The 57671-nt window shown below is 63.7% G+C and carries 52 protein-coding genes and 2 pseudogenes (2 of these 54 cut by a window edge); 22 read left to right on the forward strand and 32 right to left on the reverse strand.

Annotated elements, in window-relative coordinates; translation table 11 throughout:
* Both IVB47_RS07890 and IVB47_RS07895 read right to left on the reverse strand, forming a co-directional pair.
* Window positions 1-612: the 5' portion of an enoyl-CoA hydratase/isomerase family protein gene (locus tag IVB47_RS07890; protein WP_247460882.1), read on the reverse strand. It extends 171 nt beyond the left edge of the window; the window shows 612 of its 783 coding nt (coding positions 1-612); its start codon is at window positions 610-612; its stop codon lies beyond the left edge, outside the window.
* A 139-nt stretch (window positions 613-751) separates the two neighbouring features.
* The gene (locus tag IVB47_RS07895) at window positions 752-2842 is read right to left on the reverse strand and encodes a molybdopterin-dependent oxidoreductase (protein WP_247460884.1); all 2091 of its coding nucleotides are present in this window, start codon (window positions 2840-2842) and stop codon (window positions 752-754) included.
* A gap of 252 nt (window positions 2843-3094) precedes the next feature.
* On the opposite strand from IVB47_RS07895, the gene IVB47_RS07900 reads away from it, so the two are divergent.
* Genes IVB47_RS07900 through IVB47_RS07915 form a run of 4 tightly spaced genes read left to right on the forward strand, consistent with a single transcriptional unit; the run spans window position 3095 to window position 7364 of the window.
* Complete coding sequence (locus IVB47_RS07900; protein ID WP_247460991.1) at window positions 3095-4051, forward strand: tripartite tricarboxylate transporter substrate binding protein; 957 nt, start codon at window positions 3095-3097, stop codon at window positions 4049-4051.
* Window positions 4052-4066: 15 nt separating this feature from the next.
* Entirely contained in the window at window positions 4067-4537 is a 471-nt protein-coding gene (locus IVB47_RS07905) for a (2Fe-2S)-binding protein (protein ID WP_247460886.1), read from the forward strand.
* Window positions 4534-6669: a molybdopterin cofactor-binding domain-containing protein gene (locus IVB47_RS07910; protein WP_247460888.1), complete on the forward strand. Its 2136-nt coding sequence runs from the start codon at window positions 4534-4536 to the stop codon at window positions 6667-6669. Before IVB47_RS07905 ends, IVB47_RS07910 begins: the two co-directional genes overlap by 4 nt.
* A complete protein-coding gene (locus tag IVB47_RS07915) occupies window positions 6666-7364 on the forward strand; it encodes a substrate-binding domain-containing protein (protein ID WP_247460889.1) in 699 nt (232 codons plus the stop codon). The genes IVB47_RS07910 and IVB47_RS07915 overlap by 4 nt, the downstream gene beginning before the upstream one ends.
* A 9-nt stretch (window positions 7365-7373) precedes the next feature.
* On the opposite strand, the gene IVB47_RS07920 is transcribed toward IVB47_RS07915, so the two are convergent.
* The 4 genes from IVB47_RS07920 to IVB47_RS07935 form a co-directional block, all read right to left on the reverse strand.
* Complete coding sequence (locus tag IVB47_RS07920) at window positions 7374-8180, reverse strand: SDR family oxidoreductase (protein WP_247460892.1); 807 nt, start codon at window positions 8178-8180, stop codon at window positions 7374-7376.
* A 24-nt stretch (window positions 8181-8204) separates the two neighbouring features.
* Window positions 8205-9497, reverse strand: coding sequence for a TRAP transporter large permease (locus IVB47_RS07925; protein WP_247460894.1), 1293 nt, complete (start codon window positions 9495-9497; stop codon window positions 8205-8207).
* The gene (locus IVB47_RS07930) at window positions 9488-10036 is read right to left on the reverse strand and encodes a TRAP transporter small permease (protein WP_007612645.1); all 549 of its coding nucleotides are present in this window, start codon (window positions 10034-10036) and stop codon (window positions 9488-9490) included. The genes IVB47_RS07925 and IVB47_RS07930 overlap by 10 nt, the downstream gene beginning before the upstream one ends.
* An 85-nt stretch (window positions 10037-10121) precedes the next feature.
* Entirely contained in the window at window positions 10122-11093 is a 972-nt protein-coding gene (locus IVB47_RS07935) for a TRAP transporter substrate-binding protein (protein WP_027566713.1), read from the reverse strand.
* A 323-nt stretch (window positions 11094-11416) separates the two neighbouring features.
* On the opposite strand from IVB47_RS07935, the pseudogene IVB47_RS07940 reads away from it, so the two are divergent.
* Window positions 11417-12188 (forward strand): annotated as a pseudogene (locus IVB47_RS07940) (cyclase family protein).
* On the opposite strand, the gene IVB47_RS07945 reads toward IVB47_RS07940, so the two are convergent.
* Window positions 12185-12913, reverse strand: a complete 729-nt coding sequence (locus IVB47_RS07945) for a Crp/Fnr family transcriptional regulator (protein WP_027566711.1) — start codon at window positions 12911-12913, stop codon at window positions 12185-12187. The pseudogene IVB47_RS07940 and the gene IVB47_RS07945 overlap by 4 nt on opposite strands.
* Window positions 12914-13406: 493 nt before the next feature.
* Window positions 13407-14117, reverse strand: coding sequence for a helix-turn-helix domain-containing protein (locus IVB47_RS07950; protein ID WP_247460896.1), 711 nt, complete (start codon window positions 14115-14117; stop codon window positions 13407-13409).
* A 148-nt stretch (window positions 14118-14265) separates the two neighbouring features.
* Here IVB47_RS07950 and IVB47_RS07955 point away from each other — a divergent pair, with 148 nt between their 5' ends.
* Window positions 14266-14583, forward strand: coding sequence for a cytochrome c (locus IVB47_RS07955; protein WP_247290376.1), 318 nt, complete (start codon window positions 14266-14268; stop codon window positions 14581-14583).
* A 6-nt stretch (window positions 14584-14589) separates the two neighbouring features.
* Here the strand turns inward: IVB47_RS07955 and IVB47_RS07960 are convergent, their stop codons facing one another.
* From IVB47_RS07960 to IVB47_RS07970, 3 genes are read right to left on the reverse strand one after another with little or no spacing between them, the layout of a single operon-like run.
* Window positions 14590-15693, reverse strand: coding sequence for an ABC-type transport auxiliary lipoprotein family protein (locus tag IVB47_RS07960; protein ID WP_247290378.1), 1104 nt, complete (start codon window positions 15691-15693; stop codon window positions 14590-14592).
* Between the two features lie 3 nt (window positions 15694-15696).
* Window positions 15697-16464 (reverse strand): ATP-binding cassette domain-containing protein, encoded by a 768-nt coding sequence (locus IVB47_RS07965; protein WP_247460899.1) that lies wholly within the window; start codon window positions 16462-16464, stop codon window positions 15697-15699.
* Between the two features lie 2 nt (window positions 16465-16466).
* A complete protein-coding gene (locus IVB47_RS07970; protein WP_247460901.1) occupies window positions 16467-17603 on the reverse strand; it encodes an ABC transporter permease in 1137 nt (378 codons plus the stop codon).
* Window positions 17604-17778: 175 nt separating this feature from the next.
* On the opposite strand from IVB47_RS07970, the gene IVB47_RS07975 reads away from it, so the two are divergent.
* On the forward strand, window positions 17779-18054 hold the full coding sequence (locus IVB47_RS07975) for a hypothetical protein (RefSeq protein ID WP_027566706.1): 276 nt from the start codon (window positions 17779-17781) through the stop codon (window positions 18052-18054).
* Entirely contained in the window at window positions 18055-18543 is a 489-nt protein-coding gene (locus IVB47_RS07980; protein WP_247460903.1) for a phage holin family protein, read from the forward strand.
* Between the two features lie 7 nt (window positions 18544-18550).
* On the opposite strand, the gene IVB47_RS07985 is transcribed toward IVB47_RS07980, so the two are convergent.
* Both IVB47_RS07985 and IVB47_RS07990 read right to left on the reverse strand, forming a co-directional pair.
* Entirely contained in the window at window positions 18551-21244 is a 2694-nt protein-coding gene (locus IVB47_RS07985; protein ID WP_247460904.1) for a bifunctional acetate--CoA ligase family protein/GNAT family N-acetyltransferase, read from the reverse strand.
* Window positions 21245-21314: 70 nt separating this feature from the next.
* Complete coding sequence (locus tag IVB47_RS07990) at window positions 21315-22154, reverse strand: universal stress protein (protein WP_247460906.1); 840 nt, start codon at window positions 22152-22154, stop codon at window positions 21315-21317.
* Between the two features lie 193 nt (window positions 22155-22347).
* On the opposite strand from IVB47_RS07990, the gene IVB47_RS07995 reads away from it, so the two are divergent.
* A complete protein-coding gene (locus IVB47_RS07995) occupies window positions 22348-23880 on the forward strand; it encodes a bifunctional aminoglycoside phosphotransferase/ATP-binding protein (protein ID WP_247460907.1) in 1533 nt (510 codons plus the stop codon).
* A 12-nt stretch (window positions 23881-23892) separates the two neighbouring features.
* Window positions 23893-24864 (forward strand): CHAD domain-containing protein, encoded by a 972-nt coding sequence (locus tag IVB47_RS08000; protein ID WP_247290402.1) that lies wholly within the window; start codon window positions 23893-23895, stop codon window positions 24862-24864.
* Here IVB47_RS08000 and IVB47_RS08005 read toward each other — a convergent pair.
* Window positions 24861-26708 (reverse strand): alpha/beta fold hydrolase, encoded by a 1848-nt coding sequence (locus IVB47_RS08005; protein WP_247460910.1) that lies wholly within the window; start codon window positions 26706-26708, stop codon window positions 24861-24863. The genes IVB47_RS08000 and IVB47_RS08005 overlap by 4 nt on opposite strands.
* Window positions 26709-26898: 190 nt before the next feature.
* Between IVB47_RS08005 and IVB47_RS08010 the strand changes: the two genes are divergently transcribed.
* The gene (locus tag IVB47_RS08010) at window positions 26899-27627 is read left to right on the forward strand and encodes a CBS domain-containing protein (RefSeq protein WP_247290406.1); all 729 of its coding nucleotides are present in this window, start codon (window positions 26899-26901) and stop codon (window positions 27625-27627) included.
* Window positions 27628-27673: 46 nt separating this feature from the next.
* Here the strand turns inward: IVB47_RS08010 and IVB47_RS08015 are convergent, their stop codons facing one another.
* From IVB47_RS08015 to IVB47_RS08025, 3 genes are all read right to left on the reverse strand, one after another.
* Window positions 27674-28132 carry a RidA family protein gene (locus IVB47_RS08015; protein ID WP_027566698.1) on the reverse strand — a complete coding sequence of 153 codons (459 nt, stop codon included), beginning with the start codon at window positions 28130-28132 and terminating at the stop codon, window positions 27674-27676.
* 21 nt (window positions 28133-28153) lie between these two features.
* Window positions 28154-29845: a benzoate-CoA ligase family protein gene (locus IVB47_RS08020; protein ID WP_247460912.1), complete on the reverse strand. Its 1692-nt coding sequence runs from the start codon at window positions 29843-29845 to the stop codon at window positions 28154-28156.
* 146 nt (window positions 29846-29991) lie between these two features.
* Window positions 29992-30483: a MarR family transcriptional regulator gene (locus tag IVB47_RS08025; protein WP_027566696.1), complete on the reverse strand. Its 492-nt coding sequence runs from the start codon at window positions 30481-30483 to the stop codon at window positions 29992-29994.
* 277 nt (window positions 30484-30760) lie between these two features.
* Between IVB47_RS08025 and IVB47_RS08030 the strand changes: the two genes are divergently transcribed.
* Both IVB47_RS08030 and IVB47_RS08035 read left to right on the forward strand, forming a co-directional pair.
* Window positions 30761-31936, forward strand: a complete 1176-nt coding sequence (locus tag IVB47_RS08030; RefSeq protein ID WP_247460914.1) for an ABC transporter substrate-binding protein — start codon at window positions 30761-30763, stop codon at window positions 31934-31936.
* Window positions 31937-31965: 29 nt separating this feature from the next.
* Window positions 31966-32421: a cupin domain-containing protein gene (locus IVB47_RS08035; protein WP_027566694.1), complete on the forward strand. Its 456-nt coding sequence runs from the start codon at window positions 31966-31968 to the stop codon at window positions 32419-32421.
* 9 nt (window positions 32422-32430) lie between these two features.
* Here IVB47_RS08035 and IVB47_RS08040 read toward each other — a convergent pair whose 3' ends face one another.
* From IVB47_RS08040 to IVB47_RS08055, 4 genes are all read right to left on the reverse strand, one after another.
* Window positions 32431-33681 (reverse strand): flavin-dependent oxidoreductase, encoded by a 1251-nt coding sequence (locus IVB47_RS08040; RefSeq protein ID WP_247460916.1) that lies wholly within the window; start codon window positions 33679-33681, stop codon window positions 32431-32433.
* A 55-nt stretch (window positions 33682-33736) separates the two neighbouring features.
* The gene (locus IVB47_RS08045) at window positions 33737-36088 is read right to left on the reverse strand and encodes a bifunctional salicylyl-CoA 5-hydroxylase/oxidoreductase (protein ID WP_247460918.1); all 2352 of its coding nucleotides are present in this window, start codon (window positions 36086-36088) and stop codon (window positions 33737-33739) included.
* A gap of 96 nt (window positions 36089-36184) precedes the next feature.
* Entirely contained in the window at window positions 36185-37021 is an 837-nt protein-coding gene (locus IVB47_RS08050) for an enoyl-CoA hydratase family protein (protein WP_027566691.1), read from the reverse strand.
* A 43-nt stretch (window positions 37022-37064) separates the two neighbouring features.
* Window positions 37065-37826 (reverse strand): SDR family oxidoreductase, encoded by a 762-nt coding sequence (locus tag IVB47_RS08055; RefSeq protein WP_247290417.1) that lies wholly within the window; start codon window positions 37824-37826, stop codon window positions 37065-37067.
* 216 nt (window positions 37827-38042) lie between these two features.
* On the opposite strand from IVB47_RS08055, the gene IVB47_RS08060 reads away from it, so the two are divergent.
* The 5 genes from IVB47_RS08060 to IVB47_RS08080 are packed head-to-tail and all read left to right on the forward strand — an operon-like array spanning window position 38043 to window position 43749.
* Window positions 38043-38840 (forward strand): alpha/beta hydrolase, encoded by a 798-nt coding sequence (locus IVB47_RS08060; protein ID WP_247460921.1) that lies wholly within the window; start codon window positions 38043-38045, stop codon window positions 38838-38840.
* 12 nt (window positions 38841-38852) lie between these two features.
* The gene (locus IVB47_RS08065; protein WP_247460923.1) at window positions 38853-40142 is read left to right on the forward strand and encodes an acyl-CoA dehydrogenase family protein; all 1290 of its coding nucleotides are present in this window, start codon (window positions 38853-38855) and stop codon (window positions 40140-40142) included.
* A gap of 2 nt (window positions 40143-40144) precedes the next feature.
* Window positions 40145-41668, forward strand: a complete 1524-nt coding sequence (locus IVB47_RS08070) for a long-chain-fatty-acid--CoA ligase (RefSeq protein WP_247460924.1) — start codon at window positions 40145-40147, stop codon at window positions 41666-41668.
* Window positions 41665-42753, forward strand: a complete 1089-nt coding sequence (locus IVB47_RS08075; protein WP_247460926.1) for an NAD/NADP-dependent octopine/nopaline dehydrogenase family protein — start codon at window positions 41665-41667, stop codon at window positions 42751-42753. Before IVB47_RS08070 ends, IVB47_RS08075 begins: the two co-directional genes overlap by 4 nt.
* A gap of 3 nt (window positions 42754-42756) precedes the next feature.
* Window positions 42757-43749 carry a 3-hydroxybutyryl-CoA dehydrogenase gene (locus IVB47_RS08080; protein ID WP_247460928.1) on the forward strand — a complete coding sequence of 331 codons (993 nt, stop codon included), beginning with the start codon at window positions 42757-42759 and terminating at the stop codon, window positions 43747-43749.
* On the opposite strand, the gene IVB47_RS08085 is transcribed toward IVB47_RS08080, so the two are convergent.
* The 6 genes from IVB47_RS08085 to IVB47_RS08110 all read right to left on the reverse strand — a co-directional run bounded on the left by IVB47_RS08085 (window position 43746) and on the right by IVB47_RS08110 (window position 50097).
* Window positions 43746-44792 carry a peptidase M29 gene (locus tag IVB47_RS08085; RefSeq protein ID WP_247460930.1) on the reverse strand — a complete coding sequence of 349 codons (1047 nt, stop codon included), beginning with the start codon at window positions 44790-44792 and terminating at the stop codon, window positions 43746-43748. The genes IVB47_RS08080 and IVB47_RS08085 overlap by 4 nt on opposite strands.
* A gap of 35 nt (window positions 44793-44827) precedes the next feature.
* On the reverse strand, window positions 44828-45595 hold the full coding sequence (locus IVB47_RS08090) for an ABC transporter permease subunit (RefSeq protein ID WP_027519277.1): 768 nt from the start codon (window positions 45593-45595) through the stop codon (window positions 44828-44830).
* The gene (locus IVB47_RS08095; RefSeq protein WP_247290429.1) at window positions 45592-46377 is read right to left on the reverse strand and encodes an ABC transporter permease; all 786 of its coding nucleotides are present in this window, start codon (window positions 46375-46377) and stop codon (window positions 45592-45594) included. The genes IVB47_RS08090 and IVB47_RS08095 overlap by 4 nt, the downstream gene beginning before the upstream one ends.
* Entirely contained in the window at window positions 46374-47219 is an 846-nt protein-coding gene (locus tag IVB47_RS08100) for an ABC transporter ATP-binding protein (RefSeq protein ID WP_247460932.1), read from the reverse strand. The genes IVB47_RS08095 and IVB47_RS08100 overlap by 4 nt, the downstream gene beginning before the upstream one ends.
* A 121-nt stretch (window positions 47220-47340) precedes the next feature.
* Window positions 47341-49035, reverse strand: coding sequence for a dihydroxy-acid dehydratase (gene ilvD / locus IVB47_RS08105; RefSeq protein ID WP_247460934.1), 1695 nt, complete (start codon window positions 49033-49035; stop codon window positions 47341-47343).
* A gap of 78 nt (window positions 49036-49113) precedes the next feature.
* Window positions 49114-50097, reverse strand: a complete 984-nt coding sequence (locus IVB47_RS08110; RefSeq protein ID WP_027566680.1) for an ABC transporter substrate-binding protein — start codon at window positions 50095-50097, stop codon at window positions 49114-49116.
* 109 nt (window positions 50098-50206) lie between these two features.
* Between IVB47_RS08110 and IVB47_RS08115 the strand changes: the two genes are divergently transcribed.
* Window positions 50207-51190 carry an NAD(P)-dependent oxidoreductase gene (locus tag IVB47_RS08115; RefSeq protein WP_346730787.1) on the forward strand — a complete coding sequence of 328 codons (984 nt, stop codon included), beginning with the start codon at window positions 50207-50209 and terminating at the stop codon, window positions 51188-51190.
* A gap of 25 nt (window positions 51191-51215) precedes the next feature.
* On the opposite strand, the gene IVB47_RS08120 is transcribed toward IVB47_RS08115, so the two are convergent.
* The 5 genes and pseudogenes from IVB47_RS08120 to IVB47_RS08140 form a co-directional block, all read right to left on the reverse strand.
* A complete protein-coding gene (locus IVB47_RS08120; protein WP_247356512.1) occupies window positions 51216-51761 on the reverse strand; it encodes a flavin reductase family protein in 546 nt (181 codons plus the stop codon).
* Between the two features lie 9 nt (window positions 51762-51770).
* Entirely contained in the window at window positions 51771-53000 is a 1230-nt protein-coding gene (locus IVB47_RS08125; protein ID WP_247460995.1) for an acyl-CoA dehydrogenase family protein, read from the reverse strand.
* A gap of 105 nt (window positions 53001-53105) precedes the next feature.
* Window positions 53106-54374, reverse strand: coding sequence for a CoA transferase (locus IVB47_RS08130; RefSeq protein ID WP_247460997.1), 1269 nt, complete (start codon window positions 54372-54374; stop codon window positions 53106-53108).
* 237 nt (window positions 54375-54611) lie between these two features.
* Window positions 54612-55018 (reverse strand): annotated as a pseudogene (locus tag IVB47_RS08135) (GNAT family N-acetyltransferase).
* Window positions 55019-55090: 72 nt separating this feature from the next.
* Entirely contained in the window at window positions 55091-55390 is a 300-nt protein-coding gene (locus IVB47_RS08140; protein ID WP_247290442.1) for a hypothetical protein, read from the reverse strand.
* Window positions 55391-55753: 363 nt separating this feature from the next.
* On the opposite strand from IVB47_RS08140, the gene IVB47_RS08145 reads away from it, so the two are divergent.
* The 3 genes from IVB47_RS08145 to IVB47_RS08155 form a co-directional block, all read left to right on the forward strand.
* Window positions 55754-55954, forward strand: coding sequence for a hypothetical protein (locus IVB47_RS08145; protein ID WP_247290444.1), 201 nt, complete (start codon window positions 55754-55756; stop codon window positions 55952-55954).
* A 24-nt stretch (window positions 55955-55978) separates the two neighbouring features.
* Window positions 55979-56410 (forward strand): response regulator, encoded by a 432-nt coding sequence (locus tag IVB47_RS08150; RefSeq protein WP_247290446.1) that lies wholly within the window; start codon window positions 55979-55981, stop codon window positions 56408-56410.
* Window positions 56411-56682: 272 nt separating this feature from the next.
* A protein-coding gene (locus IVB47_RS08155) for an FAD-dependent monooxygenase (RefSeq protein WP_247460936.1) crosses the window boundary here: on the forward strand, window positions 56683-57671 show its 5' portion. 562 nt of this gene lie beyond the right edge of the window; only the first 989 of its 1551 coding nucleotides appear in the window; the start codon lies at window positions 56683-56685; its stop codon lies beyond the right edge, outside the window.

Below are 57671 nucleotides of genomic sequence, written 5' to 3' on the forward strand. Positions count from 1 at the left end.
CGGGGATTTATCGACGATGCGGCCGATCAGCCAGTCGACCTTGGCGTCCAGCTCCGCCGCGGGCACGACGTAGTTCAGCAAGCCCGCTCCCTGCGCCGCTTTCGCGTCGAACGGCTCGCCGGTCAGCGCCCATTCGTTGACGAGGCGAGGTGGAGCAATGGACTGCAACAGGCTCAACACCTGCATCGGGAATACGCCGACCTTCACCTCCGGCAGACCGAAGATGACGTGATCGGCGGCGATGGCCATGTCGGTCATGCAGAGCAGGCCCATGCCGCCGGCCATGCAGACGCCGCTGAGGCGCGCAATCGCGGGCTTGGTCGCGTTCTGCGACAAGCGCAGCAGATCGGCATAGTCGACATTCGGCTTCGAATGATCCATCGCGAAGGCCGCGCCGGAGTTCTGCAGATCCGCGCCGGCGCAGAACGCCTTGTCGCCCGCGCCCGTCAGCACGATGATGCGGACATCCTTGTCGTCATGCGCGTCGCGATAGCCGCGCGTGATGCCGGCGATAACCTCGCCATTCAGCGCGTTGCGTTTCTCGGGCCGGTTGATGGTGATCCAGAGCGCCTGCCCGCGCTTCTCGGTGATCACGGCTGTGGTGTCGGTCATGGCGCGCTCGCTTCCTTGGGCTCTCCGTTTTGCAGCCATTTGCGGCAGCTCGGGCGGAAGGTGCAAGCGCAATCTGCGGCGCGGTGCCGCTTTAGCGCCTCGACACAAACTTGTAGCGCGATCGAGGCGCGTGTGCGGCTCAGGCCGCGACTGCTTTCCTGATCCAGACCTTGTTGTCGTGGAACGCGGCGCCCCCTATCGGCGCGATTGTGTCCGCGCCCGTCAGCATATTGATGCCGCGCTCACCGATATGGTTCTTGTTGGGATGAACGGACTCCGCGATCAGCACGCCGCGGCGCACGCCTTCGAACAGTGTGGCGATCAGCGTGGTCTCGCCGCGGGTGTTGCCGAGCGTCACGGCATCGCCATCCGCGATGTCGAGCGCGGCCGCATCCAGGGGATGGATCATCACGCTCGCCTTGCCCTCACGCGCCTGGGAGGACGGCGTCTCGTTGAAGGTGGTGTTGAGGAAGCTGCGCGACGGGCTCGTGGCAAGCCGGAACGGATGGGCCTGGTCGGTATGCTCGATCACCGCCCAATGGTCCGGCAGCGACGGCATCTTGTCGAAGTCGCCCATCTTCTGGCCGAACGGCGGATGCGCCCAATCGGCCTTGAAATGGAATTTCTTGTCCGCATGGGCGAAGCCGTCGAGATAATGCGACGTGCGGAAGTCCGGCTGCAGGTCGCGCCAGAGATCGGCTTCGAGGCCGGCAATGTCGCCGTGATCGCTCAGCTTCAGCGTCGCGTCGATCAATTCACGCGGCGTCAGCTCGAATCCCGGATGCCTGGCGCCAAGCCGCGGCGCCAGCGCCTGCAGCACCTCGTGGTTGGAGCGGCATTCGCCGGGCGGATCGATCAGCTTCGGTCCGACCGAGATGTGCTGGTGGCCGCCGCCGTAATAGAGATCGTCATGCTCCATGAACATCGTCGCCGGCAGCACGATGTCGGCCATCTCGGCCGTCTCGGTCATGAACTGCTCGTGCACGGCGACGAACAAATCCTCGCGCGCAAAACCCTGCCGCACCAGTGCCTGCTCCGGCGCCACCGTCATCGGGTTGGTGTTCTGGATCAGCATCGCCTTGACCGGACCCTTGCCGTGCAGGGCCTTGGAATCGCCGGTGAGGATGCGGCCGATCTGCGACTGGTCAAGCGCGCGGATAGTTGGGTCGATGGCGTCGTGACCTTCGATGATGGATTCGTTGAAGTGCCACAGCGCGTAATTGTTGAAGAAGGCGCCGCCGCCTTCATATTGCCAGGCGCCGGTCACCGCGGGAATGCAGTTCGCGGCATGCATCTGCGCCGCGCCGTTGCGCGAGCGGGTGAAGCCATAGCCGAGCCGGAAGAAGGCCCGCTTGGTCTCGCCGACCAGTTTGGCAAAAGCCTCGATCTCCGCTACCGGCACGCCGGAAATCGCGGAGGCCCATTCGGGCGTGCGCGTCTTCAGATGCGCCTCGAGCTCGCCAGGGCAATCGGTGTACTTGTCCATATAGGCGCGATCGGCATAGCCGTCGCGGAACAGGACATGCATCACGCCGCAAGCGAACGCGCCGTCGGTGCCGGGCCGCAGGATGATCTTGATATCCGCCTGCTTCATGGTCTCGTTGTCGTAGATGTCGACGGCCGCGATCTTGGCGCCGCGCTCCTTCCGGGCACGGGCGGCGTGCGTCATCACGTTGACCTGCGTGTTGACGGGGTTGGTGCCCCAGATCACCACCAAATCGGACAGCGCCATCTCGCGCGGATCGACGCCGGCGATCTTGCCGGTGCCGATCGCGAACCCGATGCGGCCAACGTTGGCGCAGATGGTCTGATAGAACCGCGAATATTTCTTCACATGCGTGAGCCGGTTGAGGCCGTCGCGCATCACCAGCCCCATCGTGCCGGCGTAATAATAGGGCCAGACCGATTCCGCACCGAACTCGCGCTCGGCCTGGTTGAAGCGATCCGCGATCTCGTCCAGCGCCTCGTCCCAGCTGATCCGGGCGAATTGGCCGGAGCCCTTCGCACCCGTGCGGCGCAGCGGATACATCAGCCGTTCAGGATGATGGATGCGCTCGGCATAACGGGCGACCTTGGCGCAGACCACGCCGGCCGTATAGGTCTGCTTTTTCGAACCGCGGACGCGACCGATGCTGCGTCCCTCGACCACCTCGATATCGAGCGCACAGGCCGACGGGCAATCATGCGGACAGGTCGAATGGCGGATTTCGATCTTGGCGTGCTGGTTCATGTCCAATTTGGTAACACCAAAATACCCCTCAGCCGAGGGTATTTATCCGGCAACGCCCATGCGATTTGCTCAGACCGTGTGCGCCGCCGGTTCCTGCCGCGACCGCGAAGAGCGGCGCCGCCACACCGAAAACCGCCCAATATTCCAGGCACCATCGGTCTTGTGAGGCGTCGACAGTCCGCCTCCCCTGCCGCTACAGTGCCGGCCAACAAGAACGACATCAGGGAGGTGGGTGTGACGGCCCGACAATTCATGCTGGCGCTGGCCGCCGGCCTGCTCAGCGCGTCCTCCGCAGCCCCGTCCCTGGCGCAAGACTATCCCAACCATTCGGTCCGGATCGTCGTGCCCTTTGGCGCCGGCGGGCCGGCCGATGTCGCGGCCCGGCAGATCGGCAATGCGCTCCAGGAGAGTTTTGGCCAGCCCTTCGTGATCGAGAACCGCACCGGCGCGGGCGGCGTCATCGGCACGGTCGAAGCGGCGAAGTCGCCTGCCGACGGCTACACGCTCCTGATGATGTCCAACACCCAGACCGCGAACGAATCCCTGCTGACGCCGGATAAACGCAAATACGAGCTGATGCGCGACCTCGCGCCGATCGCACCGGTCAACTCTTCCGATCTCGTCATCGTGGTTAACCCGCAAGTCGCAGCGAAGACGCTGCAGGAGTTCGTCGCGCTCGCCAAGTCGCAGCCGGGCAAATTGAACTACGCCTCCTCCGGCCAGGGCACGCCCTATCACATGGCCGGCGAGCTGTTCAAAGCCATGGCCGGCATCGACCTCGTCCACGTGCCCTATCGCAACAGTGGCGAGGCACGCAGCGGCGTGATCGGCGGGCAGGTGCAGATGATGATCGACGCCGTGCCGGCGATGGCGCCGAACATCGGCGAGAACCAGGTCCGCGCGCTCGCGACCACCGGCAAGCAACGCTCAGCGGTGCTGCCGAACGTGCCGACCGCGATCGAGGCGGGGGTCGCAGGCTACGAAGCCACGATCTGGCTCGGCCTGATGGCGCCGGCCGGCACGCCAAAACCTGTGATCGACAAGCTCAATGCCGCCGTGAACGCAATGGTGAAGCGGCCCGACATCGTCAAGCTCTGGACTGCGCAGGGCGCGGTGCCGATGTCAATGACGCCGGAGGAATTCGACAAATTCCTGCGCGGTGACATCGAAAAATGGGCCGACGTGGTCAAGAAGTTCGACAAGTCCTGAGGCTGTAGAGCGACAATGCCTACCATTCAATTCCAGCTCAACGGCACGGCCGCGGCCGTGGATGCCGATCCGGATCAGACGCTGCTCGACGTGCTGCGCAGCCGGCTCGGCGTTACAAGTCCGCATTTCGGCTGCGGGGCCGGCGAGTGCGGCGCCTGCCATGTCATGGTCGGCGACCGCGCGATGGCCTCGTGCGACCTGCCGATGTGGTCGGTCGCGGACAAGGACGTCGTCACGGTGGAAGGCCTCGGCACAGCGGAGGAGCCGCATCCGCTGCAACGCGCCTTTATCGCCGAGCAGGCGATGCAATGCGGCTATTGCGTCTCGGGGATCCTGATTAGCGCGGCGGCGCTGCTGAAGCGCAATCCGTCGCCGACGGAGGCTGAGGTGAGAACCGCGCTTGATCGCAATCTGTGCCGCTGCGGATCGCACAATCGCATGGTCCGCGCTGTGCTGCGGGCGGCCGCGGAGATGGCGACATCATGAGTGCGCCGTCCCCTACCCCGACACTGCCGGTCAGCCTTGCGGCCAATCCCAAGCTGTCAGCCTGGGTGAAGCTCATCGGCGAAGGCCGTGTGGCGATCTCGCCCGGCAAGGTCGAGATCGGCCAGGGCATCGTCACGGCCCTGGCGCAGATCGCAGCGGACGAGCTCGACGTCGATATTGGCCGCATCGAGATGATCCGCGCCTCCACGGCGGCAAGTCCGAACGAGGGCGTCACCTCGGGCAGCCTTTCGGTCCAGCAGTCCGGCCGGGCGCTGCGCCACGCCTGTGCCGAAATCCGCCAGCGCTTCCTCCTCGCAGCATCGGAGCGTCTCGGTGTCGATGCGTCGCTGCTCGACATCCATGACGGCACGATCTCGGGCCCCGGCAATGTCAGGACGAGCTATTGGGAGTTGGCCGCTGACGTCTCGCTCGACCACGACGCCAAAGCCGGTGCGACAGCGAAGATCGTCGCCAAACGCACTGTGGCCGGACATTCGGTCCAGCGCGTCGACATTCCCGACAAGGTGTTCGCACGGCCGCGCTTTATCCATGACTGTCCGCTGCCGGACTTGCTGCACGGACGCGTGCTGCGGCCGGACATTTCCGGCGCCAGGCTGATCGCGCTCGACGAGACGGCGACGCGAGCCGTTCCCGGCCTCGTCGCGATCGTCCGCGACGGCGGCTTTGCCGGCGTGGTTGCCGACGGCGAGGCAGCGGCGGAAGCCGCGCTGAAAGCCTTGCGCAGGGGCGCGACATGGTCGGCTGGTGAGCCGCTGCCCGATGAAGATGATCTCGCCGGATTCCTGAAGAGCCAGCCGATCGAGACCACCGTGATCGACACCAGGACCACTGCGGCAACGACAAAGAACGCTGCTCGCACCCTCCGCCGGCAATACATCCGTCCCTACATCGCGCATGCCTCGATCGCCCCGTCCTGTGCGATGGCACAATGGAGTGGCGATCGTATCCATGTCTGGACCCACAGCCAGGGCGTCTACCTGCTGCGCGCCGACCTCGCTATCGTGCTCAAGCTGCCGATCGAGAGCATCGTCGTCGAGCACATGGAGGGCGCCGGCTGCTACGGACACAACGCGGCCGATGACGTCGCGCTCGATGCCGTGCTGCTGGCGAAAGCGGCCGGCGGCCGTCCCGTGCGGGTGCAGTGGTCGCGCCACGACGAGATGGCCCACGCGCCGTTCGGCGCGGCGATGGCGATCGAGATCGAAGCCGACCTCGATGGGGACAACGAGATCGTCGGTTGGCGCCATGCGATCTGGAGCAACGGCCACGCGGCGCGGCCCGGGCGCGCAGCACAGCCCGCGCTGCTTGCCGCAACCGAGATTGCGACCCCCTACCCGCGCATGATCTCGACCAATCCGCCCGCGGCCAATGGCGGCGGCGGCGACCGCAACTCCGTTCCGCTCTACGACCTCCCGGCCTGGACGGTCACGAGCCACCGGTTGCTGACCATGCCGGTGCGGACCTCGGCGCTGCGGACACTTGGCGGACAAGGCAATGTGTTCGCCATCGAGTCCCTGCTCGACGAGATCGCCGCCCTGCGCGGCGAAGACCCGATCGCGTTCCGCCTGCGTCATCTGCGCGACGAGCGCGCGAAGGACGTCATCCGGGCCGCGGCACGACGCGCGCAGTGGAAACCGCAGAAGCAGTCCGGCATCGGTCATGGCGTGGGCTTCGCCCGCTACAAGAACATGGGGGCCTATTGCGCCGCGATTGCGGAGATCGAGGGCACTGACAACATCCGCGTGAAGCGGCTGACGCTTGCGGTCGATGTCGGCGAGGCCATCAACCCGGACGGCGTCATCAACCAGATCGAGGGCGGCGCGATCCAGGCGACAAGCTGGGTTCTGAAGGAACGCGTCCGCTTCGACCGCACGCGCATCACATCGACGTCCTGGACCGACTATCCGATCCTCACCTTCAGCGAGGTGCCAATGGTGGATGTCGAGATCGTCCAGCGGCCGGAGATCGAGCCGGTCGGCGCCGGCGAGGCCGCCCACGGCCCGGTGACGGCGGCGATCGCGAATGCCGTTTACGATTGCCTCGGCGTGCGCGTGCGCGACCTGCCGATCACCCGCGACAAGATCATTGCAGCCATGGAGCAGGCGTCGTGACGACAGTGAGCATTTTGAGTGGAGGCGCGGCGCAAGGCCTGGTGCGCGGCCTCGGCGATCCCTTCAAGACGCAGACCGGCTTCGGCATCGACGGCGAGTTCGGCGCGGTCGGCATCATGGCGAACAAGCTGCGGGCGGGAACGGCGGCCGATCTCGTCATCCTGACGCAAGCGCTGCTTGCAAAGCTTGCCGAAGAGACGCTCGTCATCCCAGCCTCGATCTCGGATGTCGGGCGGGTCGATACCGCGCTGGCGGTCCGGAGCCGCGATCCCAAGGTGACCGTGAAGACCGAGGCCGATTTGCGCGAGGTACTGCGCAGCGCCGACGCGATCTACGTGCCTGATACGAAAGCCTCGACGGCGGGACAGCACGTCGCAAAGGTGCTGGATCAGCTCGGCATCGCCTACGAGGTCGCTTCGCGCCTCAAGATCTTCCCCAACGGCGCGACCGCGATGCGGGAGCTTGCGGCGTCCACCGCCGCGCATCCGATTGGCTGCACGCAAGCGACCGAGATCATTGCAACCGACGGCATCGCGCTGTCAGGAGCGCTGCCGCCGGGCTGCGAGCTCGTGACGATGTATACGGCCGGCGTGACCACGCGGGCCGTACATCCACAAGAGGCGGCCGCGCTGATCGCGTTGCTGACCAGCGCAGACCGCAGGGATCTGCGCCAGCGCGCCGGCTTTGCAGGCTAGATAATCGCCCTATGTGTGCAACTGGGTGAGACCGGTCGGCGGACCGTCGACAGCGGTCCAGCCACCATCGACAAACAATGTGCTGCCGCTGACATAGCTCGCGGCGTCCGAGGCGAGATAGGCGACGGCTGTCGCGACCTCGTCGGCGCTGCTCCAGCGGTTGAACACGGTATGGCCGGCGTAGAGATTGTAGATGTCCGGACGCTGCTTGAACGGGCCGGTCAGCGCGGTCTCGGCGATGCTCGGCGCGATCGCGTTGACGCGCACGCCGGAGCGTCCAACCTCCGAAGCAAAGCCCTTCACCAGCAGGCCGATGGCGGCCTTGGTCGAGCCGTAGACGCCAAGGCCCGGCTCGATCGTCACCGCCCGCACCGAGGAGCAGGCAATGATGCTGCCGCCCTTCTGCTCGACCATGATGCGGCCGAAGGCCTGGAAGAACCAGACCGTGCCCTTGATGTTGAGGTTGAGGACGCGGTCGAGATCCTCCTCGGTGTAGTCGAGGATGGTCTTGCGGATGTTGAGCCCGGGCGTCGTCACCGCGATGTCGAGCCGCGAAAATTTCTGCATCACGGTCTTGGCCAGTGCGTTGACGTCCGCAGCGCTCGCCGCGTCACACGCAGCCGCCTCCGCCCAGCCGCCGTTCTCACGAATGCCGGCGGCGGTTGCTTCAGCACCTTCAATCGCACGATCGGCGCAGACGACACGGGCGCCGAGCCCGGCCAGCGCCTCGGCCGACGACTTGCCGATTCCGGAGGCGGCGCCCAGCACCACGGCCGTCTTGCCGGTGAGATCGAAGAGCTTGCGATAGTCGGTCACGGATAGATTCTCCCTGCGTTGCTGCTAGCCCTTGTAGCCCATCAGCAGACGGGGCAGCCACAGCGAGAAGGCGGGGACGTAGGTCACGAACATCAGAGCTGCGATCAGGGCGGCGTAGAACGGCAGGATAGTGCGCATCACCGCGCCCACCGAGATGCCGCCGATGGCGCAGCCCACGAACTGCGTCGTCCCGACCGGCGGGGTGTTCAGCCCGAGCGCGCAGTTGATCAGCATCAGCATGCCGAACTGCACCGGATCCATGCCCGCCTTCATCGCGATCGGCAGGAAGATGGGCGTGCAGATCAGGATGGTCGCGGCCATGTCCATGAACGTGCCGAGCACGAACAGAATGACGTTGATGAGCAGGAAGATGACCCAGGGCTGGTTCGAGACCTTGCCCATCATCTCGCCGGCGAAGTCGGCCACCTCGTAAAGTCCCATCAGATACTGGAACATGGTAGAGACGCCGATCAGCAGCAGCACCACGCCCGTCGTCTTCACCGCCTTGGCCGCAGCGCGCAGGAAGTTCGGCAAGGTCATGGTGCGGTAGATGAAGAACGTCAGCAGGATCGTATAGGTGACCGCGACGGCCGCGGATTCGGTCGCCGTGAAGACGCCCGACAGGATGCCCGCCAGGATGATGCCGACGATCAGAAGGCCGGGCAGAGCGGCCGCGAACGAGCGAAAAACCGCGGGCCAGCCCGGGAACTTGCCGGCCGGATAGCCGCGCTTCACCGCGACCCCGTAAGCGGCGACCAGCATGCACACCATCAGCACCAGCGCCGGCAGGAGGCCGGCGGCGATCAGCGCTCCGATCGAGACCTTACCGCCGGCGGCGAGCGCATAGATGATCATGTTGTGACTGGTCGGCATCAGTGCTCCGACCAGCGAAGCATGGGTCGTGACGTTGACGGCATAGTCGGTGTCGAAACCTTCCTTCTTCATCATGGGGATCATCACGGCCCCCATCGCCGACACGTCGGCCACGGGCGAGCCGGACACGCCGCCGAACAGCGTGCAGGCGACCACGTTCGACATGCCGAGCCCGCCGCGGATGTGTCCGACGAGATTCTTAGCGAGTTGCACGATCTTGTCGGCGACGCCGCCATGCAGCATCAACTCACCGCTGAAGACGAAGAACGGGATGGCGAGGAAGGAGAAGATGTTCATCCCCGACATCATCTGCTGGAAGATGACCGCGACCGGGAGGCCTTCGTAGAGGATGGTGCAAATCGCCGAGAGGCCGATCGCGAAGGCGACGGGGACGCCGAGGACGAGGAAGCCGAAGAAACTGGCGCCGAGAATGATCAGTTCCATGAGGGGACGACCTCTTCGCCGCGCAGGAGAGCGATGATGTGCTCGATTGAAAAGGAGACGATCAGGACGCCGGAGGCGATCAGCGGCACGTAGCGGATGACCTCGGGCAGGCCGAGATTGGGGATCTTCACCGTTCCGACCGAGGCTCCGAGGATCCAGCCGTTATAAGCCATCGCGAGGCCGAACCCGGCCACCAGGACGTGGATCACAAGCTCGATCTTCTCCCGCGCATGATCCGGCAGCATCACCAGCAAACTATCCATGCCGATATGTCCGGCATCGCGCACGCCGACCGCGGCGCCGATCAACGTGACATACAGGATCAGAACCAACGCAAGGTTCTCCGTCCAGGTCGGGCTGGAATTGAGCACGTAGCGTCCGAACACCTGGTAGAAGACGATGGTGACGATGACGAGCAGTCCGGTCACCGACAGATACATCCCTAGCCGAGCGACAGGAGCATTGATCCGGGACAGCAAACCGGTGGACGGGCGTCCGGCTACGTCCAGTTCGTGGTCTGCGACGTGAGGGTCTGTCATCCAAGTCTCCTTGCAAGTCTCCTTGCGCGCCTCCAACGCGTCGGTCCGGCGTCGCCAGTCGGCGCGCCGGACCGACGCTATGGTCTTACTTCGTGTCCTGGATACGCTTGACGAGGCCCTTCAGCTTCTCGTCACCGGCGAACTTGTCGTACACCGGCTTCATCGCGTCGACGAATTCCGCCTTGTTGGCGATCGTCACGACCTGAACACCGGCCGCTTCGACGGTCTTGCGGGACGCCTGCTCACGCTCGTCCCAGAGCTTGCGCATGACGGGAACCGATTCCTTCGCCGCCTTGCGGACCATCGCCTGGTCCTCCTTGCTCAGCGTGTCCCAGACCGTCTTCGACATCACGAGAACTTCGGGCGCCAGGGAGTGCTCGGTGACGTTGTAGAACTTGGCGGCCTCGAAATGGCGCGAGGACTCGTAAGACGGCCAGTTGTTCTCGGCAGCGTCCACCAGACCGGTCTTGAGAGCGGTATAGACCTCGCCGTAGGGCATCGGCGTCGGATTGGCCCCGAGGCTCTGGATCATGCCGACCCACAGATCGGATTGCTGGACGCGAATTTTCAGACCCTTGACGTCCGCGAGCGACTTGATCGGTGCCTTGACGGTGTAGATGGATCGGGCGCCGCTGTCGTAATAGGCGAGGCCGATCAGGCCTGCGGGTGCCATGGCCGCCAGGATCTCGTCGCCGATCGGCCCGTCAAGAACGGTACGCATGTGCTGCGTGTCTCGGAAGATGAAGGGCAGGCACAACGCGATCGTTTCCGGCACGAAGTTGTTCAAGGGCGATGCGTTGATCCGCATCATGTCGAGTGCGCCGATCTTGAGCTGCTCGATGGTGTCCTTCTCGGAGCCCAGGGCACCGTTGGGGAACACCTTCACGCCAAGCTTGCCGCCGCTCGCCGCTGCGAGCTGCTTGCCCATGAACTTGACGGCCTCGACGGTCGGATAATCGGCGGGATGGATGTCGGCGGAACGGAAATCGCGTGCGGTCGCCAAGGGGGCTGAGACCGCCAGCAGAGCGGCTGCGATGACGCCGGTAAGTATCTTCATCTGAGCTTCCTCCTGAGTTGATTATGTCGTTGGGCAGATGCTGCGGGCCGCCTTGGGTCGCTCCACTTCCGGTGTGAAGTCAAGCGCCATTGTCGTCCCTAGGGCCCGCGGCATTCTCTGTCCAAGCTAAATCCGGCATCGATCAATGCTAGAGTTGCATCGATGGATCAAGCCGGCTTTGGGCAGACAACCGGCCCATCGTCCAGTTTTTCCGAAATCATCTGGTCGTCCGGCGCGGGAAGCGTTCATGGGCGTTGCTTGACGACGCCGGTGCGGCCCCCTCAAGATGCTGCGAAACAAAACGACCATCCCGAGGAATGCCCATGCCGCGGAAGCTGATCGACATCTCCGTGCCGCTCAGAAACGACGGCCGATCCGCCGGGCAATCACCCGGCAATCCAGTACATCGATCACCAGCAGGGCCTGCCGCGGATGCTGCAGTTCTTCGAGGGCCTCACGGCACAGGACCTGCCGGACGGCCAGGGCTGGGCCGTCGAGCAGGTCTCGCTGTCGACCCATAACGGCACGCATCTCGATGCGCCCTGGCACTTCCATCCAACCATGAATCGCGGCGAGCGGTCATGGACGATCGACGAGGTGCCGCTGGAGTGGTGCTTTCAGCCCGGCGTGAAGCTCGACTTCCGTCATCTCCCCGACGGCTACGTGGCGAGCGCCGACGACGTCGAGAAGGAGTTGAGGCGGATCGGGCATGCGCTGTCGCCGCTGGAGATCGTCGTCGTCAACACCGGCGCCGGCGCCAGGTTCGGCCAAGCCGATTATGTCAGCTCGGGCTGCGGCATGGGCTATGAGGCCACCATGTATTTGCTCGAACGCGGCGTGCGGCTGACCGGCACCGACGGCTGGAGCTGGGACGCGCCGTTCGTCCATACCGCGAAGAAATATGCCGAAACGAAAGACGCCGGCCTGATCTGGGAGGGCCACAAGGCGGGGCGGCACATCGGCTATTGCCATCTCGAGAAGCTGCACAATCTCGACCAGCTGCCTTCGACCGGGTTCACCGTCTCGTGCTTTCCGGTGAAGATCGAGCGGACCTCCGCAGGCTGGACCCGCGCCGTCGCGATCATCGACAGCTAGCTGTCGAGCCCGCTCTCGGCGAGTTCGCGCAAGGCATCCATATCGAGCACGACGATGGCGCCGTGCTCGAGGCGAACCCAGTTGCGGCCCGCCCAGGCGCGCAATTGCTTGTTGATGCTCTCGCGCGTCATCCCCACCATCTCGCTGATCTCCTGCTGCGTGATGACGAGCGTGCCGCTGCCGGAGTCGAACTTGCGCTCTTCGGTGAGCCCCAGCAGCGCGCTCGCAAGCCGGCCCGGCAGATTTTGCAGGATCACCTGCTCGACCTGCTGGCTGGTCCAGCGCAGGCGCGCGCAGAGCAGCTCGATGAATTTCATTGCGAGCGCCGGTTGGCTCTTCACGAACGGCAGGAAGTCCCGGCGATCGATGATGTAGAGCTCGCAATTGGTGTTGGCGGTCGCATCGGCCGACCTGGGGGCGCCGTCGAGCACCGCGATTTCGCCGAAGATCTCTCCGGGACCGATCAGATTGAGAATGGCGTTACGGCCATCGGGCGACGAAGAGGAGATCTTCACCGTCCCCGTGATCACCGCAAACAGGTTGTTGCCGGGATCGCCCTTGGCGGCGATCGTCGCGCCGCGCTTCACCGTGGTGTGCTTGGCGTAACGGCAGAGCTGATCCAGCGCCTCCGGCCCCAGATCCGCAAAGATCGGGTGCTTGCGCAGGACCGATAATTTATTTCCCGCCGCTTGTCGGGGGTCGTCGCCGGTCTTGTCCTGAGGCACGCCACTGGGCTCCTAAGACTGCGAGGCACTGGGGTCCCTGCGTAGTCAGTGTAGCCCAGTTTTTCAACCGGAAAGCATGCTCCCTATTTGAGGCAAACGCAGCGAAAATGCCGCGGTCAGGCGTGAAGCCGGCAGCCGAAGGATGAGCCAATGCGTCCTAGGCGATGCAGAGTTGCAGGCGCCGCACGCCGCCTTGCGTTGAGGCGCTGCCAACCCTCCCGCACTCGCACGGCATAGCCCGCGCCGCGGGCGCAAATGCGACCGTGATCTCAGGAGCTTCGACGCTTGACGTCCGACTTGAGCGGGCCTGCACTGGTTTGCCGGTCTGCCCAGGCCAGTGCCCCGGCGAATGTGACAAAGATTGCTACGACAATGATGCTCATAAGCAACGCGTCAGCCGGCATGATGCCCTCCCCTGTGGTTTCAGGCATTATTCGGGGCACGCGGCCGAATGCATTGATCCCGATCAAAATCGAGCCGCGCTGCGTCGGAATCAGGCTGCGGCCAAGGCCTCGACCTTCGCCGGATCGAGCAGGCTGATCCCGCCGTGAATGATCTCGATCACGCCGTGGCGCTCCAGCTTGGTGAACGTGCGGCTGACGGTCTCGATGGTCAGGCCGAGGTAGTCGGCGATGTCCTGGCGGCTCATCGGAAACGGAACCGTGTCCGACGCCGCCTTCAGCGAAACCAGCCGCTCGCGCCAGCCGAGCAGAAAGGCCGCAACCTTTTCGTCCGCCGAACGGCGGCCGAGCAGGACCATGTGGTCCCGGGCCTGGTTCAGCTCGCGAATTGCCAGCTCGTTGATCCGCCTGAGGAGGTGCAGCCGGTCCTCGATGAAACGGCCGAAGGGTGCCTTCGCGAACTGGCATACGGTGACCGCGCCGATCGCATCGGCCGAAAAATTGTGCCTGCCCGAAATATTCATCCCCAGGAAATCGCCGGGCAAGGCAAAGCCCACGATCTGCCGGCGGCCGTCGGGCAGCACCTTGTACAGCCGCATGACGCCCTCGAAGAGATTGTAGAACGAGGTCGTGATGTCCTCCTCGGAGAACACAGTCTCGCACGAGGAAAAATGGACGCGCCGGCCGAGATGCTCGAATTCCCGAAGCTCGACGGCGTCCAGCGACGAACAAACCGCTGATGAGCGGACGGCGCAATCGCTGCAGAGCTGCCAGTTCGGCTCAATCGTGACTACGGGCTTCATCGACCGCTCCAAGCGCCGGCTGCCCATCAGGCCCACCCCGTCGCGCGGATGCATTTTACTGCACTGCGCCAAAGCCGGTTGACCCAGATCAATTTTGGAGGGAATCCCCGCCCTATTCTTCTCCCGGACTTAAACGGGGTCACTTTACATGCTGCAAGGCACGCTGCGTCACGGGTTGGTCGGGTTGCTTCTGATGACGCGTGCCCTGGCGGCCCCGACCGCCGAACAACGCGGCAAGGCCTTTGCGCGCGCCAATTGCGCCCGTTGCCACGCGATCGACCGTGCGTCGAACAGTCCGCTCAAGATCGCGCCGCCGCTGCGAGCCCTGCACCAGCGCTATCCGATCGAGAGCCTTGGGGAGGCGCTGGCCGAGGGCATCAACACCGGCCACGCCGACATGCCGGCCTTCGAGCTCAGTCCGGACCAGATTCACGATCTCCTGTCCTACCTCAAGACCCTGGAATAGCCGCCCTCATACCGCTTGCACCGTCCAGCCGATCAGCTCCTTCGCGATGCGCGTGAAGGCCGTATCGAACGCTGCGACCGCCGCGGCCGGTTCAACCTTGTCGAGCTTTTCGCTGGTCTCGATGAGACGCGAGGCGACCACCTTGCCGTTCTTGTCGACGATCCGGGCCGACAGGACGATCTCGACCCGTGTCTCTCCCTCGGTGGCAATGCGGAAGCGCCTGATGTCGATCAGCAGCTGATAGTCCGCCTGCCCGAGATCGGCCGTGCGCAACGGCGCATGGGCGATGTCGTAGTTCTCAAAACTGTCGATCAGCCGCGCCTGCACCAGCTTCGGAATGCTGTCGGCCCAGAGGAAGTCCGCAAAGCCCGGATTATCCCCGCCGGGCGCGAACAGCATGCGCTGGGTCTGGAGCATGGCGACCGCCGTCGGCTCGGGAATGGCCAGTGACGCCGCGAGCGTCTTGGTCGCAGGACCGAGGTTCTGCGGCGTGCGCAGGTCATAGGTGACTTTCTGCGCTGGCGTTCCGCCGCCAGTCATTTTCTCCAGGCCCGCCAAAATGCCGTCAATCTTGCCGGTGTTGCGCGCAAGCCCGTCCGAGAAGGTCTTGAGATTGGCGATGGTGTCCTTCAGCGGGCCCGAATTGTCCTCCAGCACGGTATCGACCCGCCGCAGTGCATCCCGTGCGGCCTGCGTCATGCTCTGGCCCGCACCCGCCTCGGCAATCAGGGTCGGGGGCTCGCCGGATTTGGCGACGATGATGCCTCCCTCAAGCGTCACCACCGGCACGCCGGTCAGCCCTTGGAAATCGAGCCCGACCCTGCTGTCGGCGCGCACAGGCGTGGTTGAAGCAACCGATATCGTCGCATTGACGAAGCGTGGATTGTCCGGCGCAAGCCCGAGCTGGGTGACCTCGCCGACGCGGATGCCGTTGAACAGCACACCGGCGCCGACCAGAAGACCGGGCACCGGGCCCTGGAATTGCACGTGATAGCTGGTGCGCGGCCCGATGCCGCCGGTGTTGTTCAGCCAATAGACGAAGCCGAACACCGCGAGAATCGCCGCCAGGACGAAACTGCCGATCAGCACGTAGGGAGCGCGGGTTTCCATGTCTCATCTCATCTCGTGTTGCAGCATCTGCGAGCGTTTGCCGTGGAAATAGGCCCGCACCCAGGGATGCTCGGATTGCAGCAGTTCGCGCATCGGACCGATCGCCACGATCTTGCCGTCGGCGAGAGCGGCGACGCGATCACAGACCGTGGTGAGGCTCGCCAGATCATGGGTGACCATGAACACGGTGAGGCCGAGGGTCTTTTGCAGGGTCCCGATCAGCGCGTCGAAATCGCCCGCAGCGATCGGATCGAGACCTGATGTCGGCTCGTCCAGGAACAGGATCGGCGGATCGAGCGCGAGCGCGCGCGCCAGCGCGACGCGCTTGGTCATGCCACCGGACAGCTCCGCCGGATATTTATCGGCGTCCTGCGCCCGCAGCCCGACCATTTCGAGCTTGGCGATCGCGATCTCGTCCATCAGCTCCTGCGACAGGACGAGATTTTCACGGAGCGGAAACTGGATGTTCTGCCGGACCGTCAGCGAGGAGAACAGCGCGCCCTGCTGGAACAGGATGCCCCATGTCGTGGCGGCGCCTTCGGTACGGCCGCCGATCGGCCGTCCCGTAACCTCGATGGTCCCGCCTTGGCGCGGGATGAGGCCGATGATGGTTCGCATCAACACCGACTTGCCACCACCGGACGCCCCCACGAGCCCGAGGATCTCACCCCGGCGCACGTCGAGGGACAGATGATCGAGCACGGTCTGCCGGCCGAAGCCGACCACGAGGTCGCGGACGCGGATCGCGAACTGCTCTTGCGGCTCGCCCATGATCACATTCCGATCGAGGCGAAGAAGATCGCGAACAGGCCGTCGAGCACGATCACCAGGAAGATCGACTTGACCACCGACGTCGTGGTCTGTCGTCCCAGCGACTCGGCGCTGCCCTTCACGCGCAAGCCCTCGCTGCAGGCGACTACTCCGATCACCAGCGCCATGAACGGCGCCTTCAGGATGCCCACCTCGAAATGGGTGACCGAGATCGCCTCGTGCAGCCGCGCGATGTAGATCGCCGGCGCCATGCCGCCGTAGAACTGCGCGACCAAGCCGCCGCCATAGAGTGCGGCGATCGATCCGATGAAGGCAAGGATCGGCAGCGCAATCACCAGGGCCGCAACCCGCGGCAGGATCAGGACGTGGACGGGATCGAGGCCCATGGTCGAGAGCGCGTCGATCTCCTCGCGCATCTTCATCGAGCCGAGCTCGGCGGTGTAGGCGCTTCCCGAGCGGCCGGCGACCATGATGGCGACGATCAGCACGCCGAGCTCGCGCAGCACCAGGATGCCGACCATGTCGACGGTGTAGGACTCCGCGCCGAACCTGCGGAAATGGAAAAATCCCTGTTGGGCGATGATGGCGCCGATCAGGAAGGTGATCAGCACGACGATGGGAATGGCCTGCCAGCCGATGCGGTAGAGCTGGTAGATCAGCGATGTCAGTCGCAGCGAGCGCGGCCGGCGCAGCACGCCGATCAGGGCCATGAACAGCGCACCCAGCATTTGAAGAAAGATCGTGATGTCTTCGCGCGCGCCGACCGTGGACTTGCCAAGATCGTTCAGCCTGAGCAGAACAGGGTTGGGTGCAGGCGCCGGCGGCGGGGTGTGGCGGTTGACCTGGCGCACCTCGTCCATCAGGCCACTGAAATGGTCGGCGACACCGATAAACTCGGCCGACCTGCCGGATGATGAAGCCCTGCGCGACAGCTTTTCCAGGACCCAGGCGCCGAGCGTGTCGAGCGCGCTGACGCCCGACATGTCCAAGGTCACGGCTCTGGATTGATCGACGTCCGCCCCAACCGACCGGGACAATGTCTCCAGCATCGACACGTTCGCGGCAATCCACGGCCCTTCCGGGCACAATTTCAGCTCTTCGCCGGAGGGCGTTGCCAGCAACAGCGGTTCGGAGTTCACGCTTCCACCTCATCGGGACAACCGGGTCCCCATTCAGCCGGTCATTCTAGGCCAGCATGTGGCAGCCGGTTTGACCTGTCTCAAGACCACGACGCGTCTGCCTTCTTGACGCAAATCAAGCCCGGTCGGGCCGGTGAGTCCTAGGTTTGTTTCCATTAACGGGGAAATCAGATCCATGTTCGACAGCGACAGGATGAGCGAAGAACTGCGCACGCTGAAGCTTGACGTCACACGCTTGCTGAGCACGGCCGGCGAGGAGATGTTCGACAGTTCGAAAGACCGCGCGGAGGCGCTTGCCGATCAGATCAGGGCCGCGCTCGCCGAGCTCGGCGAGACCGTCGACGAGGAGCAGCAGCAGCTTCAGGGCCTCATTGCGGACCGCCCGATCACATCATTGGCCTCGGCCTTCGCGCTCGGCGTAGTCGTCGGCTTCATGCTGCGGAGGCACTAGGTGAACACGGAAAATGTCGTCAAACATCTGCGTGTGCTCTGGCGTACCGACAGGATCATCGCGGACATCAAACTGCGCCACCTGCTGATCGGCCTTGGCCTGCGCGCCTTTGCGGCGCTGATCGCCGCGTTCGGGCTCCTGATGCTGGAGCTGTCCGCCTATTTCGCACTGGTGCAGATCTGGAGTGCCATTGGCGCGGCGGCCATCCTCGGCGCCGTCAATTTTGCCATCGCCGCAATTCTCTTTGTGATTGCCGGCCGGCCTCCTGCAGGCCGCGACATCGAACTCGCCAACGAGATTCACGGCGCATCCATCGAAGCACTTCAGCTCGAGGCACGCACATTCCAGGCCCAGGTGTCGGGGGCCGTGCACCATCCGCTCGGCACGATCGTGCCCGTGCTGGTGCCGCTGATTGCGGTCCTGGTCAAGACTTTGCGGAGACCGGCCAAGGACTCCGCCGCGGCAAATCCGGCCGAAGCGCGCTCATAGCGGGCGCTCAAAGTTTCAGCCTGACGTCGCAAATATCCGGCTCGGTCGGATCCGGCTTCACCTCGAAGCCGAGCTGCCGGCACATTTCGAGCATCGTGGTGTTCTCCCTGAGAACATCACCGGAGATCGCTTTGAGTCCCTCCGATCTCGCGTAGTCGATGATCAGCTGCATCAGGGCCCATCCCAGCCCCTTGCCCTTGAGATCCGACCGCAGCAGGATCGCATATTCACCGCTCTCGTAGATCGAGTCCGAATGGAGTCGGACCACGCCGACCATCTCGCCGGTCGCCTCGTCGAACGCGATAAAGGCCATTGCGCGCGCGTAGTCGAGCTGGGTCAGGCGCGCGATGAACTCGTGGGTGAACTCCTTCATCGGCGCGAAGAAACGCAGGCGAAGGTCGTGCGCCGTGACATGACGCAGAAATGCGTGGATGGTCGGCTCGTCCTCCGGACGCAGCGGCCGCGCGAAGATCCGCCAGCCCTCTTTGAGCTTGAGGCGGCGCTCCCATTGCGACGGATAGGCCCGAACGGCGAAATTGGCGGCGCCGGAGCCCGCAAACTTCCGTTGCGGTGGCCCGACCGCGACGCGAGCGTCGACCGCGGTCACGCCGGTTTCGTCCGCCAGCAGCGGATTGATGTCGAATTCACGGATCCCGGGAAGGTCGGCGGCCATCTGCGCCAGCTTGACCAGGACCATGGCGACCGCGTCGGGCTTCACCGCCGGCACGTCCCGGTAAGCGCGAAGCAGCCGTGACACGCGCGTGCGGTCGATCAGGTCGCGGGCCAGTTGCAGATCGAGCGGCGGCAGCGCAAGCGCCTTGTCGTTGATGATCTCGACCGCGGTCCCGCCGCGGCCGAACACGACGACGGTGCCGAAGGTCGGATCGTCGGCGAGGCCCAAGATCAACTCGCGCGCCTTCGCCTTCACGACCATCGCCTGCACGATGACGCCCTCGATGCGAGCTTCGGGACGCAGCTTCCCCGCCCGGGCGAGAATGTCGGTGGCGGCGGCGCGGACCGCCTCGACCGTCGTCAGATTGAGCACGACGCCGCCGACATCGGATTTGTGGACGATGTCGCGCGACATGATCTTCAGCACGACCGTGGCGCCTTGCGCAAAGATGTCTTTCGCGTAGGCCACCGCCTGCTCGACATCGGCCGCGGCGTATGTGGGCACCATCGCGATATCGTAGGCTTCGAGCAGGTGCTTGATCTCGACGGGCTCGAGCCATTGGCGGCCGTCTGCGATGGCAGCAGCTATGATCTGTTTTGCAGCACGCGCGTCCGGCACGAAAGTCTCGGGCATCGCCGGTGGAACCTGGCTCAGCTCCTCCACGACTTCGCGGTGCCTCACGAGGTACATGAAGCCGCGCACGGCGTCATCCTCGGTCGGATAGTTCGGGATGCCCCCACCGGACAGTGTTTCGATGATGTTCTGGTCTGCTCCGATCCACGAGGCGAGCACGGGCTTGGCCCAACTGCGGTGCTTCTCGCGATATGCCTTGACCCGTTCGGTCACCATCGTTGCGATATCGGCAGCCGAGGCGATCGCGGTCTGCACGTTGAGAACGAGGACCGCATCGTTGTCGGGATCGGCGAGCAACACCTCGAGCGCCGCCGCATAGCGCGACGCATCGGCGTCGCCCACGATGTCGACGGGATTTGCGCCGGACCAGGTCGGCGGCAGCGCGTCATCGAGTTTCTTGCGGGCGTCGGCCGAGATGGCTGCCGGAATGCCGCCGAGCTCGACCAATCGGTCAATGGCGAGGACGCCGATGCCGCCGCCATTGGTCAGGATGGCGAGGCGCTTTCCCGCCGGCGATTCGACGCGGCCGAGCGTCTCGGCGCAATCGAACAGCTCACGCAGATCGGAGACCCGCAGGACGCCCGCGCGCCGGAACGCCGCGTCATAGACGGCGTCGGCGCCGGCGAGTGCACCGGTATGGGTGGCGGCCGCCTTCGCGCCCTGCGCCATTCGGCCGGACTTCACCACCACGACCGGCTTCACACGCGCCGCGGCTCGCGCGGCCGACATGAACTTGCGCGCGTCCTTGATGGCTTCGATGTAGAGCAGAATCGCGCGGGTCTTGTGATCCATCGCGAAATGGTCGAGCAGATCGGCAACATCGACGTCGATTTGATCGCCGATCGAGACGATGCCGGAGAAGCCGACGCCGCGCTGCGCGGCCCAATCGACCATGCCGGCCGCGATCGCGCCTGATTGCGAGATCAGCGCGAGATTCCCCGACCCCGGCATGTGCGCGGCAAAACTGGCATTGAGGCTCACGCCGGGCATCATGATGCCCAGGCAGTTCGGCCCGATCAGCCGCATGCCGTATTTGCGGGCCGCAGCGATGGCGGCTTCCTGCAGGGACCCCGGTCCGTGACCGAGCCCGGCCGAGACGATCAGGGCGCCCGCCGAGCCGCGTCGCCCGGCTTGATCGACGATGCCGGGAACCGCGCGCGCCGGCGCGGTGATGATCACGAGCTCGGGTACGAACGGCAATTTGTCGAGGCTGTCCACGGCCGCGACGCCGCCGATCTCGGCATGGCGCGGATTGACGAGGCCGAACTGTCCCGTGAATCCAGCCTTGCGGATGTTCTCCAGAACGGCGCGTCCAACGGACACCGGGCGGGCGCTCGCACCGACGAGCGCGACCGAACGCGGCGACAGCAGGTTCTTCAGACGATAGGTTGACATGAAAACAAATGCGCCCGGTCGGTGGCGGTTCCGATGGTTGACGATCAAGCCCGATAAACTGGCGACTCGCCTAGTACGAGAGCATAACCCAGCACGGTGGCTCGCCAATGACGGTCTTTGTCACACCGCCCCAAACGATCTCGTTCAGGCGCGAATGATGGTAAGCGCCCATCACGATTGCATCGATGGCATGGGAATTCGCCCAGCTTCCGAGCACCTTGCCAATCGAGCTGCCGCTGCCCGTCGTGGTTTCGAACGAGGCGTAGACCCCATGTTCCCTCAAATGATCGACCAGAGCCGTCCCGGATTGCACGATCGCGTCTGACTTGTCGTCCGCCACGGTCACGACGCGGACCAGGGCTGCTGCCTGAAGGATAGGCAGCGCGTCGCCGACCGCACGCGCCGCACGCGCGGAGTGATCCCAGGCGATCATGACGTTCTCGAATTCCGGTCGCAGTTCGTCCACATGCTGCTCCGGGCAAAGCAGCACTGGCCGCCCGGATTCGAACAGGAGCGTCTCGATGATGTGCTCGGTTCGGCTGTCGTGCTGCTTCACGGGGAGCAGCGTGAGATCGCTGAAGCGTCCGTGCTCGGCCAGCACTGAGGCGATCTGGTCTGCCGGCACCTTGGCCGACCGGCTTTGAGCGCGGATGCCGGTGCGGGAGGTTGCACGGGTGAACGCGCCCAGGAGATCCTGCGTGTCGCCCGCCCCAAGCGGCCCGTTTGCCTTGGCCGCATCGGAATCATCGGGGAGCATCACCTTCGGCCGCACGAAGACATCCTCCTCGAGGGCAAGCGCGGTGATCCTGGCGCCGAGGTCGGCGGCAACGGCCACGCATTTCTCGATCGCAGCAAGGGCCGGGCCGCGTGGCTGGCCTACGAGCGGCAGAAAGACGTCCTTGATCGGCATCGGGATTCTCCTCAGGCGCCAGAATAGGCTGGCTTTGGTCGGGACGCTTGATCCTCGTCAAGCCCGGGAACTTCGACCGGCCGGAAGGAGACAGGCGTTGACCGAAGTCAAGGACTGGCCGCGATCTGCTTCTATGGATTACCCTGATCGCGGGGCGAGCCGCCTTCCGACGCATCTGGACGTACCAGCTGGAATGACAGACGATTCTGCGACTCAGGACTGGATCTTTGCGGCGCTCACCAATTCCGCGGATCATCCAAACGTGAGGCGGATCGATACGCACGCCGCTTCAGTCTTCCTCGAAGGTAGACGCGCCCTGAAAATCAAGCGCGCCGTGAAATTTCCATTCCTCGATTATTCGACGCTCGAGAAGCGCAAGGCGGCGTGTGAGAAGGAGATCAGGATCAACCGGGCGCTGGCGCCGCAGATCTATCACCGCGTCGTGGCGATCACGGAACAGTCCAATGGATCGGTGAAGGTCGACGGAAGCGGCCGGCCGATCGAGTATGCGGTCGAGATGTTGCGCTTCGACGAAAGCCGCACGCTGGATCATCTGGCCAAGGCCGGAGCGCTGGATGACACTTTTGCTTCGGCTGTCGCCGACGCGATCGCCGCTTCGCATGCGCAGGCTGTTCGCGCCAACGGCAACGCATGGGTTTCCTCCATCCCCGGCCTGATCGATGGCAACAGCAATGGCCTGCGGACCGGCAATCATTTCGAAGGCGAAGAGATCGCAGAACTCGGCAGAGACTCGCACGCGATGTTGGTCCGGCTCCGGCCTTTGCTCGAAGAGCGCGGCCGTCAAGGCTTCGTCCGCCGCTGCCATGGCGACCTGCATCTTGCGAACATCGTGTCGATCGACGAGAAGCCGGTGCTGTTCGACGCCATCGAATTCGATGCGCAGATGGCAACCACCGACGTGCTCTACGATCTCGCATTCGGATTGATGGACCTGTTGCACCACGGTCAGGCACGCGCGGCCAACATCGTGCTGAACCGTTATCTCGCCGCGACTCCGGTCGAAAATCTCGACGCGCTCTCCGCACTGCCATTGTTCATGTCCATCCGGGCGGCGATCCGCGCCCAGGTCGCGCTGGCACGGCTGAAGCCGCCGCATTCCGATGATCCCAGCATTCTCGACGGGGCGCGGCGCTATTTTGGCCTAGCCCGCGCGCTGATCCAGCCGCCGGCTCCCCGGCTAATTGCAGTCGGCGGATTGTCAGGCACCGGAAAGACGATCTTGGCACGCACGCTCGCGCCGGAGGTCACGCCGCAGCCGGGCGCAGTCGTGCTGCGCAGCGACCTGGTCCGCAAGCAGATGTTCGGAGTCGAGGACACGGACCGGCTGCCGGCATCCGCATACACGCCGGAGGTTACCGCCCGCGTTTACGACATGTTGGCTGAGTACGCCGGGCGGGTGCTGGCGCAAGGCCATTCAGCGATGATCGACGGCGTGTTCGCCCGCGAGGACGAACGAGACGCGGTCGCCGCGCTGGCGCGCGAGCGCAACGTGCCGCTGAGCGGCCTGTTTCTGGTTGCCGACCTCGCGACCCGGCAGGCGCGGATCGGAGGCCGCCGGGGCGACGCATCCGACGCCACGCAAGAGGTTGCCGCGCTGCAAGAGCACTATAATATCGGCCATGTCGGTTGGGCGACCATCGACGCATCCGGGACGCAAGAGCAGACGCTCCAGAACTGCCGGGACGCGATCGCCGAGAGCAAGTAAGGCAATCTGCAAATGGCGCGACCCAGCACGAATTCGACGGCCGCGCGCGTCAAGCCTGCGGCGAGGCACGATGTCCTGCCCGGCCGCCTCAGCCCCGGCATGGTTTGCGACACCGCGTTCCGGATCATCGCCCGCCGTCACCTCGCCGCCGTTCTCGCCCAGCATGACGGCACCTGCCGCGGCGATCCCGAGGCACTGCACCAGATCCGGATTGCACTGACGCATCTGCGCACCGCCATCCGCTTCTTCTCGCCGATGGTCGATGATGCCCTTCGGCCAGAGGTCTGGATCGAACTGAAATGGTTGAACAGCCAACTCGGCATGGTCCGAGACCTCGACGTGGCAATCGAGCGGGTCATCGCCGAGAGTGGAGGCGAGTTGACCGTGATTGCCGAGCTCCAGCATTGGGACGAAAAGCGCGCCGAGAGCCACCGCCTGCTGGCGCGCGCGCTGCAATCCGCGCGGTATCTCCGTCTCGTCGAGCAGACGTCAGCCTGGATCGAGAGCGGCCCCTGGTCGACCCGGCGCAGCAAGGAAGCTATCAGGCTACGCCGCTGCACGCTCGCCGACCACGCAACAGCGAAACTCACGCAATGGGAAAAGACGCTGCTCAAGACAGCGCGCAAGCTCCGCAAGCTTGACGTCGAGAAACGGCACAAGCTGCGGCTTCTCAACAAGCGGCTGACCTATTCGATCGAGTCGCTCGAGGACCTGTTCGCCGACGAGTCGCTGACCAAGCAGAAGTCGATCCTCAAGCAATTGCGCAAGGCGCAAAAGTCCCTCGGACAACTGAACGACGATGCGCGAGGTCAGGCCCTGGCGGCGTCGTTGAACGAGGCCGTCCCCGAGGCGGGCATTCGCTTCCTCAATCGCAAGCGCGAAAAGAAACTGTTGCGGATCGCTTCGGACGCCTACCGGAAACTGGACAAGGCCAAGCCGTTCCGCTCCGCCGACCTTGCGCCGAATGCTGAGCCTGAGGACTAGGTGTGGACGTAGTCTCCCGGCGCGTCGGGCAGACCGTCAAGGTCTCCGCCTCCGATTTGCGGCGGATCGCAGGGCGCCCCGGAGTGTGCGGCCAGCCATTCGGCCCATTCCGGCCACCACGATCCCTCGACTTGCGGTGCCAGCTTCAGCCATTCGTCCGGGCCAACATAGCGCGCATCGGCGGCCTTGATCAGCACCTGATAGCTGTGGCCGGGCTCGTCCGGCGGCGCGACGACGCCGGCATTGTGGCCGCCGCTGGTCAACACAAAGGTCACGTCGGCATCGACCTGATAGTGGATCTTGTAGACCGATCGCCACGGCGCCACGTGATCGGCGAGCGTGCCGACCACGAACATCGGCGCACGGATGTCGGAAAGCGACACACTCTTGTCCTCGACACGATAGCGGCCCTCGGCGAGATCGTTGCCCAGGAATAGCTTTCGCAGATACTCCGAATGCATGCGATAAGGCAGCCGCGTGGCGTCGGCGTTCCAGGCCATCAGGTCGCTCGGTGGCGCGCCCTCGCCCATCAGATAGTCGTGCGACAGCCGCGACCAGATCAGTTCGTTGGAGCGCAACAACTGGAACGCGCCGGCCATCTGCGTCGTGTCCAGATAGCCCCGCTGCCACATCAGGTCCTCGAGAAAGGCGACCTGGCTCTCGTTGACGAAAAGCGTCAGCTCGCCGGCCTCGGTGAAATCCGTCTGTGCGGCAAGCAGGGTGGTCGTGCACAGTCGCTTGTCGCCATCGCGTGCCATCGCAGCCGCAGCCATCGACAGCAATGTGCCACCCAGGCAGTAGCCGAGCGCATGGGTCTTCCGGCCCGGCAGGATCCGGCCGATCATGTCCAACGCCGCCATGACACCCAGCTTGCGATAGTCGTCGAAGGCAACATCCCGGTCTTTGGCATCCGGATTTCGCCAGGAAATCGCGAATACGGTGAAGCCTTGGCCGGTCAGATACCTCACCAGAGAATTCTGCGGCGACAGATCGAGGATGTAGTACTTCATGATCCAGGCGGGCACGATCAGGATTGGCTCGGGTCGCACTTGAGCCGTCGTCGGATGGTACTGGATCAGCTCGATCAACGCAGTGCGATAAACGACCTTGCCCGGCGAAGCCGCGACCGTCTTGCCGACGATGAACTGTTCGTCGCCCGCTGGCCTTGCGGCGGAGAGCAGGCGCATCAGGTCGCTGCACCAGTTCTGCCAGCCGAATACGAAATTCTCCCCGCCGCTCCGGAACGCCTTCTCCAGCACTTGCGGATTGGTCGCCGCGAAATTCGACGGCGCCAGCATGTCGAGCATCTGACGCATCGAGAATTCGACGATGGCTTCATTTGCGTGCGACACGCCGCGTACGCCGGTCGTGGCATCGTGCCACCAGCGCTCTCTGAGCAGGAACGCCTGCGCAAGCAGATTGAACGGTGCGGCTTCCCACTGCGGCCCCCTGAAGCGACGATCCCGTCCCTGCGGTGCAATCACGGACCACGGCTTTTGCGACGTCGCATGCGCGGCGGCTTCCAGGAACTGGCCCATGTCGCGAAGGACATTGCGCGACATCTCCACCTGACGCTGCGGCGCGGCAGCCAGATGAGAGCTCCAATCGAGCCAGGCGAGCAACAAGGCCAGCGGCGAAATCCCGCCCGTCAACCGCGCCAGCATCGCATGAAACGCGCGATCGAGAGGGTATGGCTCCGATACAGGCAGGGGATCGGCGGCGACTGGCAATCCAGCCGGCGCTTCGGGGCCGGTCGTAGAGGCTTCTGGCTCAACGACAGGATTGACGGAGAGAGCCTGCGCGGCCGGCCCTTCGGACCTTGGAAATATCTGCACGACGCTCATGGCTGAATGTTCCTGCCGGCTTCTTGGCTGCGTGGCAGCAGGATATGGCGAGGCTTGGGATGCGCGTTGAGCTGCATCAAGTCCGGGCATCGGAAAGAGCCCCGCTTCACCCCTTGACCTGCGTCAAGCCGCAGCACGACGCGAGAGCTAGGTTTTGCGCATCGACATCGACAAGCCAGCGGAGTCTGCCATGCGCGCCCATCAGATCATGACCCGGTCGGTCATCTCGGTTACGCCCGACACCAGCATCGTCGAGGCGGCAAACATCATGCTGAAGCGGCATGTCAGCGGTCTCACGGTCGTGGACAATGCCGGCAAGCTGGTCGGCGTGGTCTCGGAAGGCGACTTCATCCGCCGCAGCGAAATCGGCACGGGACGCAAGCGCGGGCGCTGGCTGCGGTTCATTCTCGGATCCGGCAAATCGGCCAGCGACTTCGTCCACGAGCACGGCCGCAAGGTCTCGGTGGTGATGACCTCTTCACCGGTGACCATCACCGAGGATACGGCGCTTGCCGAGATCGTCGATCTCATGGAGCGGAACAACGTGAAGCGTCTCCCGGTAATCCGCGGCGACAAAATCGTCGGCATCGTGTCGCGCGCGAACCTGCTCCAGGCGGTGGCGGACCTCGCCCGAGACGTACCCGACCCGACCGCGGACGACGATCACATTCGCAGCCGCATCATCGATACCATGGAGAAGAACGACTGGTGCCCGTTCGGGCTGAACGTCATCGTCCGCGACGGCATCGTTCATCTCAGCGGCGTCATCACCGAGGAGCGCGTGCGACAGGCCGCGGTCGTCGCAGCGGAGAACGTCAACGGCGTGAAGAAGGTGCACGACCATCTCTGCTGGGTCGACACCATGTCAGGAATATACCTGAACTCGCCCGAAGACGATGACCTCGCCAAGGCAAGCTGACCAAGGCAAGCTGACCAAGGCAAGCTGACCGCGCACCGATCGCAGTTCAGCGCGGAATGACGGCGGTGGCTTCGATTTCGACGCGCGCCGTCTTCTCAACGAGGCGGACGACCTGAACCAGCGCCATCGCCGGGTAGTGCGCGCCGAAGATGGTGCGGTAGGCCTTGCCGAGCTCTTTCAGGTTCGTCAGGTACTCGTCCATGTCGACGACGTACCAGGTCAGGCGCACCAGATGCTCGGGCTGCGCGCCGGCCTCCGCGAGGATCGCGGCGATGTTGCCTAGGGTTTGGCGCACCTGCGCGACAAAACCCTCCGCGAGACGCTCCTCGGCATCCCAGCCGATGACACCGCCAGTGACGACGATGCGTCCCTCGGCGGCCATGCCGTTGGCATAGCCTTTCGGCACCGGCCAACCGGACGGTTGGAGCACCTGCGCCCTGGCGCGGGTTTCGTCCTCAGCTGCTGTCGGCAGCACCGCAAGCTGCGGGCTTTTCGGCGTCGTCACGGACAATTCTCTATCCTTCTCTCATTCCGCCGCGACGCCGGAGGACGTCACCGCGGTCTGCGCCAGTTGCCGCAGGGCAAAGCGCTTTAACTTGCCGGTCTCGGTCTTCGGTAGTTGCGTCACGAACTCGATCGCGCGCGGATATTTGTATGGCGCGATCTCGCGTTTGACATGCTCCTGCAACGCAGCCACGAGCTCGGCATCCGGCGTTACGCCCGGCGCGGCAACGACATACGCCTTCACGATCATGCCGCGCGCCTCGTCCGGCGCGCCGACGACCCCGCACTCGAGGACGGAGGGATGCGTAAGCAGCGCCGCCTCGACGTCCGTGCCTGCAATGTTGTAGCCGGCCGACACGATCATGTCGTCCGAGCGCGACTGGTACCAGAAATAGCCCTCGCTATCCATCAGATAGGTGTCGCCCGTGATGTTCCAGCCGTTCTGGACGTATTTGCGCTGCCGCTCGTCAGCGAGATAGCGGCAACCGGTCGGCCCGCGTACCGCGAGCCTTCCCATCGTGCCCGGCGGAACGTCATTGCCGGAATCATCGACGATCTTCGCTTCATACCCCGGCACCGGCTTGCCCGTCGCACCGGGGCGGATCTCGTCCTCGGTCGCGCTGATGAAGATGTGCAGCAGCTCGGTCGAGCCGATGCCGTCCATCAGCTTGATGCCGGTCGCCTTCAGCCAGGCATCGAATGTCGGCTTGGGCAGCGTCTCTCCGGCGGACACGCATTTGCAAAGCGAGGAAATATCGCGGCCCGGAAGCTTGCCGATCAACGCCCGGTACGCGGTCGGCGCGGTGAAACAGACCGTGGTCTTGTACTGCTCGATCGCATTCAGAATGTCGTCGGGCGCCGTCTTCTCCAGAACGACGAAGGAGGCGCCGATGTGCATTGGAAACAGCACGCCGCCGAAGCCGAACGTGAAGGCGAGCGGTGCCGAGCCGACGAAGCGATCCTTCTGCTCCGCGCGCAGGATGTTGCGTGCATAGCCATCGCAGACCGCCAGCATGTCACGGTGGAAATGCATGGTGCCCTTGGGATCGCCGGTCGTGCCCGACGTGAACGCGATCAGGCAGACGTCGTCGGAGGCGGTATCGACAGCCCTGAACTCCGGACTTGCATCCTCCATCAGCGCCTCGAGCGAGTCGCTGCCGCCGTTGCCCCAATAGACCACGCGCTTGAGGCCGGGGGCTGCGGCTTTCGCCTTCTCCATTTCGTCGGCGAGCTTGCCGTCGCAGAGTGCGAGTGTGATCTCGGCCTTCTGGATCGGATAGGACAGCTCCTTGGCACGCAACAGTGGCATCGTCGCGACGACGATGCCACCGGCCTTGATCACTGCCAGATAGGTCGCGACCATCATCGGATTGTTGGCCGAACGCAGCAGCACGCGTCCGCCGGTGACGAGACCAAGCTTGCCGACCAGCACATTGGCGATGCGGTTCACGACCGTTTGCAGCTCACGATAGGTGTAGCTGACGGCGGGGCTGATCACGCAAGGAGCGTCGCCATGTCCCTGCTCGACCCAGCGGTCGAGGAAATAGCTGACGCAGTTGAGGCGGGGCGGATACTGCAGTTCCGGTCGCGTGAAGATGAATTCCGGCCAGAGCTCGGCTGGCGGAAGATGCTGCCGCGCGAACGTATCGACATGGGCTGTCGCGGCGTTATCGTCACGCGAGCCCGAGACTTGAACCTTGGCGGCGTTGGCCATCGCACGCTCCTTTCAGCATGGAAAGCACCCGGCAGCACTCACTCGGAAACATTTTAGGCTTAAAGCAATTTCGTGCAATAGCGGATTTTGGGCATCCCGTGCTTTTTCCGGCGGCAAATGGGATTGGTGGGCGCGTCAGCCGCGCACTAGGCCCGGCGGCGACCGGCCGATTTCTGCGCCGATGCCTTGGTCTTGGCGAGCAGCCGCATCAATTCGCGCACATCCTTCGGCGTCAGGTCGGCGAAAAGATCGGCGATCCAGGTCTCGTGTTCCGCGGCCATTCTGCGAAATTCGGCGCGACCGAGTTTGGTCAGCCGGATCACCTGGACGCGGCGGTCGGTCTCCGACGTGCGGCGGTCGAGATGACCGGATTCCACGAGGCGCTCGACGAGACCGGTGACGTTGCCGTTCGACACCATCATGCGCTTGGAGACGTCGGACAGCGTCATGCCGTCGGGTGCCTTGTCGAGCTGCGCCATCAGGTCGAAACGGGGCAATGTGACGTCGAAGCGCTGCCGCAACCGGCCACGGACCTCGCCCTCGATCAGCGTCGTGCAGGTCAAGAGGCGCAGCCACAGCCGAAGCTCTTCGGCGTGATCCTCCGGAGTTTCGACGGCCTTGGTCTCGGAATCGAGCATGTTGATGCAGTCACTCACGGCCTAGCATTGGCGCCCGGCACGGATTCCCAACATTTTGAGCTTCAAATAAATCGAAGCCGGCTGCAAGCCTAAAGCCGCAACAATCGATCGCATCCCGATTTCTTTAGGCTTCAAATAATTGGCGCGCCGCTTGCATGCGCCGCTGTCCGCAGATGACGACGCTTTGAGCTCGCTTGCCGCGGCAGCAATCATCGGCATAAACTTGGATTGGAGTAGCGGCTTGCAGCGCAAGTCCTGTTGTCACGGGGGACAGATCATGAAGACGCAAATGACGTTGGCCGCAGCCGCCTTGCTGCTTGGCACCACGGTGAGTCCTTCCCTCGCCCAGGAGAAAATCAAGCTGGGTGTGATCGTGACCCTGTCGGGACCCGCCGCCGCGCTCGGCCAACAGGTTCGCGACGGCTTTGCGCTCGGAATGAAGGATCTCGGCGGCAAGATGGGCGGCCGCGATGTCGAGGTCGTCGTGGTCGACGACGAATTGAAGCCGGACGCAGCGGTCACCAAGGTCAAGGGCCTTCTGGAGCGCGACAAGGTCGACTTCGTGGTCGGCCCGATCTTCTCCAACATCCTCCAGGCGATTCACCGGCCGGTCACGGAATCGAAAACCTTTCTGATCAGCCCCAATGCCGGCCCGTCCACTTTTGCCGGCAAGGATTGCAACCCGTTCTTCTATGTGACCTCGTATCAGAACGATCAGGTGCACGAAATCCTCGGCAAGGTCGCGCAGGATCGCGGCTACAAGCGCATGTATCTGATGGTTCCGAATTATCAGGCCGGCAAGGACTCGGTCGCGGGCTTCAAGCTCGACTACAAGGGCGAGATCGTCGAAGAATCCTACATGCCGCTCAACACGCTGGACTTCCAGCCGGAGCTTTCCAAGATTTCATCGCAGAAGCCGGATGCGCTCTTCACGTTCATGCCCGGCGGCCTCGGGGTCAATCTCGTCAAGCAATACCGGCAGGCTGGCCTCGCCGACAGCATTCCGGTGCTCTCGGCTTTCACGGTGGATGAATCGACGTTGCCGGCGCAGCAGGACGCGGCGGTCGGCATGTTCGGCGGCGCGAACTGGGCGCCCAATCTCGACAATCCCCAGAACAAGAAGTTCGTCGCCGCCTACGAGGCCGCCTATAACGGCGTGCCCGGTACCTACGCCTTCCAGGCGTATGATGCCGCGATGCTGATCGACAGCGCCGTCAAGGCCGTGAAGGGCGACCTCTCCAACAAGGACGCGGTCGCGGCCGCTCTGAAAAAGGCCGACTTCACCTCGCTGCGCGGCGCCTTCAAGTTCAACACCAACGGTTATCCGATCCAGGATTTCTACCTGACCAAGGTCGCCAAGCGCGCGGACGGCAAATTCCAGACCGAGATCGTCCAGAAAGTCTTTGAGAATTACGGCGACCGCTACGCCAAGGACTGCAAGGCGGCGAACTAAGCCGCACGTCGCGTCGAGGGAGGATCACGATGAAAAGCGAAATCACCGGCATCACACGGGCCAATGAGGGGATCCAGGGCATCTCCTGGAACATCCTCGGCCAGACCTATGTGCCGAAGAGCAACACGGAGCACAGCTTCTCCTGGCATGCGACGCTGCCGCCGGGCACGTTCGTGCCGCCGCACATTCATCCGGACCAGGATGAATATCTCTACATGCTGGAGGGCAAGCTCGATTTCATGCTCGGCAATTCCGAGTCGCAGGCGACCGCGGGCGACCTGATCCGGCTCGGCATGGGCGTGCCGCATGGCATCTTCAACAAATCGGATCAGACCGCGAAGGTGTTGTTCTGGGTGTCACCGACCCGCAAGCTGTTCGACCTATTCTGGGGCCTTCACAACATGAAGGAACAGAAGCCCGAGGACGTGGTGGCGATGGCCGCCGAGTTCAACATCCACTTCCTGCCGCCGCCTCCCGGCGGCTAGCAGCGCATCTTAAGCCCGCACCGCCGCAAGTCCCGGCACTGCGGCGAAGCCGGCCTTGGTGGCATAGCCGCGCACGATCGCCTCGCGCTGGGAATAGCTCAGCACGTTGTCGACATTGTCGAAACCATCAGGCGCGAGCTGCTCGACGGCGTCGATGACGCCCTCGGGGCCGCCGCGCCGGTTGGAGCGGACGATATCCGCAGTCATGGGCAGGCGCTTCTTCTCGTATTCAAGCAACGCCTGGCGCGGATGCTCGGCGCGCACCAGCGCGTCGGCGAGGCAGCGCGCGTCGAGGATGGCCTGCGAAGCTCCGTTGGAGCCAACCGGATACATCGGATGCGCGGCATCGCCGAGCAGCGTCACTCTGCCGGACGACCAATAGGGCAACGGATCGCGGTCGCAGGTCGGATATTCGTAGAACTCGGGCGTGGCCGAGATCAGGCTCTTCACGTCGACGTAAGGCACCGAAAAGCGCGCCACATGCGGCATCAGCTCCTCGCGACGGCCCGGCCGCGACCAGTCTTCCTTCCGCGGCGGCGGGGCATTGCCCTCGCCCACCTTCACCAGGACCGCCCAGTTGGTGAGACGGCTCGCCGGGCTCGATCCCTCCGCGATGGGATAGATCACCACCTTGGCGTTGAGCCCGCCGGCGACGATCATCGACTTGCCGGTAAGGAATAGCGGCCAATCCCGCGCACCGCGCCACAGCATCAGGCCGTTCCAGCATGGCGGCCCCTCGCTCGGGAACAGCGTGTCACGGACCCGCGAATGGATGCCGTCGGCACCAATCAGGATGTCGCCGCGCGCGGTATGGATGTGCGCGCCTGAGCGGTCGAAGAAGTAAGCGGTCACGCCGCCCTCGTCCTGCGTGAAGGCGCCGAGGCGGCAGCCGGTGTGGATGGCCTCCGGCCCGAGCCGCTCCTCGACGGCCCGATGGATGACGCCTTGAAGGCGGCCGCGGTGGATCGAGAATTGCGGCACGTCGTGGCCGGCATCGATGCCGCGGGCCTCGCGCCAGACTTCCTGGCCGTGACGGTTGAGGTAATAGAGCTGGTCGGTGCGGATCGCGACATCGTCAAGCTGCTGGAGCAGACCGAGGCCCGCCAGCTCACGCATGGCATGGGGCAGCGTGTTGATGCCGACGCCAAGCTCGCGGATGGTGTCGGACTGCTCGAAGATCTCGCAAGCGAGGCCCCGCGAGCGCAGCATCAATGCGGTGGTGAGACCACCGATACCGCCACCGACGATAATCGCCTTCATCGCCCTCACTCCACTCGGTACACACCAGGCAATGCGGCCAAAGTCGCACGGGCGGTCACTCGGCCGCAAGCGGCTTTGTCGCCTCCGCCTTGAGCTCGGCCCGGGTCTTGGGCTTAGCCTTAATTCTCAGCTCCTCGAGATCCTGCCGGTCGCGCACGCTGTTGCGGAAAATCTGATCTTTTCCGGGAAGATATTGCGGCGGGCAGAACGCGTCGTCCGCCCCGTACCAGGCTGCCGCCCTCATGGTGAAGGAGGGATCGACCAGATGCGGCCGCCCGAGCGCGACGAGGTCAGCCCGGCCGGCAGCCAGGATGGTGTTGGCCTGGTCCGCCGTCGTGATGTTGCCGACGCACATCGTGGCCACGCGCGCCTCATTGCGGACCTGGTCGGAGAACGGGGTCTGGAACATGCGGCCATAGATCGGCTGCGCATCGCGCACGGTCTGCCCGGTCGAGACGTCGACGAGATCGACGCCCGCCTCGGCAAAAGCCCGCGCGATCGCCACTGCGTCGTCGCCGCCGATGCCACCCTCGGCCCAGTCGGTCGCAGAAATGCGCACAGACATCGGCTTGTGCGACGGCCATATGGCCCGCAGCGCCTCGAAGATTTCGAGCGGGAAGCGCAGGCGGTTTTCGAGCGAGCCGCCATACTCATCCGCGCGTCTATTCGTCAACGGCGAGATGAAGCTCGCAAGCAGATAGCCGTGGGCGCAGTGCAGTTCAAGCATGTCGAAGCCACAGCGTTCGCCGCGCTCGGCCGCCGCGACGAAAGCGTCCTTCACTGCATTCATGCCGGCGCGATCGAGCTCGCGCGGAACCTGGCTGTCGGGGAAATAGGGCAGCGGCGACGCCGAAAACACCTCCCAGCCGCCCTCCTCGAGCGGACGGTCCATGCCGTCCCACATCAGCTTGGTCGCGCCCTTGCGCCCGGCGTGGCCCAACTGCAGGCAGATTTTTGCGGCTGAATTGGCATGGACGAAATCAACGATGCGTTGCCAGGAGGCCTCCTGCTCGTCATTCCACAGACCGGCGCAACCGGGCGTGATGCGGGCGTCGCGGGCAACGCAGGTCATCTCCGTGAAGATCAGGCCGGCGCCGCCGATCGCGCGCGATCCGTAATGCACCAGATGGAAATCGGTCGGCACGCCCTCCTTCGCCGAATACATGCACATCGGCGACACCACGGCGCGATTGGCGATCTCCATCTCACGCAGCCGGAAGGGCTGGAACAGCGGCACCATCGGCTTCTCGGTGTCGACTTCGAAACCGCTGTCACGAACACGCTTGGCAAACGATCTTTCGACCTCCGCCACGAAGTCAGGAGCGCGAAGCTTCAGATTATCGTAGGTGATCGCCTTCGAGCGCGTCATCACGCCGAAGGCAAACTGCACGGGATCGAAATCCCAGAAGCGGTCGACATGCTCGAACCAAACCAGCGAGACATCCGCGGCGTGCTGCGTCTTCTCGACCTCCTCACGCCGCCCGTGCTCATAGAGATCGAGCGCCGCCTTGATGCTGGGCGCCTTCTCCATCGCCTCTGCCAGCGCAATCGCATCTTCCATTGCGAGCTTGGTGCCCGAGCCGATCGAGAAATGCGCGCTCGCCTTGGCGTCGCCGAGCAGAACCATGCTGTCCTTGACCCAGCGCTTGCTGCGGATCATCGGGAAGTTGCGCCACGTCGAACGATTGGTGAGCAGTTGATGCCCATCGAGGAACCAGCCGAAGATCTCGGCCATTCGCGCAGCCGACTGGGTCTCGTTCAGCCCCGTCAGCCCGGCGCGTTCGAACGTCTCCGGATCGGTCTCGAAAATCCAGGTCGAGTGCCCGGCTTCATATTGATAGGCATGGGCGATGAACGGTCCCCACTCCGTCTCCTGGAAGATGAAGGTGAAGGCATCCAGCGGCCTGGTCGAACCCATCCAGGCGAACTTGTTGGCACGCAGATCGACTTCCGGCGCGAAATGATCGACATATTTGTCGCGGAAGCGGCTGTTGATGCCGTCTGCGACCAGGATGAGATCGGCGTCAGCGAAGCGGGATTCGTCCTCGACATCCGCCTCGAAGTTCAGGATGACGCCCAGTTCTCGCGCGCGCGCCTGCAGGATCAGGAGCAGCTTCTGCCGCGAGCAGCCACAAAAGCCGTTGCCGCCGACCCGATGGACCGTTCCGCGGAAGTGCACCGCGATGTCGTCCCAGTAGGCGAATTCCTGGGTGATGCGGCGATAGCTCGGGAGGTCGTGCTTCTCGAAATTATCGAGCGTGGCGTCCGAGAACACCACGCCGAAGCCGAAGGTGTCGTCGGCGCGGTTGCGCTCGTACACCGCGATCTCGGCGCTCGGCCGCTGCTTCTTCAGCAGGATTGCAGCGTAGAGACCCGCAGGTCCGCCACCGATGATCGCGACTTTCATGGGAGCCTCGCCAATTCAACCTCCGGCGAAACTATTTTAAGCCTAAAATAATCTCGCGCAAGTCCCCATTGCGGCAGGCTGCCGGCAAAGGCCGGCCTAGTCGCCCCTGAAGACCGGCTTGACCTTGTTGGCAAAGGCCTCGAAGGCCCGTTCGAAATCGGCGGTTGTCATGCACAGCGCTTGAGCAACGGCCTCCGCCTCGATCGCCTCCTCCACCGACATCGCCCATTCCATGGCCAGCATCCGCTTGGTCATGGTGTTGGCGAAGGTCGGTCCCTCAGCAATCTGCTTGGCCAGTAGCTGTGCCTGGGGCAGCACCTGCTCCGACGTGACGATACGGCTGAAGAAGCCCCAGCGCTCGCCCTCCTCCGCGGTCATGAACCGGCCGGTGTAGAGCAACTCGGAAGCGCGGGACTGTCCGATGATCCGCGGCAGGATCGCGCAGGCGCCCATGTCACAACCGGCAAGGCCCACCTTGTTGAAGAGGAAGGCAACCTTGGCCCCGCTCGCAGCAAGCCGCATGTCCGACGCCATGGCGATGATCGCGCCCGCGCCGGCGCAAATGCCTTCAACCGCGGCAACGATCGGCTGCGGACAGGCCCGCATCGCCTTGACGAGGTCACCGGTCATCCGCGTAAACGCCGTCAGCCCCTTGGTGTCCATTTTCACGAGCGGCCCGATGATCTCGAACACGTCGCCGCCGGACGAAAAATTGGCACCAGCGCCGGTCACGACGATGGACTTGACCGCATCGTCGAAAGCGCAGGCGCGAAAGAAATCGGTGAGTTCGCGATAGCTCTCGAAGGTCAGCGGATTCTTCCGTTCCGGACGATTGAGCGTCACGGTTGCAACACCATCGACGACGGCCAGCAGGAAGTGCTGCGGCGAATAGTCCGCAAGCGGTAAGGTCACAGGATTGGCTGGTCTGCTCATATGATCTCCTTGGCTTTCTTGTTCCGTGCCGGTGCCATGCGCGCTAAATCTCACCACCGGCAACAGCGATCGCCTGCCCGGTGATTGCGCCGGCACCCTCGCCGCACAGCCAGAGCACGGTATCCGCGACCTGCTGAGGAGAGATCAATCGTCCCTGCGGATTATGCTTTGCGAGCTCGGCAATGGCCTGCTCGCGGCTACGCCTCGTCTTTTTCATGATGTTCTCGATGCTGCCGGCGACCAGATCGGTGTCGGTGAAACCGGGACACACCGCGTTGACGGTCACATTGCTGCCGGCCATTTCAATGGCGAGGGAACGCACGAGACCGACCACAGCGTGCTTGGCCGCGGTGTAGGCGCTGACATAGGCATATCCCTTGAGCCCCGCCGTCGACGCGATCGCGACGATACGGCCATAGGGACGATCCTTCATCCCGGGCAGCACAGCGCTGACAGCATGGACCACGCCCATGAAATTGACGTCCATCATGCGCGCGAACAGTGCGCTGTCGGATTTGGCGAACGGCGCGGACTCGGCGCTTCCCGCATTGGCGATCAGGATATCGATCGGCTGCCGCGCACTCGCTTGAGCGATGGCGACTTTCATTGAGGTTTCGTCCGAGACGTCGGCGACAGCCGCAAAATGCGCTGCCCCTGCGCTGACAGCATCTTCAAGCGTCGCAGCGTTCCGCCCAAGGACGGTCACGGTGGCACCGCCCCCGACGAGCGCTGCTGCGATGGCGCGACCGATACCGCGACCGCCACCGGTCACCAGCGCGTGCGGCGAATGCGGTAATCCGGACATGCGCTGGCTTCCTTGCATTCTGCTGATCGCTCTTCTCGATATATTTTAACCTTCAAACTTTTGCAAACAAAGCTCGACTCCACCCCGTGAATGGTCGCAACGGAGAAGACGGCCTGAAAATTGCTTTAAGTATAAAATTATCTCTTCCCATCCCTCACAGGCCTGTTAGCATCGAAGGGCCAAGCAAAAGGATGTCGCGTGTCGCAGCCTGCGCCAATGATAACAAAGGACGGCCGCTTCGCCTATGAAGCAGCGGGCGATCCGGGCGGGACACCTCTGATTTTCCTGCATGGCATCGGCGGTGCGGCACGGGCCTGGCGGCAGCAGCTTGCGACATTCGGCGACCGCTTTCACGCGATTGCATGGGACATGCCGGGCTATGGCGGCTCGGCGCCGCTCGCCAGCGTCAGCATCGCTGCCCTGGCGGATGCGCTTCAGCGATTCATCGAGCAGCTTGGGGCGAGCAAGCCAATTCTGGTCGGACATTCCATCGGCGGCATGATCGTCCAGAAATGGCTGGTGCAATCCCCAAAACTGGCGCGCGCGGTCGTGCTGGCGCAGACCAGCCCGGCGTTCGGCAAGGCCGACGGCGATTGGCAGAAATCGTTTATCGCCGCCCGGCTCGGGCCGCTCGATCGCGGCGAAACGATGAAGTCGCTGGCGCCCTCTCTGGTGAAGGAGCTGGTGGGCGACGATCCTGATCCCAAGGGAATGGAGCTTGCACGCGAGTGCATGGCAAGTGTGCCCGAGGCGAGCTATCGCGCCATGATGCTGGCCTTGATCGGCTTCGACCAACGCAGCACCCTCAAGGATATTTCCATCCCGACGCTGCTGCTGTCCGGCTCCAAGGACAACAACGCGCCAGCCCCAATGATGGCGAAGACGGCGACCTACATTCCTTCCGCGGAATATGTCGAGCTCGACGCTGTCGGCCATCTCGCCAACCTCGAACGCCCCGATGCCTTTAACGACGCGCTCGGCCGATTCCTGAATTCCATCGCGACTAAAACGTAGGATGACTGCGCAATGACCATGCAAGTCAGCAAGACCATCGGCGCGAGTGACAAGGTCGCGCTGGATGCGCCGATCTTCGATCCCGTCGCATTCCGACTGAGCGACGAGCAGGCCGGCATCATCGCGCGGGCGCGCGAGATCGGCCAGAGCGTGTTCGCCGGCCGCGCCGCGACTTACGACCGCGAGGCGATCTTCCCGTCTGAGAATTATCGCGACCTGCATCGCGTCGGCCTGCTCCGTATTGCCGTACCCAAGAAGCATGGCGGGCTCGGCGCGAATTATCAAACCTACGCACTGGCAGCAGCCGAAATCGGCCGCTATTGCGGCGCGACTGCGCTCACCTGGAACATGCATGTCTGCTCGACGCTGTGGTCGGGTCCGCTCGCCGACGATCTCGACATGGATGCTGAAACCCGCGCCGAGCACGAGCAGCGGCGTGCAGTCCACTACAAGCGCATCGTCGAGCATGGCGCGATCTATTCGCAGCCTTTTTCGGAAGGCGGTGCAGCTGCGGCAGGCGGTGTTGCTTTCGGCACGGAAGCGCGGCCGGTCGAGGGCGGCTGGATCGTCAACGGCAAGAAGATCTTTGCATCACTCTCCGGCCATGCGGACTATTACGGCGTTCTCTGCACGGAGATCGAGGAAGGCGAGAAGGCTTCGCGCCGCAATACGCTTTACCTCGCCATCCCCTCAAAATCGGAAGGCGTCTCGGTCGTCGGCGACTGGGACCCGCTCGGCATGCGCGGAACAGTCTCGCGCACGCTGCTGTTCAAGGAGGTGTTCGTGCCGGCAGATTCGGCGCTGATGCCGCGCGGCGTCTATTTCCAGGCCGCGATGCGCTGGCCGCACATGTTCCTGACGCTGTCGCCAACCTATATGGGCCTTGCGCAAGCCGCCTATGACTTCACCGTGCGGTATCTGCGCGGCGAAGTACCGGGCATGCCGCCGGTCAAGCGCAGGATGTATCCGACCAAGCAAATTGCGGTCGCGCAGATGCAGATCAAGCTCGAGCAGATCAAGGCGATCTGGTTCCAGGCCGTCACCGAAGCGCGCGCCAATCCGAGCAAGGAGCAGGTGCTTCGCGCTTATGCCGCACAATATTCGGTGATGGAGGGTGCCAATGAGCTCGCCGCGCTCGCGATCCGCACCTGCGGCGGACAGGCCATGCTGCGCTCGCTGCCGCTGGAGCGCATCTATCGCGACAGCCGCTGCGGCTCGCTGATGTTGCCCTGGACAGCCGAGCTCTGCCTCGACCGGATCGGGCGCGAGGCGCTGTACGAGGCCGGCGAAACGGACGACTAACGGTGGATCTCTGCAGTCTGATCGATCGCAACGCGGCGTTCGCGCCAGACAAGACAGCCATCGCCTTCGAGGGCGAACGGTCGAGCTATGCGGCATTCGCTGCACGCATCGAGCGGACGGCGGCGACGTTGAAGCAGGAGCTCGGCGTAGGCCGGGGCGACCGCGTTGCGATCCTCAGCCTGAACCGGCCGGACTATCTGGTTCTGCTCTATGCCTGTGCGCGGCTCGGCGCGATGCTGGTGCCCCTGAACTGGCGGCTCGCTGTGGCCGAGCAGCTCTTCATCCTCAACGATGCCGGCGCCAAGGTCCTGGTGCTCGAGCAGGCATTTGAGGGGGTACTCGCCGAGCTTGAGGGGACCGCAATCGTCGGGCTCGATTTCGAGCCGGCCCGCAGCATGACGTTCGAAAACCTGTTGGCTCGAAGCCGCGGCACCGGCCGCAACCCGCACACTGATCTCTCCTGTCCGCTCCTCATTGTCTACACATCGGGAACGACCGGACGGCCCAAAGGCGCAGTGCTGCGCCAGGAGGCGTTGTTCTGGAACGGCGTCATGAGCCAGCACATGCACAACATGACGTCCGATGACCATGTGCTGACGCTGCTACCGTTCTTCCACGTCGGTGGCCTCAACATCCAGACCACGGCGGCGCTCCAGCTGGGCGCGACGGTCACGGTTCACGCACGCTTCACGCCGGACACCGCGCTTGCAGCCATCGAACGGGAACGGCCGACCTTGACCGTGATGGTGCCGGCGATCATCCAGGCGGTGAGCGAGCATCCCGCCTGGCCCACGACCGACCTTTCGTCACTCAAAGCCGTCGCGACCGGCTCGACCATCGTGCCGCCGCATCTGATCGACCGCTTCGTGGCGCGCGGCGTACCGGTGCTTCAGGTCTACGGCTCGACGGAAACTTGTCCCATCGCAGTCTACACCCGGCTTGGTGGCGATCTTTCGCGCGCGGGATCGACCGGACTTGCCGGCCTGTGCTGCGAAGCGAAAGTGATCGATCAGGCCGGCAACGAGGTGCCGACGGGAGCGCCGGGGGAGATCGCAGTGCGCGGCCCCAACGTGTTCTTCGAATATTGGGGCGATGCGGACGCAACGCGCGATGCGCTGCACGACGGCTGGTATCGTACCGGCGATATCGGCCTGTGCGACGCGGACAGCTATTTCTGGGTGCGAGACCGCAAGAAGAACATGGTCATTTCCGGCGGCGAGAACATCTATCCGGCGGAGGTCGAACGCGTCCTGCTGGAACATCCCGATGTCAGCGAATGCGCCGTGATCGGCCGGCCCGATCCACGCTGGGACGAGGTGCCCATCGCCTACGTGATCCCGCGATCCGGCTGTCGGCTCGAAGCAGACGCGTTGAAAGCGCATCTTCAAGCCCAACTCGCCCGCTACAAGGTTCCGCGCGACATCGTTTTCGTCACCGACCTGCCGCGCACAGCGCTGGGCAAGGTCCAGCATTTCCTGCTGAAGCAGCTTGATGCGCAATCGCGCGCGCAAGGAGAAGCATCTTGAAGATTGCGGTTCTGGGTGGGGGAAACGGCTCTTTCGCGGCCGCGGGCGATTTTGCGCTGTCGGGACATGAGGTCCGGCTCTGGCGCCGCGACGCGGATCAGGTCGCAGCCCATCGCGCCGCCGGCTCGCGCATCCTGGTGAAGGATCATGACGGCCGTCACGACGTCAAGCTCGCGCTGGTCACCGCTGCCATCGCCGAAGCCGTCAACGGCGCAGAGCTGATCCTGTGCCCCGCCCCCGGCTTCGCGCAGCCTGATATTGCGCGCCTGCTTGCTCCACATCTGCGGGATGGACAGGTCGTGTTTCTGCCGCCGGCCACGTTCGGCTCGATGATCTTCGCCCAGGCTGCGCGGGATGCCGGCAACCGCGCCAAGGCGTGCTTTGCCGAAACCGGGACCTTGCCCTGGCTGACCCGCAAGCACGGCCCGTTCGAGGTCGCGATCACCATCCGCGCCAAGCGACTGCCGGTCGGCGTTTTCCCGCTCGATCAGGCGCCGCGTGCGCTTGCGGTGATTGGACAGGCTTTCGCCGGCACAATCGAGCCGTGCGGCGATGCTCTCTCCGGTGCGCTGATGAATGCAGGCCCGATTATCCATCCGCCGCTGATCGTGATGAATGCAGGCCCGATCGAGCATTTCGAAAAGTGGGACATCCACAAGGAAGGAACGCAAGCCGCGATCCGCCGTGTCACCGACGCGCTCGATGCCGAACGGATTGCCGTGCGTGAGGCGCTCGGATATGGCGCACCGCATTTTCCGCTCGCCCATCACTATGCCAAGGAAGGCGAGATCTGGATGTATGGCCGCGGCTCGCACGACCGGCTGACCGATTCCGGCGACTGGCGCGAGCGGATCGTGCTGACCGATCACCGCTACATGAGAGAAGATTTGCGGCTTGGGCTATCGCTGCTGGTCTCTGTCGCCGGCCTGGCGCGCGTGGCTACGCCGCTGGCCAAAGGATTTCTGGCCATCGGTGGCGCAATCTGCGGTGAGGATTTTACGCAAGGCGGCCGAACCCTCGAGACGCTGGGCCTCGGCAATCTCGACAAGGCCGCTTTGCAGACGCTTCTTCGCAAGGGATTTTGACCGATGACCAGCCGAGCCACAATCGCCTGTCTCGGGGCCGGCCGGATGGGCCGCGGCATCGCCGTCGCGTTCGCCTACGCGGGGCATATGGTCACGATGATCGACATCAAGGCCCGTTCAGCCGAAGATTTCGCCAGGCTGGAGGCAGATGCGCTCGGCGAAGTCAGGAAGACCTTTGCCAGCCTGGCGAAGCTGGGGCTACTGACCGAGGCGGATGTCGATCCGCTGATCGCGCGGGTCTCGGTGGTGCCGGCCAGCCAGAGCGATGCGGCACTGTCCGATGCGGGAATAGTCTTCGAAGGAGTCCCAGAGATCGTCGAGCTCAAGCGGGATGTGCTGGGGGCGGCCTCAAAACAAGTCGGCCCCGATACGATCATCGCATCGACGACGTCGACCATCCTTGTCGACGATCTCTCTGGCGCGATCGTGAATCCTCGCCGCTTCCTCAATGTGCACTGGCTCAATCCGGCCTATCTGATCCCGCTGGTCGAGGTTTCGCCGGGCAAGGCCACCGATCCCGCCGTCATCGAGGCGGTCAAGGCGCTACTCGAAGGCATCGGCAAGGTCCCGGTGGTCTGCGCAGCGACACCTGGCTTCATCGTTCCGCGCATCCAGGCGCTGGCGATGAACGAGGCCGCGCGCATGGTCGAGGAAGGCGTCGCCAGCGCCGAGGAGATCGACAAGGCGATCCGCTACGGCTTCGGCTTCCGCTATGCCGTGCTCGGGCTGCTCGAATTCATCGACTGGGGCGGCGGCGACATCCTCTACTACGCCAGTCGTTATCTTGAAAGCGCACTCGGCAGCGACCGCTATCGTGCACCCGAGGTCATTTCGCGGAACATGCACGAGGGCCGGATCGGCCTGCGAACGGGCGCAGGCTTTCTCGATTATTCAGGTATGGACATCGACGCCTATCGGGCAAAACGGCTTCAGGCCATGGTCGACCTGCTCCGTCACTTTGACCTGGCTCGCCCGCCGGTGCTCGATCGGAACTAGCCGAACACGTCCTGCAGCACCCCTTCACTCACCACGGCGGCACCATCGAGCTCGATCGTCGTCCCCATCATCGGCAGATCGAAATGGCCCGCCGTGTAACGGCCGGCGAATTCGTTGGCACCGGTCGAGAACAGGAAGTTGCCGGAGACGGCACGAATTTCCGTGCCGTTGGTGTCGCGCTGGTCATACATCGACAGCGCCTCGTAGCGCGCGCCGGGATTCATGCCGAAGCCGACATGCGACACCGCATAGGCTTCTCGATCGCCCCAGGCGGCAAGATAGGCACGCATCATTGCGGCATCCGCGCCCTCGCCTTCCAGCTCGACGACATAATCGTCCTTCAGTGTCATCTTCACCGGCGACGTCAGGTACCGCTTGAAAGTCAGGTTGATGTCGCCTGGCGCCATCACCAGCGTGCCATTGATCATTCCGCTCTTGGGGAAGCTGACGACGATCCCGCCGGGCCAATGCGCCAGCGTACCGGGCTTGTCCGTCCACCCCCACACGCCGACCGTGGATGCGCCGACCATATCGACGTCGAGCGCCGTGCCGGCCTTCGACGTCACCCGCATCCGCTTGGTCCCGCGCAGCATCTTCGCCGCCGCGCGAACGCGCTTCTCGAGCGCGGAATCCGGCACCATCCGCTCCAGCGCTTCGGGATGCTCGTTGGAGATCACCAGGATGCGCGCGCCGGCTTTGAGGATCTCGGGTGTCTCCACCGCATGCATCAAGCCCTCTATGGTGCAATCCACCACAAAGCCGGCTTGTTGAAGCGCGGTAATGACCGGGCCGAGCCGCTGGATCGCCTCGCTCGCCCCTGTCGAGCGAACCGGAACGATATTCCGGTTACGCGGGGTCGGCATGACCACGTGAAACGGTCGGGCGCCCATCCGCAACAGCGCGAGCTCCGCCAAATGAACGTTCAACGCACGTGACTGGGTTTCCGAGAGGATCGCCGCGGTATCGCCGGCCTTGACGGCGCATCGCTCAAAAATCTCACAAAATGCGTCGATCCATTTTGCCTCAATGCGATCAGCCAGCATGTCTACTCCCGTCTTTCTGTTTCTTCTTCGTCAGTTCATGCTTCGGGGAAACCCCGCAGCAGATACGCGCGCACTGCCCCCAGCAGACCATTGAGGATCAGGCCCAGCAGCGAGATCGTGATCAGCGGCACGAACATGTCGACGGCCTGGAAGGTCCGGGCCGCCGTGACGAGCACATGTCCGAGCCCGTCGCTCGACGTGATCATCTCCGCCAGAAACACCACGATGCAGGAAATGACAAGGCCGATCCGGCAACCGGTCAGGATCGACGGCATCGCGGCCGGCAGCACCACCTTGAACAGGATCTCATAGCGCGGCGTTCCCGCCGCCATGGCCGACCAGATCAGCTTCTGCTCCACCGTCGACGCACCGTAATAGGTAGACAACAGAATGGGAAAGAGTGCATCCGCCGCCACCAGCGTAATCTTCGATCCGTGACCGAAGCCGAGCAGCAGCAGCAATGCTGGATAGAGCGCGACCTTTGGCAAGGGTGCAAGCACGCGAACGATCGGCCGAACCACGGCGTTGATAGCCGGATTGGCGGCAGCGGCGATGCCGATGCTGACACCGAGCACGACCGCAATCGCGAAGCCGGCAAACAGCCGGATCAGAGTCGCCGCGATCTCCTGCTGAAACGTCCAGGTCAGGAGTTGCTGAAGCAGCCTGCTGAAGACGTATCCCGGCGGCGGCAGCAAGACCGCAGGCGCAAAGCCAAACGATACAAGGCCTTGCCACAGCGCGATCACCAGCACGATCGGCGCGAGCCCGAGGATGATGCTGGTGGAGCGAAGCTGCGGCATCATGAGAAGCTCAGCGGCATGTCGAACTGCGGTTCGGACCAGCGCACCAGCCTTGCGCGGACCCGCTCGAAGATCGCATCGAGGCAGATTCCCATCGCGCCAACGATGATGATCATCGCAAAGACGGTGTCGTATTGGCCCATGTCGAGAGCGTTGAACAAGATGTTGCCGGCACCGGACTGACGGGCGATCATCTCGCTGGTGATCATCGTGATCAGCGCCAGCACGAGTCCGGTGCGGCAACCGGTCAGAATTTCCGGCAGCGCCGCCGGCAGTACGATCCGGACCAGCCGTTGCGCAGGCGAAAGCCCCATCGCGGCACCCGACCACAGCATCTTCTCTTCCACCGCCTTGGCGCCCTCGAAGCTGTGATAGATCACGGGCAAGCTGACGCCGAGGAAGATCACCAGCGTCTTCGTGATGTCGCCGACGCCGAGCCACAGCATGATGATCGGCATCAAGGCGGCCTTCGGCACCGGGTAGATTACCATCAGGAGCGGATTGAAGAAGGCCGCGACGGCCCGGCTGCGGCCCATCAACAGGCCGAGCGGAATCGAAACCGATACCGCTATGCCAAACCCGACCGCCATGCGGCGGAGCGAGGCCAGGATGTTGATCAGCGATTCCTTGTCCCCGAGAATGTCCGGGATTGCACGAATTGCTTCGATCGCCGTCGGAAAGCTGTCATTCTTCAACGCGAGGGACGCCGCCTGCCAGATCGCGAGCAATCCGATGCAGGCAAGCACCGGGGCAGCCCGTCTCGCCAAAGCAGCGAGCGATATCATGACGGAGACCCGACAGCGTCGGTCTCGTCGAACATCCGCTCGATATCGACAACGTATTTCTGGTAGCGTGGATCGAGCAGCAACTCGCTGCGTCGGCGCGGCCGCGGCAGATCGATGTCGATGACCTCGCGGATGCGGCCGGGAGACTTCGACATCATCACGACCTTGTCTGACAGGAACACCGCTTCGTCCACCGAATGGGTGACGAACAGCACCGTCTTGCGATCACGCTCCCAGATATTCAACAGATCGTTCTGCAGGCGAGTTCGCGTGTGAGCATCGAGCGCGCCGAACGGCTCGTCCATCAACAGAACCTCAGGATGGTAAGCCAGCGTTCGAGCCAGCGCTACGCGCTGCTTCATGCCGCCGGACAGCTCCTTGGGATAGAAGTTCTCATAGCCCTTGAGCCCGACCATTTCGATCAAGGCCCGGCTCTGTGCTTCCGCCTCGGCGGTGCGCACGCCCTGCTGGCGAGGGCCATACATCACATTGCCCAGCACGGTCTTCCACGGAAACAACGCGAATTCCTGAAACACGGGGCCGCGATCCGGCCCTGGACCCGTGATCGTCCGTCCCTTGATCTTCGCTGAACCGCTGGTCGGGCTGACGAAGCCGCCGACGACGTAAAGCAGTGTCGACTTGCCGCAGCCGGACGGACCAAGGATGGAGACGAAGGCTCCTTCGTCGATCGCCAGCGAGATGTCCGATAGCGCTACATGATCCTTGCGCGCCGAGGTCTGAAATACCTGCGAGACGCTCTCGATCTCGATGATTGCAGAAGCCGGTTTTTGCGGCGTCACCGGTCTCACCCATTCGCTCGATCTCGAAGGCACTACCTTCATCCCGTCTCACTTCGTTCGCGCGACCACTGCGCAACAGGCTTGCTGAACATCCTTCGTCAGCGACGCGAGCTTAGCAAGAAACTTGCCAGACGTTTGGCTGTTTTCGGGCAAGTGCGCCGCGTCATCCGAACCAGGGCCATTCCGCGGGCCCCTCATGCGTCACGGCCCCGCCCGGTGCCTGACCAACCAATCGGGCATATTTCGCCAGCGCGCCGGCACGGTGACGAGGCGGACGCGGCTTCCAATCGTGCCGGCGAGCAGCGAGTTCCTGCTCGTCGACCAGCATATCCATCCGCCGGTTCGCAGCATCGATCCGGATCCTGTCGCCATCGCGAACCAGCGCCAGCGGACCGCCGACGAAGGCCTCGGGAGACACATAGCCGATGCACATTCCGCGCGTGGCGCCAGAGAAGCGACCATCCGTGATCAGGGCCACCTTCTCGCCCATGCCCTGTCCATAGATCAGCGCCGTGACGCCGAGCATCTCGCGCATGCCGGGGCCGCCCACCGGCCCCTCGTTTCGGATCACGAGAACCTCGCCCGCCTGATAGGTGCGATCACGAACCGCAGCGACGCAGGCCTCCTCGTCTTCGAAAACGCGCGCCACGCCTTCAAAGAACTGACTCTTCAGGCCCGCCACCTTGATGACCGCGCCGTCGGGACAGAGGTTTCCCTTCAGCACAGCGACGCCGCCATCTGGCATGATCGGGGCGCGAGCCGCGTAAACGACCTCGCCGTCAGGTGCATTGGCGGCGCCGTATTCTTCGGCAAGTGTACGGCCCGTGACAGACAAGCAGCTGCCATCAATATGCCCGCTCTGGATCAGCTCCCGGATCACCACGGCGGCACCGCCGATATCGTAGACATCCTTCGCCGTATATTTGCCTCCAGGCCGCAGGTTTCCGATCAGCGGCGTCCTGGCAAAAACCTCGCCGACATCGTCGATCGTGAATGCGATCCCGGCCTCGTTTGCGATCGCCGGCAGATGTAGCGCAGCATTGGTCGAACCGCCCGTGGCGGCCACGATCGCCGCACCGTTTTCCAGGGATTTCCGCGTCACGACGTCGCGCGGCAACGGCCCGCCGCGCTCCAGCATCTCCATGACGAGGCGCCCGGCCCGCCTGGATATCTGCGCGCGTTCGGCATAGACACCCGGCACCATCGATACGTTGGGAATGGTGAGGCCCATCGCCTCCGACACCATCCCCATGGTGTTGGCAGTGAATTGGCCGGCGCACGCGCCGATGGTCGGGAGGCACGCCCGCTCAATCCGCTCGAGCGTGGCACTGTCGATCTCTCCGGTCATGAAGCTGCCAACAGCCTCATAGGAGTCGAGCACGGTGAGGGTCCGCCCGTCCATACGGCCCGGCAGCGCGCTGCCGCCATAGATGAAAATGGACGGGACGTTGCACCGGACCATGCCCATCATCACGCCGGGAAGCGTCTTGTCGCATCCGCCATATCCGATCAGCGCATCGTAGGCGAGACCATGGACGACGGCTTCAATCGAGTCGGCGATCAGCTCCCGCGAAAACAGCGAGAACTTCATCCCCTCGTGATTCATGCTGATACCGTCGGAAACCGATACGGTCGAAAACTCGCGCGGCGTGCCGCCGGCCTCCTCGATTCCCGTCTTGGCCGCAGCGACCTGAAAGTCGTGCGTCATGTTGCAGGGCGTCTGTTCGCCCTTCATGCTGACGACGCCGACCATCGGCTTGGCAATCGCAGCGTCGTCGAGCCCCATGGCGCGCATGAATGCGCGGTGCGGGGCCCGGTCGAGACCATCCGTCGTGATCCGAGATCGGAGCTTCTTCATACGTGCATCTTCTTCATGCAACGTCCCGCATCATCCTGGACGCCACGACCTTCTCGCTCGGTTCGTTCGCCCGATCGCCTATTGCAGTGGAGCGACAATCGTCGAATGCTTGAATTGCGCGACATCCAATTTCGGCAGCATCCCTGTCTCCGCGTAGATGTCCAGCATCTTCTGGATCGCGGGGAAATTCGGTGCCGCACCCGGATCGCGGCCAAAATCATTGTCCTTGAGCAGATAGGTCTCGAGAACCGGAATAGGTGCCTTCAGGACTTCGTTGACGACCTTCAACGTCTCTTCGCGGTTCGCCAGCGCTTTCTTCATGCCGGAGGTAATGTCACGCACGTAAGCCTTGACCAATTCCGGGTTCTTGTCGACGAAATCGGCACGGCAGGCTTCCAGGATGTGCACGATGTTCGGCATCGCCTGCGACAGCGAAAACAGTTTGCGCGTGCCGCCCTTTGCCTCCGCGCGCGCGGCAAACGGCTGGTTCATGTTGACCGCATCGACGCGGCCCTGCCGCAACGCATCTTCGGAGACGGCAAAGCCGACCTCGACCAGCTTGATGTCCTTGGCCGGATCGATGCCGTTCTGCTTCAGCAACAGATTGAACGGGCCTTGGGTGCCGCCGCCGATCACGGAGATTCCGACCGTCTTGCCTTTGAGATCGGCGATCGTCTTGATCGGAGAGTCGTCCATGACAGCCCAGTAAACCGAGAAACCACCGGCCTTCTCGAAGACGTGCTGCGCCACGATGTAGGCCTTGAGGTTGCCGCCAACCACGCCGTTGGCGAGCGACAGCGGCGCCTGCGTCGCGCAATCCAGCGCGCCGGCCGCCAAGGCCTGCGTCATCGGAGCGGTGCCCTGAAACTGGGTCCATTCGATGTTGTAGGCCTTGCCGATATTGGGAAACTCAGCCGGGCGGCGCATCATCCAGTACTTGGATTCTTCGGCCGGAATCGTCCAGCCGACGCGTATCGTCTGCTGCGCCCATGATGAGCCTGCGCTCGCGCTCACGGCCGCTGCCGCCCCCAAAGCCAGGATCCACTTCGAAACGGTTCGCATCGTGCCCACTCCGCTGCCCAGGCGCCGACCGGCGCCATCCAACCCGACCGCGGCAAATGTTTCATGGTTCAAACAATCAAGCAAGCCATGCAGGCCGGGCGGTTTCGTCGTGGGATACGCCCTATATGGTAGTGCAGCGTCGCACAGCAGCAGATGGAGGCAACCTATGGCTGAGGCAAGCAAGACAAACCCGCAAGGCGTCGAGCGGCTCGGCTATCTCGGCCTTGGACTGATGGGGACACCGATGAGCCGGCGCCTGCTCAACGCCGGCCATCAGGTCACTGTCTGGAACCGTTCGGAAGGGAAGATAGCCGCGCTCGTCGAAGCCGGTGCCAGGCGCGCAGCCAGCCCACGCGACTTGATGGAGAGCTCGGACATCGTCTTCATGTGCGTGACGGATGCGGCCGCCGTGGAAGAGGTGATCTTCGGGCCCACGAGCATCTCAACAGCGCCCGGCGCGGGTAAGCTCGTGGTCGACTTCTCGTCGATCCATCCTGATGCCGCACGGGACCTTGCAACACGATTGTTAGCTGCGAACGGCGCGGACTGGATCGATGCGCCGGTCTCCGGTGGCACCAAGGGCGCCGAGGAAGGCACGCTTGCCATCATGGCCGGCGGAAAAGCAGGCGATATCGAGCGGGTCCGCCCCTACGTACTGGCCATGGCACGAAGGTTCACCCACATGGGCCCGACCGGCACCGGCCAGACCACAAAGCTATGCAATCAGGTGATCGTCGGATGCGCGATGGCTGTTCTTGCGGAGGCAACACGCCTTACCGTGAACGCCGGAATCGATGCCAACCGGTTGCCCGAAGCACTCGCCGGCGGCTTCGCGGACTCCATTCCGTTACAGCTGTTCGTGCCGCGAATGGTCCAGGGCATTCACTCACCGCCGCTTGGTCAAATCGCTACAATGCTCAAGGACCTCGATACCGTCGCCGATGTCGCGCAGACGACGTCGACCCCGGTGCCCATGGCCTCGCTCGCCGGACAACTTTTCAGGCTCGCCAAGGCCGCGCGAGGCGCGGATGCGGATGCGCTCGAAATCTACAAGCTTTCGGCAGGGAGCGCTGAATCATCGAGCGCGAACTGAAGCACGCTTGCTGTGACTGCTTGCGCTAGCTGTCGGCGAGAAATCGGCCGAACGCGCCGCGCGCGAAGAGCAGCGGCTCCTTCGCATTGTAAGTATAGGCCTCGACCGCACCGAGAAAGATCACGTGGTCGCCGCCGTAATAGCGATTGACCGAGCGGCATTGAAAATTGGCGACGCTCTCGGCGAGCACCGGCGCGTTGCCGAGGCCCGGCGTCCAGTCGACACCGGTGAACTTGTCATCAGACGACTTGGCGAATTTGCTCGCAAGCGCCTGTTGCGAAACGCCAAGAACGTTGACCGTGAAATGACTGGCGTTCTGGAAGATGGTCAGACTAGAGGAATAGACGACGAGGCTCCAAAGAACCAGCGGCGGATTCAGCGAGACCGAGGCAAACGAATTGCACGTCAGGCCATAGGGCTTGCCGTCAGGCGCAGCGGCTGTGATGATCGTCACCCCCGTGGCGTAGGTGCCTAGCGCACTGCGGAAATCACGGGGATCGATCGGCGAGTTGTCGCTCGCGAGTTCGTTGGCCGGATCGGGAACGGCCGGCTGCTTCGGCAGATCATTCATCGGCCGGCCTCACAGCGTGAGATTCTCGGACGGCAGGCCCAACGCCACGCGTCCATAGTTGGTCCCGGCTGCATCGAAATTGAACGCGAGATGCGAATTGATCGCGTGCGCATCGCGGAATTGCCGCTGCAACGCGCCCGTCGTGAACAGGCCCCGTGCTCCGCTCGCGGCAAACAGCATCGACACCGCATCCGTGCAGAAGTTTACTGAAAAGGCGCCGTCGCGCCGATATCTGGTCTTGGTCGCCATATCGGGGATATGACCCCGCCGCGCATCCTCCATGGCATTCAGACAGGCCGATCGCATGATCAGGCGTGCAGCGTCGATTTTCGCCGAGGCCTCGGCGATCTTGATCTGGGTGCTTTGAAAGTCGCTCAGCCTGGCGTGGTTGTAGGTGGAAATCCGATGACGGACGACCTCCGCATAATCGTCGAGACACGCCTGCGCGTTCCCCAGCGCGACACCGGAGAGGACGTAGGGAAACAGCGAGAACACCGGGAGCTCATACAGCGGGCTAGGATTGAGCTTGCTTCCCGGCGTCGGACCACCGTCAAGATCGCCGACTGCAACCGTCATGTCCTCGGGCACGAAAGCGTCCCTGACCTCCACGTCGCAGGACCCTGTCCCACGCAGCCCCGCGACATTCCAGGTGTCGAGGACCTTGTAGTCGGCTTTCGGCAGCAGAAATATCCGATACTCGATGCCATCTGCCTCATCGTCGGAGTAGACCACGCTTGCAAGCATGTTCCATGCGCAGGAGGCAACGCCCGAGGAGAACGGCCAGCTGCCATGGAGACGGTATCCGCCCTCCACTCTCGTGGCACGTCCGGCAGGAAAAATGAACGAGGACGCGATCAGTGCGTCCGGATCAAGGCCCCAGACCAGATCCTGCGCCGCCGGCTCGAACATGCCGAGCATCCAGTGATGGCTCGCCAGATTGGCCAGATTCCACGCCACCGACGCGTCCGCCTGTCCGAGCAAATCCGCGCAGTCGATCAAGGCGACATAATCGAGTTCTGCGCCGCCAATGCGCTTGGGCTGAAGCATCCGGAACAGGCCCGCGTCGTGCAGATCCTTCTCCGTTTCGGGCGGCAAATGCCGCAACTCCTCCGTCCGCGCCGCCCGCTCTCGCAGCCGTGGGATGAGCGCGCGCGCCTTCGCGACCATTGCCGCATGGGCAGGTTCATCGAATTGCGCCCCTGCGGGCCGGCCCACGCTTGGCTCTTGACCAGGCGCCATTCGTATCCCTCGCTTTATGCATTTATGCGGCTGGAACATCGCCAAATCAAGCGGATGCAGCGCTAGGGCGCGATTTGCACGTCCCAAGGGAACGACCGCTTGGGTTCAGACCTGCTCCGATGGCTTGCCCGATCCAAAAGCCCCCTTTTGGTTGAACTCCGAGATCCGATGACTGTCGTATCCGAGCGTGTGACGCAGGACGTCGTTGGTATGCTCGCCCAACAAGGGGGCAGCCACGGGATCGATCGTTCCCGTCAAGCTCATACTGATCGGCGGCTCGATGTTCGGGACCCACTCTGCCGTACGATGCGGAATCCGGTTCAAGCGATGGCGCGCTCGCGCCTCCGGTGCATTGAACCCCTCCTCGACGGTCCGCAGATAGCCGACCGGGATATTGGCCAGCTTCATCTTGGTCATCCAGTTCTCGAGAGTATCGCTCGCGAAAACCTCCGCAATGGCTGCCCGCAGAAGCTCCTTGTTCTCGGAACGCGCCTTACGCGAGGCAAACTGCGGATCGGTGATCAGTTCCGGCCGGTTCAGCACCTCGACCACCAGCCGACGATAGAGCCGGTCGTTCGCGCAGGCCATGTAAAGCGGTCCGTCGGAGGCCTCGTACACGCCGACGGTAGGAGAGCCACTCGGCGAATTACCAAACCGGCCGGGATTTTCGCCGTTGATCAGATAGGCCATGCCATAGAAACCGGTCATGCCCATCGCGACGTCGAACAGGGCGACCTCGACATGCTGGCCGCGACCGAGCCGATCGCGCGCCAACAGCGCCATCAGGATGGCGTTGCAGGCAGACATCCCCGTCGCCATGTCCACGATGGGCGGGCCGGTGCGAACCGCCGGGCCATCAGCAAATCCGTTGAGCGACATGAAGCCGCTTTCCGCCTGCGTGATCGGATCAAAGCCGGGACGCGAGGCAAACGGTCCGGTGCGCCCGTAGGCGGAGATCGAGCAATAGACCAACCGCGGATTGAGCGGCGTAACCGTTTCATAGTCGAGGCCAAATTTCTTCATGACCCCGCTGGAGAAGTTCTCGACGACCACGTCGGCCTTGCGAATCAAATCCAGCGCGATCTCACGAGCCTCCGGCACGGTAAGGTCGAGCGTGATGCCACGCTTGTTGCGATTCAGGCTCAGATAGGCAGCGCTCTCTCCACCGATCTCGGCGTGTTCATACGCGCGCGTGTCATCGCCTCCGTCCGGATTCTCGATCTTGATGACGTGCGCGCCGAAATCAGCAAGCGTCTGCGTACAGGCCGGGCCGGCAACCACACGCGTGAAATCGACGACCAGCAGACCATCGAGCGCGGTAGGCGCCCCCGTCGCGCGCGACGAACGTTCCGGCAATTGAGGCTTGGTGGGCATCGACGGCGCTCCCCTACATCGGCTTATGGTTGCCGAATTTCCCGCAGGAGCAAACTTAAAGCCCGGCACCGCTGACTTCGCAAGTCCTTCGCCCGCATCGCTTCAATACGCAAAAAGGGCCCGGCAGCTGTCAAGCTGCCGGGCCCTTGGACGTTCCGTGTTGCGCTTCATCTCGCGCTGACCATTTTCCGTAGCGGGAATCGCGTTCCGCACCACGGGAAACCTGGCTCCACTCGCTTAGCGAAGCCGCGCTCGCCAGCAAAGCGTATGCGCCCAGGCCCAGGGCACATGGGGTTCGAAGAGCCGATAGCCCGCCCGGATGAAATTATTCGCAGACACCGGATTGTCCGTCGTATCCGAGACGATGCTCTTCCATCCAACATGCCGTGCCCTTGCCTCGATCACCCGCATCAGCCTGCACTGAAGGTCACGTCCCCGGTGCCGCTGCAACACACCGACCCTGGAGAGACAACCGCCGTTTCGAAGGTGCGTTGACGGCACGACACCGGCGAAGGCTACTGCCTCATCGCCGTGATAGGCAAGCCACCAGGCCCCTAACTCGAATTGTACAAGGGAGCCGCATCGAAGTACGTCAACCGATGAAGATCGGCGATGTCGTCATCGGATGCATCGACGATGCGAATTCTCTACATGAGACGGTCCGTTGGCGAAGGATGACGCGAGTGGAATGCAGCAAATGTCGTCGCGGCTGAGGCTCACTTCCCGAGCACGAACTTGACGCTTAGCCCAACCACGCCCATCAGGCCGGTCGCGATCACTGTAATCACGGCCTTGAGCGTGTAGCTCTGCGCCTGCTCCACGCTCCTTCGCCATCGGCGCAGGTGCTGAAAATCCGCCCTTAGCTCTTTTCGATCGTCATCGTCTATTCCGAAAGACGCCAGCACCGATGCCACTGCCCGCAATACGATGGCATCGATGTTCGGCTGCTGAAGCCTGTGTTGCTCAGCCAGCGTCTCGGCAACGACCGCCCTGATTTCGTCATCTGCCATCTTCACCGCTTGATGATCCTCTCAATGTTCGCGAAGCCGCGCTTGGCGAAGTAGGAGACAACCAGATTAGCTCCGGAGACAGCAGCAGCGCGAGCACCGGCCCAGCGCCGCGGGCCGGCACGTTCGCGCGTACGCGGCCAGCAATGGCACGGCCGGCGGCGCGCCGATCGGCGCTCCAGGTTTGACGAGTACGTGGCCGCAATGCGCCGCCGCCGTCCGATCTCGATCGAGACGAAAAAACCCGCGGCGGATGCGTTCCGCGCGGGTCAACCAAACTCGTCTCGATGATGGCATTATGCCGGTGATTTGCCCGACGTGTCAAACGAACGAATTTGCTCAAGCTGCGTTAGACGATCAGGAGGCCGGCAGATGACGCTCAAAACTCCATCACAAGACACATCGCGAAATCTTCCACGACGAAAGCCGCGCATCGACAAGGAGCGCGACACGCAAGAGACCCTCGTTGAAGACGCCGGCGACACCGAAGACAACAAGCGCGATCTCGTGCATGGCGAGGGCGGCACCATCGACCTCCCCACCAGCCCCGGCGATTTGTCGAAGGACGATTAGGCCGCTCCGCAGGCGGCGCGACGTGTGAAACATCGCTCGTTCGACCACGCCGTGCCGGAACTTACGCCAAGGCGGGCGCGTTTATTCCTTCATCAGGAGGAACATTGTGCAATGAGCCACACCGTACTGGTTGTTGACGACGATCCCGGCGTGCTCGACGTCATCGTCGACATGCTGGAAGATCTTGGTTGCGCGGTGATCAGCTCCCGCAGCGGCGCGGATGCGCTCGAGCGGCTCAAGCAGAACCAGGATATCTCCATCCTCATCACCGACATCAACATGCCCGGTATGGACGGTCACGAGCTCGCCGAGCTGGCCAGGCGAGACCGCCCGGAACTGAAGATCCTGCAATTGTCGGGGCGTGAACCCCGGCGCGACGGCCTTCCCATGATCAGAAAGCCGTTCTCGTTCGAGGAACTCGCCAGCACCATGCAGCGGACCACCGGCATCTGCTGAAGGTCGCAAGCCCAAGACGTCGCAACAAGACGTTGCAAACCCAAACCCCAAAACAAAACCCGCGTCGGATCGCGTCCGCGCGGGTTGAACCACACTCTTTTCGATGATGGCATTATGCCGGTGTTTTGCCCGACGTGTCAACGCGGCGAACGCGGACAAAGGATTTCCCTCTCCCCACTCAGATATGTGGTGTGCAACGGGCTTGCTTCAAGCCCCCGACCCTGCCGTAGAACCCTCGACCCGAACACCATCCAAACCCGAGGGGTCATCACATGCCTGTACTGCTTCCGACGTCCCGGACGCGCGACCACAGCAAAGGGCCCGGCGCCCGTCGCGCGCAAGATCACGTGCAAGACCGCGTGAAAGACCACGCGGTGGTGATCGCCGGCGCTGGCCCGACGGGCTTGATGCTGGCCGCGGAGCTCGCGCTCGCGAACGTCGACGTCGCCGTCGTCGAACGGCGCGCCGATCAGGAACTGGTCGGCACGCGCGCCGGCGGCTTGCACGCGCGCAGCATCGAGATCCTCGACCAGCGCGGCGTCGCGGATCGTTTCCTGCGCGAAGGACAAATCACCCAGCTCGCGGGCTTCGCCTGGACCAGGCTCGACATCAGCGATCTCCCCACCCGGCACGCTTACGGGCTCGTACTGCGGCAGAGCCACATCGAGCGCATCCTGGCCGACTGGGTCAGCGAGCTCGCGGTGCCGATCTATCGAAACCGCGAGATGACGGGTTTTGCGCAGGACGAAACCGGCATCGACGTGACGCTGTCCGGCGGCGAGACCTTGCGCGCAAATTATCTGGTCGGCTGTGATGGCGGCCGCAGCCTGGTGCGCAAGGCCGCCGGCATCGACTTCGCAGGCTCCGATCCGACGCTGAGCAACCTCATGGCCGAAGTCGAGATGCGGGAGGAGCCAGCATGGGGTCTGCGTCACGACGCGCTCGGCTTTCACGGCCTCAGCAAGACCGAGAGCGGACGCGTGCTGGTGGTCGTGACGGAAGCGACGCTCGATCGCACGGGCGCGCCCGGTTTGCGCGATCTCAGCGACGCCCTCGTCGCCGTCTACGGCACCGACTTCGGCCTGCAAAACCCGTCCTGGATCTCCCGCTTCACCGATGCGGCACGGCAGGCCGTGTCCTATCGCAAGCGTCGCGTGCTGCTCGCCGGCGATGCCGCGCATATCCATCATTCCGTCGGCGGACAAGGCCTCAACACCGGCGTGCAGGACGCCGTCAATCTCGGCTGGAAGCTCGCGCAAGT

The sequence above is a fragment of the Bradyrhizobium sp. 62 genome (assembly GCF_023073035.1).
GTDB lineage: Bacteria > Pseudomonadota > Alphaproteobacteria > Rhizobiales > Xanthobacteraceae > Bradyrhizobium.

Excerpts from the sequence above, each read along its gene's own strand:
- IVB47_RS08045 (WP_247460918.1), bottom strand. The coding sequence starts at position 36,088 with ATGAAAGTCGCGATCATCGGTGGCGGACCTGCGGGTCTCTACGCTGCA.
- IVB47_RS08000 (WP_247290402.1), top strand. The coding sequence starts at position 23,893 with ATGGCGCGACCCAGCACGAATTCGACGGCCGCGCGCGTCAAGCCTGCG.
- IVB47_RS07985 (WP_247460904.1), bottom strand. The coding sequence starts at position 21,244 with ATGTCAACCTATCGTCTGAAGAACCTGCTGTCGCCGCGTTCGGTCGCG.
- IVB47_RS08130 (WP_247460997.1), bottom strand. The coding sequence starts at position 54,374 with ATGCCCACCAAGCCTCAATTGCCGGAACGTTCGTCGCGCGCGACGGGG.
- IVB47_RS08005 (WP_247460910.1), bottom strand. The coding sequence starts at position 26,708 with ATGAGCGTCGTGCAGATATTTCCAAGGTCCGAAGGGCCGGCCGCGCAG.
- IVB47_RS08080 (WP_247460928.1), top strand. The coding sequence starts at position 42,757 with ATGACCAGCCGAGCCACAATCGCCTGTCTCGGGGCCGGCCGGATGGGC.
- IVB47_RS08035 (WP_027566694.1), top strand. The coding sequence starts at position 31,966 with ATGAAAAGCGAAATCACCGGCATCACACGGGCCAATGAGGGGATCCAG.
- IVB47_RS07955 (WP_247290376.1), top strand. The coding sequence starts at position 14,266 with ATGCTGCAAGGCACGCTGCGTCACGGGTTGGTCGGGTTGCTTCTGATG.
- IVB47_RS07960 (WP_247290378.1), bottom strand. The coding sequence starts at position 15,693 with ATGGAAACCCGCGCTCCCTACGTGCTGATCGGCAGTTTCGTCCTGGCG.
- IVB47_RS08120 (WP_247356512.1), bottom strand. The coding sequence starts at position 51,761 with ATGAATGATCTGCCGAAGCAGCCGGCCGTTCCCGATCCGGCCAACGAA.
- IVB47_RS08010 (WP_247290406.1), top strand. The coding sequence starts at position 26,899 with ATGCGCGCCCATCAGATCATGACCCGGTCGGTCATCTCGGTTACGCCC.
- IVB47_RS07995 (WP_247460907.1), top strand. The coding sequence starts at position 22,348 with ATGACAGACGATTCTGCGACTCAGGACTGGATCTTTGCGGCGCTCACC.
- IVB47_RS08040 (WP_247460916.1), bottom strand. The coding sequence starts at position 33,681 with ATGAAGGCGATTATCGTCGGTGGCGGTATCGGTGGTCTCACCACCGCA.
- IVB47_RS08025 (WP_027566696.1), bottom strand. The coding sequence starts at position 30,483 with ATGCTCGATTCCGAGACCAAGGCCGTCGAAACTCCGGAGGATCACGCC.
- IVB47_RS08145 (WP_247290444.1), top strand. The coding sequence starts at position 55,754 with ATGACGCTCAAAACTCCATCACAAGACACATCGCGAAATCTTCCACGA.
- IVB47_RS08030 (WP_247460914.1), top strand. The coding sequence starts at position 30,761 with ATGAAGACGCAAATGACGTTGGCCGCAGCCGCCTTGCTGCTTGGCACC.
- IVB47_RS07965 (WP_247460899.1), bottom strand. The coding sequence starts at position 16,464 with ATGGGCGAGCCGCAAGAGCAGTTCGCGATCCGCGTCCGCGACCTCGTG.
- IVB47_RS07900 (WP_247460991.1), top strand. The coding sequence starts at position 3,095 with ATGCTGGCGCTGGCCGCCGGCCTGCTCAGCGCGTCCTCCGCAGCCCCG.
- IVB47_RS08125 (WP_247460995.1), bottom strand. The coding sequence starts at position 53,000 with ATGGCGCCTGGTCAAGAGCCAAGCGTGGGCCGGCCCGCAGGGGCGCAA.
- IVB47_RS08100 (WP_247460932.1), bottom strand. The coding sequence starts at position 47,219 with ATGAAGGTAGTGCCTTCGAGATCGAGCGAATGGGTGAGACCGGTGACG.
- IVB47_RS08085 (WP_247460930.1), bottom strand. The coding sequence starts at position 44,792 with ATGCTGGCTGATCGCATTGAGGCAAAATGGATCGACGCATTTTGTGAG.
- IVB47_RS08020 (WP_247460912.1), bottom strand. The coding sequence starts at position 29,845 with ATGGCCAACGCCGCCAAGGTTCAAGTCTCGGGCTCGCGTGACGATAAC.
- IVB47_RS07930 (WP_007612645.1), bottom strand. The coding sequence starts at position 10,036 with ATGACAGACCCTCACGTCGCAGACCACGAACTGGACGTAGCCGGACGC.
- IVB47_RS07925 (WP_247460894.1), bottom strand. The coding sequence starts at position 9,497 with ATGGAACTGATCATTCTCGGCGCCAGTTTCTTCGGCTTCCTCGTCCTC.
- IVB47_RS08055 (WP_247290417.1), bottom strand. The coding sequence starts at position 37,826 with ATGTCCGGATTACCGCATTCGCCGCACGCGCTGGTGACCGGTGGCGGT.
- IVB47_RS07975 (WP_027566706.1), top strand. The coding sequence starts at position 17,779 with ATGTTCGACAGCGACAGGATGAGCGAAGAACTGCGCACGCTGAAGCTT.
- IVB47_RS08050 (WP_027566691.1), bottom strand. The coding sequence starts at position 37,021 with ATGAGCAGACCAGCCAATCCTGTGACCTTACCGCTTGCGGACTATTCG.
- IVB47_RS08065 (WP_247460923.1), top strand. The coding sequence starts at position 38,853 with ATGACCATGCAAGTCAGCAAGACCATCGGCGCGAGTGACAAGGTCGCG.
- IVB47_RS07935 (WP_027566713.1), bottom strand. The coding sequence starts at position 11,093 with ATGAAGATACTTACCGGCGTCATCGCAGCCGCTCTGCTGGCGGTCTCA.
- ilvD (WP_247460934.1), bottom strand. The coding sequence starts at position 49,035 with ATGAAGAAGCTCCGATCTCGGATCACGACGGATGGTCTCGACCGGGCC.
- IVB47_RS08090 (WP_027519277.1), bottom strand. The coding sequence starts at position 45,595 with ATGATGCCGCAGCTTCGCTCCACCAGCATCATCCTCGGGCTCGCGCCG.
- IVB47_RS07910 (WP_247460888.1), top strand. The coding sequence starts at position 4,534 with ATGAGTGCGCCGTCCCCTACCCCGACACTGCCGGTCAGCCTTGCGGCC.
- IVB47_RS07990 (WP_247460906.1), bottom strand. The coding sequence starts at position 22,154 with ATGCCGATCAAGGACGTCTTTCTGCCGCTCGTAGGCCAGCCACGCGGC.
- IVB47_RS07905 (WP_247460886.1), top strand. The coding sequence starts at position 4,067 with ATGCCTACCATTCAATTCCAGCTCAACGGCACGGCCGCGGCCGTGGAT.
- IVB47_RS08110 (WP_027566680.1), bottom strand. The coding sequence starts at position 50,097 with ATGCGAACCGTTTCGAAGTGGATCCTGGCTTTGGGGGCGGCAGCGGCC.
- IVB47_RS07895 (WP_247460884.1), bottom strand. The coding sequence starts at position 2,842 with ATGAACCAGCACGCCAAGATCGAAATCCGCCATTCGACCTGTCCGCAT.
- IVB47_RS07950 (WP_247460896.1), bottom strand. The coding sequence starts at position 14,117 with ATGAAGCCCGTAGTCACGATTGAGCCGAACTGGCAGCTCTGCAGCGAT.
- IVB47_RS08095 (WP_247290429.1), bottom strand. The coding sequence starts at position 46,377 with ATGATATCGCTCGCTGCTTTGGCGAGACGGGCTGCCCCGGTGCTTGCC.
- IVB47_RS08060 (WP_247460921.1), top strand. The coding sequence starts at position 38,043 with ATGATAACAAAGGACGGCCGCTTCGCCTATGAAGCAGCGGGCGATCCG.